This is a genomic window from Yersinia sp. KBS0713, from assembly GCF_005937895.2.
Taxonomy (GTDB): Bacteria; Pseudomonadota; Gammaproteobacteria; order Enterobacterales; family Enterobacteriaceae; genus Yersinia; species Yersinia bercovieri.
On record NZ_CP042173.1, the window covers coordinates 1,152,759 to 1,210,429 of the forward strand.

Sequence of the window (57,671 nt, forward strand, 5' to 3'; positions counted from 1 at the left end):
ATGTCATCGCGCTTATCGTGATCTTTTTTACCTTTTGCGACACCGATTTTAACTTTAACCCACGCATTTTTCCAATACATGGAAAGGGCAACTACAGTAAAACCGTCGCGGTTAACTTTGCCGATCAGCGAATCTAGTTCGCGTTTATTCAGCAATAATTTGCGTGTACGCATTGGTTCACAGACAACATGAGTTGAAGCGACGTTAAGCGGTGTAATGGTTGCCCCGAATAGGAAGGCTTCACCGTTTCTAAAAGTGACGTAGCTATCACTGATGTTGGCTTTACCAGCACGCAGGGATTTTACTTCCCAACCTTGCAAAGAGAGGCCCGCTTCGAACTCTTGCTCGATGAAGTATTCGTGGCGGGCGCGCTTGTTTTGCGCAATGGTTGCGGAACCAGGTTTGTATGCTTTTTTCTTTGTCATAATGTTGATCATTATACTGTATGTGGAGGCGAATGAAATCCTTTCCCGCAGGATGCCGGTGCATTTTGTCTCATTTGTTGCACGGAATGGCTAGCAGATTTTTTGTCTGGCGGCAGATAAATGGTATTATCAGTGCGTTTTATGTCTCACAGGAAATGTTATGCCACAAATTAGCCGCTCTGCGTTGGTTCCGTTTAGCGTAGAACAGATGTATCAACTAGTTAATGATGTTCGTTCTTACCCAGAGTTTTTACCTGGCTGTACCGGAAGCCGAGTACTTGATGCTACTGAAAATGAAATGACCGCAGCCGTTGATGTTGCCAAGGCCGGAATAAGCAAAACATTTACTACACGTAATACATTGACTGATAACCAGAGCATAAATATGCAACTGGTGGATGGACCGTTTCGTAAGTTAATGGGCGGATGGCATTTTACGCCACTGAGTGCGGATGCCTGCAAAGTTGAGTTACATCTTGATTTTGAGTTTACGAATAAGCTGATTGAATTGGCTTTTGGTAAAATATTCAAAGAGTTGGTTGGAAGTATGGTGCAGGCGTTCACCCAACGGGCTAAAGAGGTTTATAGTGTCTGATATTCGCGTTGAGGTGGTTTATGCCCTGCCTGAACGCCAATATCTGCGCTCTGTTTCTCTTGATGAAGGCAGTACTGTCGAGGATGCGATTAAAGCATCGGGCCTGCTTGAGTTGCGATCAGATATCGATCTGACAAAAAATAAAGTGGGTGTCTATAGTCGCTCGGTAAAACTTGGCGATAAGATTAATGACGGTGATCGGGTTGAGATATATCGCCCACTCATCGCTGATCCGAAAGAACTACGCCGCCAGCGCGCAGAGAATACAAAAAAATAAGGCACAGTCGCGCCTTATTTTTTTATTGTTGCCCTAGGCTGCCCTTGAGAAAAAACGTGCTCTATCTTGTGGTGGCATAAGCAGTAATCGGCCCAGCACAAAAAACTAATCAGCATCCGCCCCTCAATCTACTCGGCAATCCTCGGATAAATTAATTTCCTGCTAACGTTGGATCGTTTTTGATATCAGTCAGCACACCACTGCTATCAAAGGTCAACGTTAATGTTTGTTGCGTGATTTTTTCGTGACCAGGTTGCTGACGGAATACGTAGAACCAGGTTTTAGTACCAAACGGATCCTGCAACATTGGGGTGCCTAAGGTATATGCCACTTGTTGCTGGGTCATACCCTTATGAATTTTGGACGCATCATTAGGTGATAAATAGTTACCCTGATTAATATCAGGCCGGTAGACCACCTTCTCCAGTGTTGAACAACCCGCAGTAAGCATTGCAAGCATTACAGCGGCGGCAGTCAGCATTTTACAGCGCATAGTAATCACATTCCTTTAGGGCGTAGGATGACGATGATAATAGACCTTGCAGCAGTTGGAAACCTTTACAGGGCACCTGTATGACCTCTGGAAAGGAAAAAAGTTAATCTTTTCTATGCTGCGAGCAATTCTTTTGCGTTTGCCAGGGTATTTTTCGTCACTTCACTGCCACCCAGAAGGCGCGCCAACTCTTGCAAGCGAGCTTTTTTATCAAGTCGATGCATATGTGTTTCAGTTTCAGTGCCATCAGTTTGTTTGCTCACAAAGAAATGTTGATGACCACAACCTGCAACTTGCGGAAGGTGGGTCACACACATGACTTGAGTCGACTCGCCAAGCTGGCGCAACAGGCGACCCACTATGGCTGCTGTCGGCCCACTGATACCAACATCAACTTCATCAAAGATAAGCGCAGGGGTGTCCATTTTACGTGCTGTAATGACCTGAATAGCCAAGGCGATGCGAGATAGTTCGCCACCAGAGGCAACTTTAGCCAGTGGTTGTAGTGGCTGACCTGGGTTGGTCGTGACACTGAACTCAATCCGGCTCGCCCCTTCGGCACTGAGGTGTTCTGGCTCAAACTGGGTATCGATAGTGAGCCTGCCATGTGGCATCGACAGCTCATGCATGCTCTCAGTAATCAATGCAGCTAATTCATCAGCATAATGCTGACGTTCCTCGTGCAATCGTTTAGCGATAGCAAGTGCGTGCTGATAGTGAGTGTTAACTTCATGACTGAGCTGTTCGTGATCGTTTTCTTGCTGTGAGAGTTGCTCTTGCTCATCCAATAATTGCTGATGGAACTGTGGCAGATCTTCCGGTGCAACGTGGTGTTTGCGGGCCAGATTTAATTGGCGGGATAACCTCTGTTCCAGCTCATATAAGCGATTGGGATCCATATCCAATTGTTCTGCATAATGACGCAATTCATCACTGACTTCACTAATTTGGATTGAGGCTTCTTCCAGCATATTGAGCAAATTGTTGAATTGTTCGTCCATACTCGCCAGTTCGGTTAACTGATTTTTGGCGGAGTAGAGCTGGCTGAGGATGTTGCTTTGTTCATCATCTGACAGTTGCTGCAAGGTCTGTTGGCTGAGTGACAACAGTTGTCCACTGTTTGCCAGGCGCTTATATTCATTATCAACTTGCTCGTATTCTCCCGCTTGCGGGGCGAATGAGTTCAGCTCTTTTAACTGATATTGCAGCAGTTCATGGCGGGCGTTACGCTCCAGTGATTGCTGCTGATGAAGTGCCAGCGCGCGGCAACTTTGGTGCCAGATCTGATAGGCGGCTTTCATTTCTGCCAGCAGGAGTGATTGGTCTGCGTAAGCATCTAATAATTGTTTTTGGTGGTCGGGCCTTAGCAGCAATTGGTGGGCATGCTGGCCGTGGATCTGGATCAGGTGTTGGCCCAGTTCGCGTAATTGGGACAAAGGCACTGCAGTGCCATTAATAAAGCCTCTTGAGCGACCATCTGTTCCAATCGCTCGCCGCAGCAAGCATTCATTGCTGTCATCAAGATGGTTATTTTCCAACCACTGACGGGCTGATGGGGTGTCTGCCAGTGAGAAGCGGGCGCAAATATCAGCGCGTGTAGCCCCCAAACGAACCATGCTGCCATCTGAACGGCTGCCAAGACATAATCCTAAAGCGTCTATGGCGATGGATTTACCTGCCCCAGTTTCGCCAGTAATTGCTGTCATTCCGGGTTGAAAATCAATTTCTAACTCACGCACAATTGCAAAATTACTGATGGTTAATTGGGCCAGCATGGTAAATCTCCTGTACATAAACACATGACTGTATTTGACTACAGTATAAACTGGTTTTATATACAGTAAAGTCCCTAAGGCACTTTTTAGAATAATTTTTTTGACCAACCCAATTTGGTACTTAATGTATTGAAATAGCTGTAGTCTTTTGGATGGATAAGGTTGAGGTGGAAATCACTGCGCCGGATTAGCACTTCTTCTCCCTCCTGAATTGGTAAGGCTATCTGGCTGTCGCAACTTATTTCCAGGTCACTGGTAATTTGTGAGAACTTCAAGCGAATGGTGCTGCTACTATTAATAACCAGTGGGCGAGCTGTCAGGGTGTGCGGGAACATGGGAACCAAGACGATGGCATCCAGTGTGGGTGTCAGGATTGGGCCGCCTGCCGAGAGCGAATAAGCTGTCGAGCCAGTTGGAGTGGCAATGATTAGGCCATCAGAACGTTGAGAAAATGCGAAGCGATCATCAATATACACTTCAAATTCAATCATATGTGCCACTTTGCCAGGATGTAAAACCACCTCATTGATCGCCGTGCTGATGCGGCTTTGTTGATCTGTGCGAGTGACCTGGGCTTCTAGCAAGAAACGTTGTTCGCTTAGGTATTCGCCTTCCAATACATCGGAAAGCTGTTGCTGAGCATTATCCGGGTCTAAATCAGTCAGAAAACCCAGATTACCTCGGTTGACACCAATCACTTTGATATCATAGCGGGCGAGGACTCGTGCGGCACCAAGCATGTTGCCATCACCGCCGACCACCACCGCTAAATCAGCTTTTTGGCCGATTTCAGCCAAACTGCCGGTGACTGCGCCAGTTAAATTGAGATCTTTAGCAATCTGTTGTTCAACCATAACGTCATAGCCTCTGGCGTTTAGCCAGTGGTAGAGCATTTCATGGGTGGCAAGTGCAGCCGGGTGCCGTGGATGACCGACAATACCAATACAATTGAATCTTTTATTATTCATTGCCGTGATTTTCCTTACTGGGGGACTCTTTTACCCCACATTATGACCGGTTCCCTTGAATCCCCGGTTTTGATCCCCATAATAAGCCAAGTAGCGAGATTAATGCTAAAACGCGGAGATATCCATGAGTAGTAAAGAACAGAAAACACCAAACGAGCAAGTCTCGGAAGAAATGGAAAATGCAGCAGAGCAGCAAGTGGAAGCGACACAAGAGACGGGTGAAGGTGTAGATCCGCGTGTTGCCGAGCTTGAAGCGCAGTTGGCTGCAGCCATACAGCGTGAGCGCGAGAGCTTGCTACGCGCTAAGGCTGAGGTTGAGAATATCCGTCGTCGTACTGAATTGGATGTTGAAAAAGCGCATAAGTTTGCTTTGGAAAGATTCTCAGCTGAATTATTGCCAGTGATCGATAATCTGGAGCGTGCACTGGATACTGCTGACAAAGCTAATACCGAGCTGACTTCGATGATTGAAGGTGTCGAATTGACACTGAAATCACTGCTCGATGCGGTCGGTAAATTCGGTATTGAAGTTGTCAGCGATACCAATGTGCCATTTAATCCTGAGGTTCATCAGGCAATGACGATGCTTGAATCTGCCGATCATGAACCCAATAACGTGATGATGGTGATGCAAAAAGGCTATACGCTGAATGGCCGCTTGTTACGCCCGGCAATGGTTGCGGTATCTAAAGCGAAAGCTTAAGGTGTCCTGATGCGAAAAGGCACCTGGAAAGGTGCCTTTTTTATCCGTTTTTTTGAGTCAATAACGTTCTATTCTTCAGTGGGTAGCTTGGGTTGCCAGTCAATTGGCGCTAAACCTTGCTGCTGTAATAACTGATTTGCTTGTGAAAAGTGCTTACAGCCAAGAAAACCACGATGTGCCGAGAGTGGTGATGGATGTGGGGCTTTCAAAATAAAATGGCGCTGGGTGTCAATAATTCGGCCCTTTTTCTGCGCATGAGCCCCCCACAACATAAAAATCACACCTTCACGATGTTCATTCAGTGCCGCAATGACTTTATCGGTAAAGGTTTCCCAGCCAAGATTGGCGTGGGAGTGTGCATTACCCGCTTCGACAGTTAGCACGGTATTAAGTAGCAGCACACCTTGCTCGGCCCAGCTTTGCAAAAAGCCATGGTTAGGTCGCTGGAAGCCAGGAATATCGGTGGCCAACTCTTTGTACATATTCACCAGAGAGGGGGGCGCGGGGACTCCCGGTAACACGGAAAAGGATAATCCATGAGCCTGATTGGGGCCGTGGTAGGGGTCTTGACCCAAAATAACCACTTTAACCTGATCTAACTCGGTTAGGCGAAACGCGTTAAATACATCTTTTTGTTGCGGGTAGATAATTTTGCCGGCATTGCGTTCTGAGGCCACATAAGCCAGCGTATCTTTAAAATAGGGCAGTTCTTTTTCCTGGCCGATCACATCGTGCCAGCTTAGGGAGACGGACATAAACACTCTCCTTGGTTCTGTAAGATATTGATGCGCTAAGCTTACCGATTCAAACTCGTGAGTGAAACCGTTAAACCTGACTCTGTGACGCCATGATGTTTTTTTGACCTTTTTATGCAAAAAATGTTGAAAATTTACAAAAATAATTGCTGCTAACCCTATTGATAAAATTGATATAAAACATAAATTTGGCTGTGGCACACTTGTCAGCTCGGCGAAAATATTGATTTAAGTCAAGGAATCACGACTGTCTGGCTGGTATACAGAACAATAAGACAACAATGGTTTTACCAAATAACCAAGAAAGTTTTCTCCCCCTTGGAATTTATAGCCGTATTACGGAGGCACCAAATGATTACTGGTATTCAAATTACTAAAGCTAGCAATGAAGCTCTATTGAACTCTTTCTGGCTGCTGGATGATGAAAAAGATGAACTGCGTTGTGTTTGCGCTAAATCAGGCTACGCAGAGGACCAGATCGTTCCAGCAAGTGAGTTGGGCCAGATCGAGTATCGTGAAGTTCCGCTGGAACTGCAACCTACTGTGCGGGTTGAAGGTGGTCAGCATTTGAACGTGAACGTTCTGCGCCGCGAAACGCTGGAAGATGCAGTGAAAAACCCAGAAAAATATCCGCAGCTGACCATTCGTGTCTCTGGCTATGCAGTGCGTTTCAACTCACTGACACCAGAACAGCAACGTGATGTGATTACCCGTACTTTCACTGAAAGTCTGTAACTCTTCTGATACCGATTTAGTGACAAAAATTATAAAGGGAGCTTCGGCTCCCTTTTTTAATTATAAAATAGCCGCTATTAATAAGCGGTTTTTTTGGTTAATGTGCTGAATTAGCCGTTACTCTTGGTATCTGCTTTTTCTTTCGGCTGACGGCGTTTACCCACGTTTTTAGCATCGCGGTGACGAACCTTCACTTTGGCTTTTTCTTTGCTAGCTTCTTTTAGTTCTTTACGCTTAGCCAAAACCTTTTTCGACGGCTTGCCGGTAGATTTTGAACTCGGCTCTTTACTGGTTGGGCGTAGTTCATCAATAACCCGCGGTTTCAGCGGCTCTTTGAGATAACGGCCAATTCTGCCCAGTAATAAGTGGTCATGGGCTTCAACCAGTGAGATCGCCACACCTTTGCGCCCGGCGCGACCAGTACGACCAATGCGGTGGAGGTAGACGTCAGCCGTTAGTGGCAGGTCAAAGTTGAACACGTGACTGATATCGTCGATATCCAGGCCGCGTGAAGCAATGTCAGTCGCCACTAACACATTTACTCGGCCATCACTTAAACGGATAACTGCTTCGGTACGTTTGGCCTGAACCATTTCGCCTTCGAGGAACCAGGCGTTGATCCCAGCTTCACGCAACCAACTGACCAGTTGATGTACCTTTTCACGGGTACGGACGAAAATGATAGATTTCTGCACTTCCGGTTGCTTGAGCAGATGCACCAGCAAAGCGGTTTTGTGTTCGATATCGTCAGCGCGATAGTACCATTGCTGAATTTTTTTGCGTTCACGGCGCGATGGATCAGCTTCCAGCTCGACCGGCTCTTCGAGGATGCGCTCGGCAAACTCACGAATGGCTTCGCCTTCCAGTGTTGCGGAGAACAGCAACGTCTGCTTGCGCCAGCGAGTCTCTGCCGCGATGGTTTCGATATCCTGCGCAAAGCCCATATCAAGCATACGGTCAGCTTCGTCCAGAATCAGGGTCTCTACTGCCCGACAGTCAAAGTTCTCTTCTTTGATGTACTGCAGCAAGCGGCCAGTGGTGGCAACCACAATATCCTGATTCTCGCTAAAGACTTCTGCGTGGTTCATATAAGCCACACCACCGGTGATCGTCGCGATATCCAGTTGTGTGTGCTTGGCCAGTTCACGGGCTTGATCCGCCACTTGCATTGCCAGCTCACGGGTTGGCGTTAGGATCAAAATCCGCGGCGGGCCAGATTTTTTGCGTGGGAAATCCAGCAAATGCTGCAAGGCTGGCAGCAAAAAGGCGGCAGTTTTGCCCGTACCTGTTGGAGCCGAACCCAATACATCACGCCCATCCATCGCAGGCGGAATAGCTGCAGCTTGAATAGCGGTTGGGCGCTCATAGCCTTTGTCGCGCAGTGCGTCAATTAGGCGTTCATCGAGATCGAGTTCGGAAAAATTGGTTACAGTCATGGTCTTCCTCTACTTGGGGCGCCGATTATAGACGGGTTAGCCGAATTCTTCACCTGTTTAAGCGGTAATGATCTCTTTTCCCTTCAATCATATTGTCCTATGCTACGCCGGTTATAGATTTTGGTGACTAATGTGGGCGAACAATTGAAAAAAAAACCGGTATTGCGTGGTGGTGGTTTCACTTTTAAACAATTCTTTGTGGCACATGACCGTTGTGCAATGAAAGTGGGCACCGACGGGGTGCTACTGGGTGCTTGGGTATCGGTAGAGAAAGCCCGCAAAGTACTGGATATTGGCTGCGGCAGCGGGCTTATCGCCTTGATGATTGCTCAGCGTTCGTCATCAGAGGTATTGATTGATGGTGTTGAACTAGAATCTGAGGCGGCGCAACAAGCGAGCAGCAACGCGGCGTTATCGCCTTGGGCTGCGCGAATACGAATTTATGCGCAAGATGTGCATCAGTTTGCCGAAAACCATCCTCATCAGTATGACCTGATAGTCAGTAATCCACCCTATTTTTCCCCCGCAGTGGCTTGCCGGGATGAAGCCCGTGATACCGCACGTTACACCGGCTCCTTAACTCATGACGCTTTACTGAATTGCGCTGAGCAGCTTATCACAGACGAGGGGATGTTTTGTGTGGTTTTACCGCAGGATTTAGGCATCGAACTCGCTCGTTTGGCTGGGCAAAAAAAGTGGTTTGTCCGCAGCCAGGTTGATATTAGGGATCGCCCCGGTAAACCCTTGCATCGAATGTTGCTGACATTATCGCGTGAATCCGGTGAAACCGAATACCAGAAATTGGATCTGCGCCAATCGGAAGGTGTCTACTCACCTGAGTTCTGCGCGTTAATCAGTGATTTTTATCTTAACTATTAGCCTGGATATTAAGAGCGCGGGGGGGAGATTGAAATAGGGCGCAATACTTGAAAATGCGCCCTGACAGGCATTATGGATGGAGAATGGTTGGTTTTGGATTATCTATTTGATCAGGATAATCAAGTGTATAATGCAAACCACGACTCTCTTTGCGGTCCATAGCACAACGTACAATTAACTCGGCGACCTGCACCAAATTACGTAATTCCAGCAGATTATTGGAGATACGGAAATTGGCATAATACTCATCAATCTCCTGCTGCAAAGTATTAATTCGGCGCAAAGCGCGCTCTAAGCGTTTAGTGGTCCGTACGATACCGACGTAATCCCACATAAATAGGCGTAATTCATGCCAGTTATGCTGAATGACAACTCGTTCATCTGAGTTATCAACACGGCTCTCATCCCAGTCCGGTAAATGCTTAGCCAACTTGGCATGGGGTAAGCGCGTAAGAATATCCTCCGCGGCAGACCAGCCGTAAACCAGACACTCAAGCAGCGAGTTAGATGCCATGCGGTTAGCACCATGCAAGCCGGTATAGCTGACTTCGCCAATGGCATATAATCCATCTAGATCGGTGCGCCCGTGCTGGTCAACCATCACGCCACCGCAGGTATAGTGCGCCGCCGGGACGATAGGAATGGCTTCTTTGGTCAGATCAATGCCCAATGACAGCAGTTTTTCGTAAATCATTGGGAAGTGCTGTATCACGAAATCAGCGGGTTTATGGCTGATATCCAGATACATGCAATCTGCACCGAGGCGTTTCATTTCATGGTCTATTGCGCGGGCGACGATGTCACGTGGCGCGAGTTCACCCCGTGAGTCAAAGTCGGGCATGAAACGGCTACCATCAGGGCGCTTAAGATAGGCTCCCTCACCACGCAATGCTTCGGTCAATAAAAAGTTACGAGCTTGCGGGTGGAACAGGCAGGTTGGGTGAAATTGGTTAAATTCCAGGTTGGCGACTCGACATCCAGCACGCCAGGCCATGGCAATACCATCGCCAGAGGAGATATCTGGATTAGTGGTATATTGATAAACTTTCGCCGCACCACCGGTAGCTAACACGACGGCTTTAGCCCGAAAAGTTTCAACTTTTTCCAACTCGCGGTTCCAGATGTAAGCGCCAACTACGCGTTTAGTCCCCGTCAGGCCAATTTTGTTGGATGTGATAAGGTCGACTGCATTGCAGCGCTCTTTAACTAAAATATTAGGGTGGGTACTTGCTTTACCTACGAGTGTGGTTTCTACTTCTTTACCTGTCGCATCAGCGGTATGCAGAATACGGCGATGGCTATGGCCGCCTTCACGCGTAAGATGATAGCGCTCTTCGCCGTTGGCACTGGTTTCAGTATCAAACAGAACGCCTTGATCAATCAGCCATTGCACACAAGAGCGGGCGTTGCTGGCAATAAACTCTACGGCGTCTTTGTCACAGAGTCCGGCCCCGGCAATCAGGGTGTCATCGACATGTGAACTGATGCTGTCGGTTTCATCAAAAACGGCAGCAATTCCTCCCTGAGCATAAAAAGTGGCGCCTTCATTAAGCGGCCCTTTACTCAGAACGGTAACTTTACAATGTGGCGCGAGGCGTAGTGCTAATGACAAACCGGCAGCGCCACTCCCGATGATCAGTACATCGCTAACGTGTTCAGATGATGATTGCATATCGTATGATGTGTGCAGAAGAAGAGGGAATTTCATGTTAGCCTATCTGCCAGAGCAAAAGCTATGGCTATAAGATGTCTAAATAATATTCAGACAAAAAATCTGGCAACATGGAACTTTGCAAATTTTATAAACTCCAAGCGTGTGCTTGCTCAGGAAAATAATGATATGGCTGGCAGTACTATTTTTGGCGTGAGGATAGATTTCGGGAGAGTTCACCTCGGATGAGCGAGCAGTTAACGGATCAGATGCTGGTTGAACGGGTCCAGAAAGGTGATCAGCAATCGTTCAATTTACTGGTAATTAGATACCAGCATAAGGTTGCGAGCCTAGTATCCCGATACGTGCCTCAGGGCGATGTCCCTGATGTAGTGCAGGAATCTTTTATTAAGGCGTATCGCGCACTGGCATCATTCCGTGGCGATAGCGCTTTCTATACCTGGCTTTATCGTATTGCTGTTAATACAGCAAAGAATTACTTAGTTGCTCAGGGGCGGCGCCCGCCATCCAGTGATGTGGATGCAAATGATGCTGAAAATTACGAAAATGCGGGTGCATTGAAAGAAATATCGAACCCTGAGAACTTAATGTTGTCTGAAGAATTAAGGCAGATAGTTTTTAAAACCATAGAGTCACTTCCTGAAGATCTCCGGATGGCGATTACACTCAGGGAGTTAGATGGTCTAAGCTATGAAGAGATAGCTGAAATTATGGACTGTCCGGTGGGTACTGTTCGTTCCCGTATCTTCCGTGCCAGAGAAGCTATCGATAACAAAGTTCAGCCGCTAATTCAGCGTTAAGCGGACACATAAAGGGTATTTGGCATGCAGAAAGAAAAGCTTTCCGCTCTGATGGACGGAGAAACTCTTGATAGTGAGCTGCTTGGATCTTTATCGAAAGATAAAGCATTGCAGCAAAGCTGGCAGAGCTATCACTTAATCCGCGATACCCTGCGGGGGGATGTTGGTGAAGTTTTGCATCTGGATATCGCCAGCCGTGTTGCAGAGGCGCTCAAAAACGAGCCTACTCGTTTTGCTCCTATTGCTGTGCCTGAATCTCAGCCACAACCACATACCTGGCAGAAAATGCCGTTCTGGCATAAAGTTCGCCCATGGGCCAGCCAGATTACGCAAGTGGGTGTAGCAGCCTGTGTTTCGCTAGCCGTCATTGTTGGGGTTCAGCAATATAACCAACCTGAGTCTGGTAATTTGCAGCCAGAGTCACCTGCATTTAATACATTGCCGATGATGGGTAAAGCTTCACCAGTCAGTTTTGGTGTTCCTGCTGATGGTTCTTTCGGAACGTCTCAACAACATCAAGTTCAAGAGCAACGTCGACGCGTCAATATGATGACCCAGTTGCAAGATTTTGAATTGCAACGTCGTTTACCACAAACTGATGTGTTGCAGCAGCCTTCGACATCAACGCAAGCTGCAATTCAAGTCCCTGGCACTCAGTCCTTAGGAATGCAGCAGCAGTAATGAAGCAATTTTGGTTTTCCGTTTGTTTATTGGCGGGCAGCCTGTTCATGCCAACATTAGCTTCGGCGGATACTGCGCCGATAGCTATGTTGCAGGAAATGAGCACTGCCAGCCAATCGCTCAATTATGAGCTATCGTATATCAATGTTAATAAGCAAGGGATTGATTCTCTTCGTTATCGACATGCTATTTTAGATAAAAAAACCTTGGCGCAATTACTGCGTATGGATGGTCCACGTACTGAGATCTTACAGCGTGGAAATGAAATAAGTTATTTCGAGCCAGGTTTTGACTCTTTCACCCTTGCCGGCGAGCATATTGTCGATGCATTGCCTTCTGTTGTTTTCCCCGATTTTGAAAAACTATCAAAATATTATAACTATATTGCCCTTGGTCGTGCCCGCGTAGCGGATAGACCCTGTCAGGTTATTCGGGTGGTATCCCGTGACAGCACTCGCTATAGCTATATTATTTGGATGGATGAGACCACCAAACTGCCGATGCGAGTAGATTTGCTAGATAAGGATGGTGAAACACTTGAGCAATTTCGGGTGATCTCTTTTGCTATCGGAGAGCCTATTCAGGAGATTTTGCAAGGTTTGGTCAAACTCTCTTTGCCTCCGCTGCTTGCACTACCCGCTAAAACTAAGGTGGATTTCACTTGGGCGCCGCGCTGGTTGCCGGAAGGTGTTACCGAGGTTTCACGCAGCCGTCGTACGTTACCGAATATGGATACGCCAACGGAATCACGGCTGTATAGCGATGGCTTATTTAGCTTCTCGGTGAATGTGAACCCGCTGGGTAAAGATGTTCCTTCAGAACAATCTTTGCGTCAGGGGCGTCGCACTGTCCATACCGAAGCTCGCAATAATGTAGAAATCTCCGTCGTTGGCGAGCTGCCTCCTGCAACAGCGAAACGAATTGCTGATAGCGTGGTTCTGGAGTCGGCAAAATGATGAGGGAGTGGGCCACTGTTATCTCGTGGAAAAACGGAATTGCGCTTCTACGTTGTGAGCCACAATCTGGTTGTGGAAGTTGTAGTACGCGTAGCGGCTGTGGCAGCCATCTATTAAACGAATTGGGGCCAGAATCTGATCATCAGCTACAAATAGCAATTTCACAACCGCTTGAGCCAGGACAGAAAGTTGAAGTTGGGATCAGTGAAGGCAGCTTATTACGTTCTGCCTCTTTGGTTTATTTAACCCCATTAGCGGGGTTAATTGGTGGTGGGGCTCTGTTTCAGATGTTATTTGTCACTGATGCATTTACTGCTCTTGGTGCTATTTCAGGAGCTAGCTTAGGTTTTTTGTTAGCCAGAAAATTGGCGGCTAGAATTGAAGGGCAGAGTGATTATCAGCCTACTATTTTACAAATTGGGTTACCGCCAACGGCTATACGAATTCAGCAAGAACAATGATTCATTATCGTCATCTTAGCCATAGTAGGCGGGGATGCGGTTTTGTATCATGTGTTCAATTAAAGCAATAAAAAGGTCAGCACTGATAAGCGCCGAATAGTCTAATGAAAAGAGAATGTTACCTTCCGCATCAAATAATCGTATTTTGTCATGACGTTTTTCACGACAGATCTCGATACGTAAAATATCTTCAATATAAATAATACCTTCTATCGTCATCAGTGCGTGTGCACTAAGTGTCAGTGGCGTTGTATCTATCTGCATTTTTTTTACTTTAATAACATTTAAAATACCATTAACCATCGGTAAATTTAACCAGCTATCATTTTTTCTGATTTGATCAAACACGACATTTTTACCTAGAGATAAAGTATTTAAGCTTATTACACCAACATGCATAATTTGCTGATGAATTATCGTATTGATAAGAGGGTAAGCGTTGCTTATATTGTTAATGATAATGTTCCATGGCTGAAGTTTTGATGTGCGAAATGCCATGGTGTTAATTTTACTATTGAGATTTATTCCAGTATGGTATTTATGAATGTACAGTATTTTATTAAATGGAATAAAATAGACATTTCCAGTGTAATGATTAAAAACACGCACACCTTTTTCATAAAGGAAATAGGTAAAGGTTGGGCGACTATTTAATCGGTGATAAAATATCAAACTCAGTGAGGTAACTGAAATAGCAACGAAAAAAATAGAGGGAACAGATGGTGCTGAGGAAATGGATTTTGTTATTGAAGTAACAATGAGAGCAAGAACAGACGCTAATGTAAATATTATTGCAGCAATAGTTAGCTTTGATTTTTCAGTTTTGAACTCATGGCGGCTAAGTATTTTTCCTTCGTCAATCATAATATTCTCCATATGCCTGCCAAGAGGATATTGCACTTGGTTGATATTAATAACTCTAGGTTATTTCTCATTGAGGTAAATGAGCATTTTCCTAAAGTGATGTAATAAAAATTCACACTCAAGAATAGAAATTATTGGTTATCATGAATCATGGTAACAATGTTGACTACCACACTGATTATTATCAGAAAAAAATAGCGAAACTTAAAAATAGAGTTTATAGACATAAAATAATTATGGGTATTGTCTGTTTCTAGCGGATATTTGATAGAAATGGTTGTATGTGACTGTGGCATCAATCATCGTGAGCGGTAAGGTGTAGATACATTTTAACAGGGTAAATCAGCTAACAAGCTAAGTGTGATGCCTTTCACGAGGCTAACTTACAGTGTAAGATGCCTGCATATTTATGTGGGTAGTTTTGGGTTTGAGTCCATCGCTGTGTCCACCAATAATTAATTAAAGACAACGACTAGAGAAAAATTCATATAAATGAAGCACATAAGAAACTTTTCTATTATTGCCCATATTGACCACGGTAAATCGACACTGTCGGACCGTATTATTCAGATTTGTGGCGGATTATCTGAGCGTGAAATGGCCGCTCAAGTGCTCGATTCTATGGATCTGGAGCGTGAGCGTGGTATTACCATCAAGGCACAGAGTGTGACCCTTGATTACCATGCTAAAGATGGTCAAACCTATCAACTCAACTTTATCGATACCCCCGGTCACGTTGACTTCTCTTATGAAGTTTCCCGCTCTTTGGCGGCTTGTGAAGGGGCTCTATTGGTGGTAGATGCAGGGCAGGGCGTTGAAGCACAAACGCTGGCAAACTGCTACACCGCGATGGAAATGAATCTGGAAGTTGTTCCGGTACTGAACAAAATCGACTTGCCTGCCGCTGACCCTGAGCGTGTTGCTGAGGAGATCGAGGACATTGTCGGTATTGATGCAACGGATGCGGTTCGTTGCTCAGCCAAAACAGGTGTTGGTGTCCCTGATATTCTTGAGCGTTTGGTGCGTGATATCCCGCCACCGGAAGGTGATCCAGATGGCCCATTGCAGGCGCTGATTATCGACTCCTGGTTTGATAACTATTTGGGTGTGGTGTCATTAATCCGTATCAAAAACGGTTCATTGCGCAAAGGCGACAAAGTTAAGGTAATGAGTACCGGCCAGAGCTATAACGCTGAGCGCCTGGGTATCTTCACGCCAAAACGCATTGATCGTGATGTGCTTAACTGCGGTGAAGTCGGTTGGTTGGTCTGTGCGATTAAAGACATTCTCGGTGCGCCAGTTGGCGATACCTTGACTTTAACCCGCAACCCGGCTGAGAAATCATTACCTGGCTTTAAGAAAGTTAAACCACAGGTATACGCGGGTCTGTTCCCGATTAGCTCAGATGATTATGAAGCCTTCCGTGATGCACTCGGTAAGTTAAGTCTTAACGATGCATCTCTGTTCTACGAGCCAGAAAGCTCGACGGCATTGGGCTTTGGTTTCCGTTGTGGTTTCCTTGGCTTGCTGCATATGGAAATCATTCAGGAACGCCTGGAGCGTGAATACGATCTGGAGCTTATCACCACGGCACCAACAGTGGTGTACGAAGTGGTCACCACCAGTCAGGAGACGGTTTATGTCGATAGTCCTTCCAAGCTACCTGCACTGAACAATATTGAAGAACTGCGCGAACCTATTGCAGAATGCCATATGTTGTTGCCACAGGAGTATCTGGGTAACGTCATCACGTTGTGTATCGAAAAACGTGGTATGCAGACCAACATGGTTTACCACGGTAACCAAGTTGCGTTGACATATGAAATTCCGATGGCTGAAGTGGTGCTTGATTTCTTCGACCGGCTGAAATCTACCTCCCGCGGCTATGCTTCACTGGATTACAATTTCAAACGCTTCCAGACCTCTGACATGGTCCGTGTTGATGTGTTAATCAACAACGAACGTGTGGATGCGTTGGCACTGATTACCCATCGCGACAATGCGCAGTACCGCGGTCGTGATCTGGTTGAGAAAATGAAAGAGCTGATTCCACGCCAGCAATTCGATATTGCGATTCAGGCGGCTATCGGCAACCACATCATTGCCCGTTCAACCGTGAAACAGCTACGTAAAAACGTACTGGCGAAGTGTTATGGCGGTGACGTTAGCCGTAAGAAAAAACTTCTGCAGAAACAGAAAGATGGTAAGAAACGTATGAAGCAGGTCGGTAACGTTGAATTACCGCAAGAGGCTTTCCTGGCTATTCTGCACGTCGGAAAAGACAGTAAATAAGGAGTTTTGATGGCTAATATGTTCGCTTTGATTTTAGCGATAGCAACGCTGTTGACAGGGATTATCTGGTGCTTCGAGCGGTTTAAATGGGGCCCAGCCCGTCAGGCGAAAATTGCTGCAGTGCATGCGCAAACGGCGGAGATCAAGGCACAAACGGGCTGTGCGGTAGATAATAAAACCTTATCGCAGGCGGCTAGACAACCAGGCTGGATTGAGACTTGTGCCTCCGTCTTCCCGGTGTTGGCACTGGTATTTATCGTGCGTTCGTTTATTTACGAGCCTTTCCAGATCCCGTCTGGTTCGATGATGCCAACGCTATTGATCGGTGATTTCATTCTGGTTGAGAAGTTTGCTTATGGCATTAAAGATCCGATAACGCAAACTACGCTGATCCCTACCGGGCATCCAAAACGTGGTGATATTGCCGTATTTAAATATCCGCTTGATCCACGTGTGGACTATATCAAGCGTGTGGTGGGGTTGCCGGGTGATCGGGTTAGCTATAATCCAATCAGCAAAGAAGTGACGGTTCAACCTGCGTGTAATACCGGAACCTCTTGTGATAGCGCGTTGCCAATTACCTACAGCCCATCCGAGCCAAGTGATTTCGTGCAGACATTCCGTTATAGCGGTAATGGCGAAGCTTCTGCTGGATTCTTCCAGATCCCGACTAATCAGGCTGTGCCTGATGGTGGTGTGCGTCTGCGTGAGCGGAGCGAGACGTTAGGATCAGTTGCACACCATATTCTGACTGTTCCAGGGCGTCAGGATCAGATAGGCGCCTATTATCAGCAGCCTAATCAACCGCTAGGGGTTTGGGTGGTGCCGGAAGGCCACTACTTTATGATGGGCGACAACCGCGATAATAGTGCAGATAGCCGCTACTGGGGTTTTGTGCCAGAACGTAATCTGGTCGGTAAGGCCACGGCTATTTGGATGAGTTTTGAAAAGCAAGAGGGTGAATGGCCAACGGGCGTGCGTTTAAGTCGGATTGGTGGCATCCATTAATATCGACTCCCCAAAGTCATTAGCGTGGTAGCAGGTCGTCGTTAACAGATCTCGAATCATTGGCAAATGTCAGTGATTCGAGAGTGTGAATGTTGCTAATATCGCAGTGAGTTCAGGTGAGCAGGGTATTTAAACGCAGCATTATATTTCCACTCGTTGTAGAATAACCTTTCGAGCGATAAAAGTTGGCTCTTTTATGGGGGCCACTGCAAACGAAACAGTTTTGTCCTGATATTTTTGGTGGATCAGACCTGTTCCGTATGCTGTAGTTTTTGACGCATTCTTGATCTATTGGTAACTCATGAACCCCATCGTAATAAACAGGCTACAGCGGAAGCTGGGCTACACTTTTCAACAGCAGGAGCTCTTGCTGCAAGCACTGACTCATCGTAGCGCCAGTAGTAAACACAATGAGCGTTTGGAGTTCCTGGGTGACTCTATATTAAGTTTTGTTATCGCCAATGAGCTGTATCGCCGTTTTCCCCGTGTTGATGAAGGGGATATGAGCCGGATGCGTGCGACATTGGTCAGAGGCAATACACTCGCCGAAATGGCCCGTGAGTTTGACCTTGGTGAGTGTCTACGCCTTGGGCCGGGCGAATTGAAGAGTGGCGGTTTTCGTCGTGAATCAATTTTAGCGGATACGGTAGAAGCCTTGATTGGCGGTATATTCTTAGATAGCGATATACATATGATTGAACGGCTGATTCTCGACTGGTATCGCAGTCGGTTAGAGGAGATAAGCCCCGGTGATAAGCAGAAAGACCCAAAAACGCGCCTGCAAGAGTATTTGCAGGGCCGTCATCTGCCATTGCCTTCTTATCTGGTCGTGCAGGTTCGCGGTGAAGCACATGACCAGGAATTTACTATCCACTGCCAGGTGAGTGGCTTGAATGAACCGGTAATAGGTACTGGTTCAAGCCGACGTAAAGCTGAGCAGGCGGCAGCGGAACAAGCGCTGAAACAGTTGGAGCTTGAATGAGCGAAGTAGAAAAAACGTATTGTGGTTTTATTGCAATTGTAGGTCGCCCAAATGTGGGTAAATCTACCTTGCTCAATGAATTGTTGGGGCAAAAGATCTCCATCACTTCACGTAAACCGCAAACCACACGCCACCGTATTATGGGTATCCATACTGAAGGGCCATATCAGGCCATCTATGTTGATACCCCTGGGCTGCATATTGAAGAAAAACGCGCCATTAACCGCTTAATGAATCGCGCGGCCAGCAGCTCTCTTGGTGATGTGGAATTAGTGATTTTTGTGGTTGAAGGCACCAATTGGACTGCCGACGACGAAATGGTAGTTAATAAGCTGCGCAGCTTAGATTGCCCAGTGTTATTGGCGATCAACAAAGTTGATAACGTAACAGACAAAAGTAAGCTGTTGCCGCATATCCAGTTCTTAAGCAAACAGATGAATTTCCTTGATGTTGTGCCGATCTCTGCTGAGAAAGGGATGAACGTGGATACTATTGCTGGCATCGTGCGCAAGCTTATGCCGGAAGCTGAACATCACTTCCCGGAAGATTACATCACTGACCGCTCCCAGCGTTTTATGGCGTCAGAGATCATTCGCGAAAAGCTGATGCGCTTTTTGGGTGAGGAGTTACCTTACTCAGTGACAGTTGAAATTGAACAGTTTGTACCAAACGAACGCGGTGGCTATAACATCCACGGGTTGATTTTGGTTGAGCGCGAAGGCCAGAAGAAGATGGTCATCGGCAACAAAGGTTCAAAAATCAAGACCATCGGCATTGAAGCTCGTCAGGACATGGAGAAAATGTTCGAGGCTAAAGTGCATCTTGAGCTGTGGGTGAAAGTGAAATCAGGCTGGGCAGATGACGAACGTGCATTGCGCAGCTTAGGCTATACCGACGACCTGAAGTAAGGTCGCCAATGGACGGTTGGCAGCGCGCATTTGTCCTGCATGGGCGACCTTACAGTGAAACCAGTTTGATGCTGGATTTATTCACTGAAGGGGAGGGCCGTATGCGAGTGCTGGCAAAAGGTGCGCGCGGTCGCCGCTCCAATCTAAAAGGCTGCTTGCAGCCTTTTACGCCTTTGCTGGTTCGCTGGACTGGTCGCGGTGAAGTCAAAACATTACGCAGTGCTGAGCCGGTGTCGTTGGCCCTCCCATTGAGCGGCTCTATGTTGTACAGCGGCTTATATGTCAATGAGCTGCTTTCTCGCGTGTTAGAGCACCAAACCAACTACTCCGCTCTATTCTTCGACTATCTACACTGCTTGCAATCATTGGCTGGTAGCGATGGAACGCCTGAATATGCATTGCGCCAATTTGAATTGGCGATCTTGGCTCACCTTGGTTATGGCGTTGATTTTCTTCATTGTGCCGGTAGTGGACAACCAGTAGCGGACACCATGACCTACCGCTATCGGGAGGAGAAAGGCTTTATCGCCAGTCTGGTTATCGACCATTACAGCTTTACCGGTCGCCAATTGCTGGCTTTGGCTAACCGTGAATTTCCTGATGCCGATACTTTGCGTGCTGCCAAACGATTCACCCGCATTGCTCTGAAACCCTATCTGGGCGGTAAGCCGCTAAAAAGTCGCGAACTGTTTCGCCAATTTGTCATTAAACCGCCGGCTGAACCCTTAGCCTAGTGCGGGCCTTCACTATTTAAGCTCTCCTCGCCAATTTTCACTTATTGCCGCCAGTCGACTCAGTGTAAACTGCGAAGCACTTATACGTTTCATAGCAGGCTTTTTTTGCGTGCTTATTGACCTAATCAAGATGCATCCATAACTGGAGGGCTGTCATGGCTGATTTGTTGCTGGGCGTTAATATCGATCACATCGCGACATTACGAAATGCACGTGGAACCATTTACCCTGATCCTGTTCAGGCCGCGTTTATCGCCGAACAAGCCGGTGCTGATGGTATTACCGTGCATTTACGCGAAGATCGTCGTCATATCACCGATCGTGATGTGCGTATCTTGCGTCAGACCATCCAGACCCGTATGAATCTGGAAATGGCAGTCACTGATGAAATGGTGGGTATTGCCTGTGAGCTACAACCCCACTTTTGCTGTTTGGTGCCGGAAAAACGTCAGGAAGTGACCACTGAAGGCGGTTTAGATGTCGCAGGGCAAATCGATAAAATGACCGTTGCGGTTAGTCGATTAGCTGAAGCTGGCATTCTGGTATCACTGTTTATTGATGCAGATATGCGCCAGATTGATGCGGCTGTTACCGTCGGCGCGCCTTATATTGAGATCCATACTGGTGCCTATGCGGATGCCACCACTGATTTGGCGCGTCAGGCCGAGTTGGTGCGGATTACCAAAGCCGCGACTTATGCTGCCAGCAAAGGGCTGAAGGTTAATGCGGGTCATGGCCTGACTTACCATAATGTGCAGCCGATCGCCGCCCTACCTGAAATTCACGAGCTGAATATTGGCCATGCCATTATTGGTCAGGCAGTGATGACCGGCCTTGCCGCTGCGGTTAGCGAGATGAAGGTATTGATGCGGGAAGCGCGTCGTTAATGGCTATCCTTGGCTTAGGCACTGATATTGTTGAAATTTCAAGGATAGAAGCGGTGGTTGAACGTAGCGGTGACAGGCTGGCGCGGCGCATCCTGAGTCCATCGGAATGGCAACATTATCAGCAGCATCAGCAACCAATCCGTTTTCTGGCTAAACGTTTTGCGGTCAAAGAGGCGGCGGCCAAAGCATTTGGCACCGGTATCCGTAATGGGTTGGCGTTTAATCAGTTTGAAGTGGTTAACGATGCCTTAGGGAAGCCGACCCTGCATTTGCATCAACGGGCGGCCGAATTGGCCGTTGAGTTGGGGGTCAAATCCCTGCATGTCACTTTAGCCGATGAGCGGCGTTATGCCTGCGCGACAGTGATTATTGAAAACTAGCGCGATTTTCGAGCGGTGGCGAAAGAGAAGCTAATAGGCGTGCATGAAAATGCCGCCTTTTTTATTCGCAGGTGGCTATTACAGACGATCGGCGTGATGCAGTTGGACAAATTTATCCCACAACTGCTCGTTAGATTCAACCCAGGCAGGATCGGCAGAAATGGTATTATCGATAGGGCAGACCAACTGGCAAGTTGGCGTCTCGTAGTGACCAACACACTCCGTGCAGCGCATGGGGTCAATCTGATAGATCTCTGCACCCATGGAAATTGCCTCGTTAGGGCATTCCGGCTCGCACATGTCGCAATTAATGCATTTACGAGTGATCAATAGGGCCATGATTCTCTTACCTTAGGTCGGGTATTCTCAACAGCGGAGGATTATACGCCTCTCAACTCCTTAGACCAGTTTTTTCATCAGTGCGGCGCTGTGCTTGATGTGATCCTGAGCGCTTTCAAGATCTTGCTGAATCATCGCCATAAACAGCAGATCCGTCAGTGCATATTGCGCAGTGCTGGAAGAGATAGCAGCACTGCGGATCACCGGCTCTTCCGAGATGGTATACAAGCAGTGGTCAGCGCGCTGCTGCAAACTGTTGGGGGAGAAACTGGTCAGTGCCAGCACCTTGGCACCACATCGCTGCGCCTCTTCAGCCGCCAGATTGATCTCTCGCCGCTCGCCACTAAAAGAGATTGCCAACAGCAAATCCCGCGAATCCAATGCTTGCACAGCAGCTAACTGGGCGTGCATATCCGTTTCCGATACTGCCATTACGCCAATTTTCAACAGTTTATAGGCAAGATCTTTCGCCACCAGCCCTGAAGCACCAATGCCGGTCAAGATAATGCGCCGTGCCGCCCGCAGCATCTCCAGGGCTTGGGTGAGGCGCTGCTCGCTATTGATATCCAGTGTGGCGCGCAGCGCGGCGGCTTTTTCACTCAATAATTTTTCGCCGACGGTTTTTAAGCTGTCGGTACTCAGAATTTGGTTATGAAGTGTGATGGCCTGCGCGGGTGCGGCGACAACCTCGCTCAGGGCCAGTTTGAGGGCCGGAAAACCTTTGTAGCCTAATTTCTGAGCAAATTTGACCACTGCTGATTGGCTGACACCGGTCTGCTGCGCCAGTCGTTGCGAACTCAGATGGCGCGCCTGTTCAGGGTTGGTCAGCAGAAAGTCGGCCAGCTTGCGATCATTTTGTGCCAGCGTCGGGTAGAGCTGACGGATACGTAGAAGAGTGCTCATAAATCAGTTCCTGAATCAGGGGCGCTTGATAAAAATACCCATTAATACTGCAGGTAAAGGCTAAGTTAGGCAGCATAACACCCTTTTTTTGTGATCATCCGATGAATGCGACAAGAAAACAGTCGCTTTAATGAATATTATATTCAATTATAAGTAAACATTTATGAATTAAAAATTCACTGAGGGTAGATCATGAATCTGGGCGCATTGATTTCTGAAAGCCGCAATCCGGCCACCATGGAGTTGGACAAACTCTCTACGCTGGCGATGCTGACTTGTATTAATGATGAAGACTGTAAAGTGCCGCAGGCCATTCGCCTGGTCTTGCCAGCCATTGCGCAGGCGGTTGAACTGGCCGCCGAGGCATTAAAACAGGGGGGGCGGCTGATTTATTTGGGAGCCGGCACCAGCGGGCGGCTTGGGGTTTTGGATGCTTCTGAATGTCCGCCAACTTTCGGTGTGCCTCATGGCATGGTAATTGGCTTAATTGCTGGCGGCCCTGGTGCGTTACTCAAAGCGGTTGAAGGTGCCGAAGATGATATGGCGCTCGGCGCGCGGGATCTGCAAGATTTGAATCTCACCGCCACCGATATGGTGGTTGGCCTGGCGGCTTCGGGCCGTACGCCTTATGTCATTGGCGCCCTGCGCTATGCCCGTCAGTTGGGCTGCCCGACGGCGGCCATCTCCTGTAATCCAGATTCCCCTATTGCACAGGAAGCACTGGTTGCTATCTCACCGGTGGTCGGGCCGGAAGCTCTGACCGGTTCCACTCGAATGAAATCAGGTACTGCGCAGAAATTGGTGCTGAATATGTTATCCACCGGTGCGATGATCAAGCTGGGTAAGGTTTACCAAAATCTGATGGTGGATGTGAAAGCGACCAATGTGAAGCTGGTTGATCGCGCCTGCCGTATCGTGGTGGAGGCCACCGGTGCCAGCCGTGCAGAGGCTGAAAATGCCCTGTCGCAAACTGAATTTGAAGTGAAACCAGCCATTTTAATGATTCTGAAAGGGGTGAGCGCCGGGCAGGCCCGTCAGGATCTACAGCAGCATCATGGTTATTTACGTGCTGCATTGTAACAGTCACTTTCAGGGGATCGGCAATGGATAAGTCCACTATATTGGCAACACAAATTCTTGCGGGTATTGGCGGTGAAGGGAATATTCTCAAACTTGAAAACTGCATGACCCGGGTTCGTATTGTCGTGAAAGATGAGCAACTGCCGGATTTAGCGCTGCTTAAACAGTTGCCAGGTGTGAAGGGCTACATCAAGCAGGGGCAGCAGCATCAGCTAATTGTTGGCCCAGGAGCTGCGTCCAAAGTGGTTGATAGTATGCGTAATCTATTGAAAAATAATGAGGATTATGCTGCGGCACCTCAGGATGATATCAGCCGCAATAAGGCGCAGGCCAAGGCGAAATATGCCGCGCCAATGAGTGAAGCTTTGCGGCAACTGGCGAACATATTCATCCCGATTATCCCGGCATTTATTGCCTCAGGTTTGATTATGGGGATAGTTAACCTGCTGAAACGGCCTGATATTTCCGGCGATCTGGCGCTGCAATACCCAAACCTGCTCGGCCTGCTAGCCATTTTCGGTAGCGCAGTGTTCGCCATTATGAATATTTTGGTGGGGGTGAATGCCGCCAAAGTCTTTGGTGGCTCAGCAGCCATGGGGGGCGTGATGGCGGGCATTCTGACCAGCCCGGCATTGGCGCAAATTAGCTTATTTGGTGAGGCATTGCAGCCGGGACGGGGTGGTGTCATCGCCGTGCTACTGGTGGTGGCACTGATGTGCTGGCTAGAGAAGTGGCTACGCCAGCGCCTGCCGGAGTCCATTGAGCTTATCGTCAACCCCCTGTTGACGACCCTGATTACCGCCTCGTTAGCCATTGTGATTTTGCAGCCATTGGGCGGCTATATCTCTGAGGGCATTACCCATGGTGTCAATCTGGCGATTGATCATGGCGGCTTGCTGGTGGGTGCGCTGTTGTCCGGCTTCTTCCTGCCACTGGTATTGACCGGGCTGCATCAAGGGTTAGTTCCTATTCATGTTGAGCTGGTTCAAGCCCACGGTGCCAATCCACTGTTGCCGATTTTGGCGATGGCGGGTGTCGGGCAGGTGGGGGCGGCGCTGGCGGTATTAATGAAAACCCGCAATAGCCGATTGAAAAAAGTGATCAAAGGGGCGCTGCCGGTGGGCATCCTGGGGATCGGCGAGCCGCTGATTTTCGGTGTTACTTTGCCTCTGGGGAAACCTTTTATTGCAGCCTGCTTAGGGGGCGCGGTGGGGGGCGCACTGATCAGTTACTGGAAAGTGGCGACGGTAATTACTTTTGGTATTTCCGGTTTACCACTGGCGCTGACCATTGTAACCGGTAAAGTGATGTTGTATTTAGTGGCTATGGTTGTCACCATACTGGCAGGTTTTCTATTTACCTGGTTTATGGGATTTAATGACCCTGAGGAGTAACTTTTGAGCGGAAAGCAGGCCAGCTCCACCTTTGAGCAAACTGACCTTCCCCCTGAAACGACACGCGAACCGCTAGCCGTCAGTGGCAAACGCGTTGTCTTTTTTGATTTAGATGGCACTTTGCATCAGCAGGATATGTTTGGCAGCTTTTTACGTTTTTTGTTGCGCCACCTGCCACTGAATCTGTTGTTGGTGATCCCGCTACTGCCGGTGATTGGACTGGGATTATTGGTTGGAGGGCGCTGCGCCCGCTGGCCGATGAGTCTGTTACTGTGGGCGACGACCTTTGGGCGGCGGGAAGCGAAGCTGAAAGATTTGGAGTTGCGCTTCGTGCAGGCGTTTCGGCAGAAAGTTACCGCGTTTCCGGTGGTAGTGATGCGGTTGCGCGAATATCTGGAGAGCAGTGACGCCGAAGTTTGGCTGATCACCGGTTCGCCACAGCGACTGGTCGAGCAGGTTTACCATGACTCAACATTTATTCACCGCTTACGGCTGGTGGGGAGCCGCATGGCACGGCGCAATGGCGGCTGGGTGCTGCCTCTGCGCTGTTTGGGGCCAGAGAAAGTGGTGCAGTTGGAGCAACGGTTGGGGTCACCGCTGAAACTCTACAGTGGATATAGCGACAGTAAGCAGGATAACCCGCTGCTGCACTTCTGTGAGCATCGTTGGCGGGTCAGTAAGACCGGCGAATTGCAGCAACTAGAGTAAAAGTTGTTGCTGCTATTCGCCACGTTAATGGGTTACCCCTTAGTGAGTGACGTCATTGTCATGGTGGCCAAGCCGCCAGATCCGCTCAGCATGTCTGCCCAGCAGCCATAGGCTGATGCCCAACAGCAGGAATAGCACCGTTTTTGGCATTGCATCCCAGAATAGCTCAAAGAAGCGGGTATACAGGTTGATGGCGAGGAATGTCAGGCCAAAGCCGCGTAACATCGCATCATCCCGTTTTAGCCCTAGCCAGATGGCCATTCCAGCCGCCATGGCAAACAATAAGCTCCAATGTAACAGCTCTATCTGGCGAGTCTGATACCAATGGTCAATATCGCCGTAATTGCCAAAAATAGACAGTATCCATAAGGCGATAAACAGGTAAAGCAGCCCCATCGCCTGTGAAACCCGATCTAGTCGACGCCGCGCCAGCTGCGGTTGCAACGCCAGCGCAGCGGCGCACAGCACCAGGCCAAAGGCGATAAAGCGCATCGGATAATTCATTCCTAGCCAATAAGCGCCCCAACCTGATGCATAGCCGGTCTCCGCCCCAAAGGCATTCCCTAGCGAGAGTAACGCGAATAGCCACACCAGCGGCGAGCGGCCAAACCAACCGACCACGCCATAGATAAGGGTGCCGAGCAGCAATAAGCCAGAGAATCGCCCACTGCCATTATCCAGCCAGAGGCCCAGTTGGCTGATAGCGGCGGCGGTCATCAGGACGCCGAGGAACAGTATCGCCTCATTGCTGTAGATTTTGCTGGCATCTTGTCGGCGGCGGCGAAAGCCCCAAATATAAAGCAGGGTTGCCAAAACCCCTGTCACGGCGACCCGCACCGGGGGATCGAAGCGGAAAAACTGACTAATCCAATTGAGCAGGAGTGTGTCAGCCATTAAGCTGCCAATGGAGATAACCAGTGACGCCAGTGCTGCGAGAAAGGCATAACCTGCCAACCTGCGCCAGTCAAAAGGTTGAATATCGATGTGGTTTAATAAGCGCTGATGTTCTTCCTCGGCGATCACCCCTTCATTGACCCATCCATTGAGCGTTTTGCGCACAATCGTGGCATTTTTCTTGCTGAGCTTCATTTATCTGGCTTCCATTATCAGAGAACACTCATATCGGCAGGTACGTTTTCTATCCAGCCGAAACAGTAACCGATCATGATATTCTGAGCTACTTTATATGCAGCTAGTGAAGCTGTTGCCGGGATAACGGGTGTAGAGGTTATGGTTAGCTGTGTATAATGCACGCCGCAAAAGTAGCTGAGAGGTTAATGTGTCTGCTGATAATAATTTATCTTCTGAATGTGTGTCGACCGCTGAGTACAGTGATGAGTACTGGATGCAGCGCGCCTTGATGCTGGCCCTGCGCGCGCAGGAAGAGGGTGAAGTCCCAGTGGGCGCGGTGTTGGTGCTGGATAATCAGGTGATTGGCGAAGGCTGGAACCGCTCTATTTGCGATAGTGATCCCACGGCGCACGCCGAGGTCATGGCGCTACGGCAAGGTGGGCAAGTGGTGCAGAATTATCGTCTGCTGGACGCCACCCTCTATGTGACGCTGGAGCCATGTGTGATGTGTGCTGGTGCTATGGTACACAGCCGGATTCGCCGTTTGGTGTATGGGGCGAATGATCTGAAAACTGGTGCCGCCGGATCACTGCTGGATATTTTACGCCACCCAGGGATGAATCATCAGGTGGAGATCAGCGCGGGTGTGCTGGCAGAGGCCTGTTCCCAGCAGTTAAGCGCGTTTTTTCGTCAGCGCCGCGCGCAGCAGAAAGCATTGAGAGTCGCGCTGCGGGCCTCGGTGGACAAAAATTAACCCGCGCGCGATAACCTGAGATGAAAAATGAGTGTTAGTTACTGATTGACCAGCCGGGGGCGACGACCGGATAGGCTCTCCCCAATTCAGCCTCGATAGCCGCGTGTTGGGCAGCTTTTTTCTCTTTTTCCTGCAAATACCCCACCAAACTCACCTGATAACGGCGAATATTCTCGACGTAGTTATAGGCTTCGTGACCACGGGCGTAGCCATAGGTGGTGCTCGGGTAGTAGCGTTTTTGGCTCAACATGGGGAGCCGCATTTTGACATCAACCCAGCTGTCTGGGTTGCCATTCTGGTTTTTGGTCAGCCGCCGTGCATCCAGCATATGACCATAACCCATATTGTATGCCGCCAGTGCGAACCAGATCCGCTCATCCTCGGGGATGGTTTCCGGCACTTTTTGCATCAGCCGCTGCAAATAGATGGAGCCGCCTCTAATGCTCTCCTCGGGGTCTACGCGGTCTTTGACCCCCAAACCATCTGCGGTGGCGCGGGTTAGCATCATCAAACCCCGCACGCCAGTTGGCGAGGTGGCTTGCGGGTTCCAATGAGACTCCTGATAAGCAATCGCCGCCAGCAATTTCCAATCGATATCACCTGCATGTTTTTCAAACAGTGGCCGGAAAGTGGGCAGCACATTGTCGATGGCGGAGAGGAAAGTTTTGGTATCGACATAATCAAAGCTACCGACATGGCCGAGATATTTCTCCTCCAGCCGCGCCAAACTGCCGTCTTCCACCATCTGGCTGTAGAAGTCGAGCATCGCGGCATAGAGGCTGTCATCACTACCTTTGCGGAAATACCAGGTCACCGGCTCTTCATCTGTGACATCAAAGGCGACCGCCAATTGCGGGTGAATGCGTTGCAGCAGAGCAATGGTGATGGAGTCACCCAGGGTATAGTCGAGTTTGCCATCAGCAACTTGCTCCAGTAGCTCTTTCCCTGTGCGGTCAATGGATGATCCCCAGTTAAGATCCGGATATTTGCTCTGCTTAAGCTGTTTTAGTGTGGTCATATGAGCTGAACCGGAGGCAACAATCAGCTGCCCTTTCAGATCACCGAAGGATTTTGGTCGTGATGTGCCAAGTCGGTAGACCAACTGCTGCGAGACCGAATAGTAGGCAGGGCCAGAGCGCGCCCGATTAAGACGTTCGCGGTTATAGATAAGCCCGGCGGCCAGCATATCTGCATCATCGCTATCTAAAGCATCAAACAGATCGTCAATATTATGATGTGGGGTCATGACCAGCTTGACCCCCAGATAATCGGCAAAACGTTTTGCCAGCTCATAGTCGAGGCCGGAAGGGCCATCTTTTCCGGGGGTGTAGTTCAGTGGTGAACTAATAGTGCTAACTCGCAGCTCACCACGGGCTTTTATGCGATCGAGTTGCCCCTCCTGACCATTGCGCCAGGGAATATTGGGCCACAGTGCGAGGGCCAAAAGTATGGCAATTACACCGATAACAAAGTAATTTAATTTTATGCGCGTCAAATAGTTATCTCTCGGCAGCGCTCTTTATATGTGTGTCGTGAAGCGAGAATCGACATGGTTAAATCCCCAGTGGAGTGGCATTTTGCGCAACAAATCGTCAGTGTGCAACTTTATTGCGTGCTTATTTATCCGGTATTCAGCCAATAACCCTAATCGCAGTTTCTGACGCAATTATGAATAATAGCTACGCAAACGGTTTCGTCGGCGGCTTAGATTCACTATAATGGCGCGCGTTTTCCCCTGTTTTGCGCCAATGAGTGCTGCGCCCAATGAAGTGCTGTTCCAGTCGCTTCGAAGAGAGAGAAACTTAGATTATGGAAATACTGCGTGGTTCGCCCGCTTTGTCGGCTTTTCGTGTTACCAAACTGTTGTCCCGTTGCCAGGATGCTCACCTGCCGGTGAGTGATATCTACGCCGAATATGTTCACTTTGCCGATGTTAGCGCACCACTGAGTGCCGATGAACACGCCAGACTCCAACGGCTGCTTAAGTATGGGCCATCTCTCCCTGAGCACGCGCCAGAAGGGCGTCTACTACTGGTTACCCCACGGCCGGGAACCATCTCTCCGTGGTCTTCCAAAGCCACTGATATTGCGCACAACTGTGCATTGCCACAAGTGCTGCGGCTGGAACGTGGTTTGGCCTTCTATATTCAAGTTCAAGGCCCGAGTCTGAATGAAAGCCAGTGGCAACAACTGTCGGCGCTGCTGCATGATCGCATGATGGAAACGGTATTTTCCGATTTGCAGCAAGCAGAACAGCTGTTCTCCCATCATCAGCCAGCCCCGGTACAACGGGTGGATATTCTGGCGCAGGGCCGCAGTGCACTGGAGCAGGCCAATACCAAATTGGGTCTGGCACTGGCAGCGGATGAAATTGATTATCTGCTGGCCGCCTTTACCGGGCTTGGGCGCAACCCGACGGATATTGAGCTGTATATGTTTGCGCAGGCAAACTCTGAGCACTGCCGCCATAAGATCTTTAACGCGGATTGGATAATCGACGGGGTTGCTCAGCCTAAGACCCTGTTCAAAATGATCAAAAATACCTTTGAACACACGCCGGATTACGTGTTGTCTGCTTATAAAGACAATGCCGCGGTGATGGAAGGTTCTCAGGTTGGGCGCTTCTTTGCCGCGCCAGAGAGTGGTGTTTATGGCTACCATCAGGAAGAGGCGCATATTCTGATGAAAGTTGAGACCCATAACCATCCAACGGCCATTTCACCCTGGCCGGGGGCGGCGACCGGCTCAGGCGGTGAGATCCGTGATGAAGGTGCCACCGGACGTGGCGCGAAACCGAAAGCAGGTTTGGTGGGCTTCTCAGTCTCTAACTTGCGTATTCCCGGTTTCGAGCAGCCGTGGGAAGAGAATTTCGGCAAGCCGGCGCGGATAGTCACCGCGCTGGATATCATGACCGAAGGCCCATTGGGCGGTGCCGCATTCAATAATGAATTTGGTCGTCCAGCGCTGCTGGGCTACTTCCGCACCTATGAAGAGCGGGTTAACAGCCATAACGGCACTGAGTTACGTGGCTACCATAAGCCCATTATGTTGGCGGGTGGGATCGGCAATATCCGTGCCGATCATGTGCAAAAAGGCGAGATCACCGTCGGCGCTAAGCTGGTGGTACTCGGCGGCCCGGCAATGAATATTGGCCTGGGGGGCGGCGCGGCTTCATCCATGGCCTCTGGTCAGTCAGATGCGGATCTGGATTTTGCCTCGGTACAACGGGATAACCCAGAGATGGAGCGCCGCTGTCAGGAAGTGATCGACCGCTGCTGGCAGTTAGGTGACCACAACCCGATTCTGTTTATCCATGACGTCGGCGCGGGCGGCTTGTCCAACGCTATGCCGGAGCTGGTCAGCGATGGCGGTCGTGGTGGTCGTTTTGAGCTGCGCGATATCCTGAACGACGAGCCGGGCATGAGCCCGCTGGAAGTGTGGTGTAACGAATCTCAGGAGCGCTATGTCATGGCGATCGCCCCGGCGCAGATGGCGCAGTTTGATGAGATCTGCCGTCGTGAGCGCGCCCCTTATGCGGTGATTGGTGAGGCTACGGAAGAGTTACATCTCACCCTCAATGATCGCCATTTCGATAACCAACCGATCGATATGCCGCTGGATGTGCTGCTGGGTAAAACGCCGAAAATGCTGCGCGACGTGAAGAGCCTGCAGGCCGAAGGTGAGGCGCTGGAGCGCGCTGATATCACGATTATTGATGCGGTAAAACGGGTGCTGCATCTGCCCGCGGTAGCTGAGAAAACCTTCCTGATTACCATTGGCGACCGCACCGTGACCGGGATGGTGACCCGTGATCAGATGGTGGGGCCATGGCAGATCCCGGTGGCCGATTGTGCCGTCACCAGCGCCAGCCTTGATAGCTACTATGGCGAGGCGATGTCGCTGGGCGAACGTGCGCCAGTGGCGCTGCTCGATTTCGCCGCCTCTGCCCGTCTGGCGGTCGGTGAAGCGCTGACCAATATCGCGGCGACCCAAATTGGCGAACTCAAGCGCATTAAGCTGTCAGCCAACTGGATGTCAGCCGCCGGTCATCCCGGTGAAGATGCCGGTTTGTATGATGCGGTGCGCGCTGTCGGCGAAGAGCTGTGTCCGGCGCTGGAAATTACTATTCCAGTGGGCAAAGACTCGATGTCGATGAAAACGCGCTGGCAGGAGGGGGAGGAGCTGCGGGAAATGACCTCACCGCTGTCACTGGTGATTACGGCCTTCGCCCGTATTGAAGATGTGCGCCACACCGTGACGCCACAACTGCGCACTGATAAAGGTGATAACGCGCTGCTGCTGATTGATTTAGGCGCGGGCCACAATGCACTGGGTGCCACTGCTCTGACTCAGGTTTACCGCCAGTTAGGGGATAAACCGGCGGACGTGCGTGATGTGCAACAGTTGGCGGGATTCTTTAACGCCATGCAGCGCCTGGTGGCGGATCAACTGTTACTGGCCTACCACGATCGTTCTGACGGCGGTCTGTTGGTGACACTGGCTGAAATGGCCTTTGCTGGTCACTGTGGCATTGATGTCGATATTCACTCACAGGGTAATGATTCACTGGCCTCATTGTTCAATGAAGAGTTGGGGGCGGTGATTCAGGTAGGTGCTGAGCAGCGTGAGGCGGTAGAAAAAGTGTTGGCCGAGCACGGTTTGGCAAATTGCGTTCACTATCTGGGCCGTGCGGTTGAGGGGGATACTTTCGCTATTCGCCGTGGCACTGAGCTGGTCTACAGTGAAAAACGTAGCACCTTGCGCTTGTGGTGGGCAGAAACCACCTGGCAAATGCAGCGCCTGCGGGATAACCCGGATTGCGCGGATCAAGAGCATCATGCGAAGCAGGATGAGCGCGATCCTGGCTTGAATGTGAAACTGACCTTCGATCCGGCTGAAGATATCGCCGCACCTTACATCATCAAGCAAGCACGGCCAAAAGTGGCGGTGCTCCGTGAGCAGGGGGTTAACTCCCATGTTGAAATGGCGGCCGCCTTCCACCGCGCCGGTTTTGATGCTGTCGATGTGCATATGAGTGATCTGTTGGCGGGGCGCATTGATCTGCGCGCCTTCCAGACCTTAGTGGCCTGTGGCGGCTTCTCTTACGGCGATGTCTTGGGCGCAGGTGAGGGTTGGGCGAAATCGATCCTGTTCAATGATCGTGTGCGCGATGAGTTCGAGGCCTTCTTCCACCGCCCTGAAACTTTGGCGTTGGGGGTGTGTAATGGTTGCCAGATGATGTCTAATCTGCGCGAATTGATCCCCGGTGCTGAGCACTGGCCACGCTTTGTCCGCAACCTGTCAGATCGCTTTGAGGCGCGCTTTAGTCTGGTTGAGGTGGCGAGTAGCCCATCACTGTTTATGCAGGATATGGCCGGTTCACGGATGCCAATTGCCGTGTCACACGGTGAAGGTCAGGTTGAAGTGCGCGATGCTGCGCATCTGGCGGCATTGCAGCAAAACAACCTGGTGGCATTGCGCTTTGTGGACAATTACGGCGCAGTAACTGAACAATATCCGGCGAACCCGAATGGTTCAGCGCAGGGTATCACGGCGGTGACCAGTGCCAGTGGTCGTGCAACCGTTATGATGCCGCACCCTGAACGTGTCTTCCGTACTGTCAGCAACTCATGGCATCCAGAAGAGTGGGGCGAGGATAGCCCATGGATGCGGATGTTCCGCAATGCGCGTAAGCAATTAGGCTAATCAATCCGGCTCAGGGGAGTGATCCCCTGAGTTTTATCACTCCAGCGTAATATCGTAATTTCTGCTCACCGTCACTTTATTATTATCAACTAACTCGATAATAACCTTATAGTTTCCTGCAAGAGTGCTGGTCTTCTTTAGTGACACATGGCGTTGATTATTATTAACAAAGCCTGATGTTTCTATGATGTCAAAATTATCTTTATCATTAAGAACAACATTATAATACAGTAACCCACTGCTTTTTAAGGTGAATGTTATTTCCGCCTCTCTGCCTGCGATATTTTGCACAAGGTGAAAGTCCTCAATGGAAAATTCGGGGAAGCTATCATCGTCATGATGTTCGATAGCGGATACCCGTGTAGGTACTGGCTTAGCGGCTATCGCGCTTGAGTTGTGGTTTAGCGCTGCGGTGTAGTAGGGGCTAAATAGGGTGGTGAGTAATATTAATCCCGTGGTTATATTGGCAGGCTTCATTTTGCCTCCTTATATTCGGATTAAGGTTAAGCGGCATCCTTGGTCAACTGAGTAGAGTGCTCCTGTTTTTGGTGGCCACTTCTGGGTCAGAACAGAATAGTGAATTATTTGCCTTGGTAATGAAATCGCATAATTTATAACGCAGTGGTGGTTTTCGCGTAGGCGGGGCGCGAGTGACTCAGCAGCGGGCTGACTCAATAATCCGATTAATATATTAAAAATTAATTTTTATCTTATTGAATAATAACTATTTTAATTTAACTGTCGGTAAATCGCGACAATCAGCTAAATCACTGTCTCAAATAAGAGACATTTAACATTATGATTTATATACAGTTTATTTAATTTGCCTTTAGGTGTCGTGATTAAGCGACAAAGAATTTATCATTGATTAATTATTGAGCTTTTGTGGTTTTTATTATTTTAATTAAAAAATAATTTTTCATTATAAATCAATTGATTAATATTTATTTTTAAAAGTTGGCACGCAAGCTGCATTATCCTATTCAGTTGCTCATTCACCTCTTTATGATAGTCCCGCTGTTAAGCGGAATATGCGCTTCATAAGCCACCGAATGATGCCTAAGACTGGTGCCTATCGTCCACCTAAACCGATATTGTGTGAATGCACATTATCAAACATCGGACGACACGTTGAGTGAGGCACCGCCTATGTCCTGCTGTGATGAACCATTCATCAATTTTGGACATGTCTGGATGCTATTCGTCTCATTCTCCCGATGATTGCTACGGCTTCATCACACTGGAGACGATATGTAAGGGCATCCAAATATTCTTGCGACGGGGCAGCTATTGCCCCGTTGTCTCATTGCCAGTTAGTCATTTCATCACTGTATAACAGGCAGGTCTGATAATGATTCTGACGGTTATGAGTAAAAAAAATTAAATTTAAAGCACTTAGCTTCTGGCGAGTGCTTTTTTTTTATCCCGCATAGGGCGGTCGCGGTATTTATTTGGATTGCAGCCATTGTAATCCCGACAGAGTCAGCTAGCATCACAACAGGATGATAGGTAATGAGATGATTTCGTTGAAAAGATGGCGTTTATTCCCCCGTTCTTTACGTCAATTGGTGCTCATGGCATTTCTGTTGGTGCTGCTGCCGCTATTGGTGCTCGCATATCAGGCGTATCAGAGTCTGGATCACTTAAGTACTCAGGCGGCTGATATCAACCGCACCACGCTGGCAGATGCCCGGCGCAGTGAGGCGATGACCAGTGTGGCGCTCGAAATGGAGCGCAGCTATCGCCAATATTGTGTGTTAGATGATGCCACGCTGGCCAAGCTCTATCAGCATCAGCGTAAACAGTACGCGCAAATGCTTGATACTCACGCCCCTATTCTGCCTGATGCTCGCTATTACCAAACCCTGAGTGGGCTTCTGAACCAACTTTCTGATATTCAATGTAAAAATAGCGGCCCGGCACAGAACGCTTCTGCGCTATTAGAGCAATTTTCCCGCTCAAATGCCGAAATGGTACAGGCCACCCGCGATGTGATTTTCTCGCGCGGTCAACAGCTGCAAAAAGATATCGCCGAACGTGGCCAATTCTTTGGCTGGCAATCACTGTTGCTGTTTTTGGTTAGCGTGCTATTAGTAGTGTTATTCACCCGGATGATAATTGGGCCGGTTAAAGGCATTGAGCGAATGATAAATCGCCTGGGAGAGGGACGACCGCTGGGTAATACCGCCCTGTTTAAGGGGCCTCGGGAGTTACGGTCACTGGCACAGCGCATTATTTGGCTCAGCGAACGTTTAGCCTGGTTGGAGTCACAGCGCCATGAATTTTTGCGCCACATCTCCCATGAGTTGAAAACGCCATTAGCCAGTATGCGCGAAGGGACTGAATTGCTGGCTGATGAGGTGGCCGGGCCATTAACCCAGGATCAGAAAGAGGTGGTCGCTATCCTTGATAATAGCAGCCGCCACTTGCAGCTGTTGATAGAGCAACTGCTGGACTATAACCGCAAACTGGCGGATGGCCCCGGTGAACTCGAAAATGTTGAACTGGCTGACATGGTTGAAGATGTGATTTCCGCCCACAGTTTACCGGCGCGTGCCAAGATGATCCGCACCGAGCAGGATTTGCAGGCGGACATTTGTTGGGCAGATCCAACGCTATTAATGCGGGTATTAGATAATCTCTACTCCAATGCGGTGCACTATGGCGAGGAATCCGGTACCATTTGGATTCGCAGTCGTCAGGTGAATAACCGCGTACAAATTGATATCGCCAATACCGGGGCGCCAATCCCGAATTCAGAAGAAACAATGATATTTGAGCCTTTTTTCCAGGGAAGCCATCAGCGAAAAGGGGCCGTCAAAGGCAGCGGATTGGGGCTGAGTATTGCTCAGGACTGCATCAGACGTATGCAGGGCGACCTGCAATTGGTGGCCGTGGATTATGCCGCCGTCTGTTTCCGTGTTGAATTGCCATTAACCGCCGAGAATGAATGAATAATGTACAAATGGTCTATAAGCAGTATCACTAAAAAGACCGCCTTGTTATCAGGTTCCACCTCAACTGCGGCCACTATGCCTGCGGGCAACTCTGGTATGGGTATTTTTTGGCGAGCTATATTGCTGGCCCCACTGTTACTCACCGGGTGTACAGATAATTCTGCTAGCAGCCGTTTTTCACAAGCGGTTCAGATGGTGATACCGGAAACGAAAATCGTTGATTATCGTACGTTACCCTGTGATGTGCTGTGGGATATTGATGATAAAGAGACGCTGGAAAACTCGCTGTACTGGTTACGAGCAATGGATTGTGCTGAGCGCCTTGGTTCTACTCAGGCGCGGGCGTTAGCCAAAGCACTGCCAGTGATCACTTGGTCTGCCGCCTTTAAGCAGGGCATTCTGATTAGCAGTGCCGAGCCGTCGATAGCCGAGCGGCGTCAGGTGGTTGAGCGCCTAAACAGCTATAGCCCAACCTTGCCAGCCGCTGTGCGCCCATTGATTCAATTGTGGCGCGAGCAGCAGGTGCTGCGCATCTCTTTGGCTGAGGAGCGCACTCGCTATCAGCGCTTACAAGATGAATCAGATGCTCAGATAGATCGTCTGCGGGAGAGCCAGGTCCGGTTGCAATATAACTTGCTGGATACCACCCGCAAGTTGGAAAATCTGACCGACATTGAGCGGCAGCTCTCATCGCGTAAGCAGTTACAAAATGAAATTCCAGAAACTGACGCGGAGAGCAAACCCGCGGCAGCAGCGGCCAAACCCGCAGAAGTGAAACCTCAACCCAAAGTGGAGCCTGCCAAACCGGCAGCAGCTAAGCCGATTGAAGCTAAGCCGATTGAAACCAAGCCAGCAGAGGCCAAACCGGCAGCCGCTAAGCCAGTTGAAACCAAGCCAGTAGAAGCTAAACCGGCAGAAGCTAAGCCGATTGAAGCCAAACCAGCAGAGGCCAAACCAGCAGAGGCCAAACCAGCAGAAACCAAGCCAGTGACACCCCAAACTGACACTCAATCGGTCGCGCCAGCAATAGAAAAACCGGCTGATACCCCGCCAGTGGTGCCGCCAACTGACCTCCCCCCTGCGACTAATAAGGAATCTCATGACGCCACGCAAACCGGCCAATCTACTGCTGGTTGATGACGATCCCAGCTTACTCAAACTACTGGGGATGCGTTTAACCAGCGAAGGATTTAATGTCACCACCGCTGAAAGCGGCCAGGAAGCATTACGCCTGTTAATGCGCGAGAAGATTGATTTGGTTATCAGTGATTTGCGGATGGATGAGATGGATGGCATGGCGCTGTTTGTCGAAATCCAAAAGCATCAACCCGGTATGCCAGTGATTATCCTGACTGCCCACGGCTCGATTCCTGATGCTGTTGCCGCCACTCAGCAAGGGGTGTTTAGCTTCCTAACCAAACCGGTTGATCGTGATGCTTTATATAAAGCGATCGATGCGGCTTTAGAGCTTTCTATGCCTGCCGGTGATGATAGCTGGCGCGAAGAGATTGTCACCCGCAGTCCGGTGATGTTGCGCTTGCTGGAACAAGCCAAAATGGTGGCGCAATCAGATGTCAGCGTGCTGATTAACGGGCAGAGCGGCACTGGTAAAGAGGTATTGGCGCAAGCTATCCATGCTGCCAGTCCACGGGCGAAAAAAGCCTTTATCGCCATCAACTGCGGTGCACTACCCGAGCAGTTACTTGAATCAGAACTCTTTGGTCATGCCAAAGGCGCATTTACCGGCGCTGTCAGTAGCCGCGAAGGGCTATTTCAGGCCGCAGAAGGCGGTACGCTGTTCCTCGACGAAATCGGCGATATGCCGTTGTCTTTGCAGGTAAAATTGCTGCGGGTGTTGCAGGAGCGCAAAGTGCGCCCACTGGGCAGTAACCGCGACTTAAGCATTGATGTCCGGGTGATTTCAGCCACCCACCGTGACTTGCCTAAAGCGATGGCGAAAAATGAATTCCGCGAAGATCTCTACTATCGTTTGAATGTGGTGAATCTGAAGATCCCCGCGTTACATGAGCGTTCAGAAGATATTCCGCTGTTGGCAAACCATCTGTTACGTGAGTCAGCTAAGCGCCATAAACCCTTTGTCCGCAGCTTCTCAACTGATGCTATGAAACGGCTTATGACCGCCAGTTGGCCGGGTAATGTGCGCCAACTGGTCAACGTTATCGAACAGTGTGTGGCATTAACTTCGGCTCCGGTTATCAGTGAAGCGCTGGTTGAACAGGCGCTAGAGGGGGAGAACACCGCATTACCGACTTTTGTTGAGGCGCGTAATCAATTCGAATTGAATTATTTGCGTAAGCTGCTACAAATCACCAAAGGAAATGTGACCCAAGCCGCCAGAATGGCGGGGCGCAACCGTACCGAGTTTTACAAATTGTTGTCACGTCACGAGTTGGATGCCAACGATTTCAAAGAATAACTGTTGTTAATCAATGACAACGCTGATAACCGAGTTTAAATACAAATGAGCAGATCACTTTCCGTTGCGTTAGCCCAGCTGAATTGGCTGGTTGGCGATATCGAAGGCAACACTGAACGTATGTTGCAAACCTTAAATGAGCAGCAGAAGGCGGGGGCCAGTCTGGTCATGTTCTCCGAGCTGGCTTTGTCCGGTTATCCGCCAGAAGATCTGCTGTATCGCGATGATTTTTATCAACGCTGTGAAGCACAGTTGGATCGTCTACAAGCCGCAACGCAGCATATCGCGGTGCTGGTAGGCCACCCGTGGCGCGAAGCGGGTAACCTGTATAACGCATTATCGCTGTTTTCTGAGGGTAAATTGCTGGCGCGCTATTTTAAACAGCAATTGCCGAACTACGGCGTATTCGACGAAAAACGTTACTTTTCAGCCGGTCATGACAGTTGTGTCGTTGAGTTGAAGGGCTACCGTCTGGGCTTGCTTATTTGTGAAGATTTATGGTTCGACGGCCCGGTCGATGCCGCGAAAGCCGCCGGTGCCGAAGTGCTGTTGTCGATCAATGCCTCCCCTTATAACCGCGAAAAACCCTATATCCGTAAAACCTTGATGGCGGCACATTGCCAGCGCACCGGCTTGCCATTGGTCTATCTCAATCAGATTGGCGGGCAGGATGAGCTGATTTTTGATGGCTGCTCCAAAGTCTTCGATGCAGCGGGCAACCTGACCCATCGTCTGGCGGCATTTGCCGAGCAAACCACCTTGTTGCAGCTCAACGAGTGTGAAGTGGTGCCGATGATGGCACCTGCCGCTGAACTGCCACCACTGGCGCAGGTCTATGAGGCTCTGGTATTAGCGGTGCGCGATTACGTCACTAAAAATGGTTTTAATGGCGCGGTACTGGGCTTATCCGGCGGGATTGACTCCGCGCTGACACTGGCGATTGCCGTCGATGCGCTGGGTAAAGATAAGGTTCAGGCATTGATGATGCCGTTCCGATACACCGCAGATATCAGTATTGCCGATGCCAAAGAAGAAGCTGAGATTCTGGGCATCGAATTTGATGTGCTCTCCATCGAGCCAATGTTTGATGCTTTTATGGGGCAACTGGCCCCGATGTTTGCCGGTACTGCGCGCGATACCACGGAAGAGAACCTCCAGGCGCGTTGTCGTGGTGTGGTGCTGATGGCGCTGTCCAACAAGCGCCGCAGCATTGTATTAACCACGGGTAACAAAAGCGAAATGGCCGTGGGCTATGCCACTTTGTACGGTGATATGGCGGGCGGTTTTGATGTGCTGAAAGATGTGCCAAAAACCCTGGTCTTCAAATTATCGGCATACCGTAATACCGTCTCCTACGTGATCCCGCAGCGGGTTATCACGCGCCCACCCTCTGCGGAGCTGGCTCCTGATCAGAAAGATGAAGATAGCCTGCCGCCTTATGATATTTTGGATGCCATCCTCGAAGGCTATGTCGAGCAAGATAAGTCGGTGGCTGATTTGGTCGCAGACGGCTTTGATGAAACTATCGTGCGTAAGGTCATCCGCCTGGTAGATATCAATGAATACAAACGGCGTCAGTCAGCTGTCGGGCCGCGCATCACTGCCCGCAATTTTGGTAAAGATAGACGCTATCCGATTACATCAGGCTTTGGCCGCAAGAATTGGTAACAACAGGGATTCACCATGAAAAAAATTGACGCGATTATTAAGCCATTCAAACTGGATGATGTCCGTGAGGCGCTGGCTGAGGTTGGCATCACCGGGATGACAGTGACAGAAGTAAAAGGTTTTGGCCGCCAGAAAGGGCATACCGAACTGTACCGTGGCGCTGAGTATATGGTGGATTTCCTGCCAAAAGTAAAAATCGAAATTGTGGTTGCTGACGATATCGTCGATACCTGCGTCGAAGCGATTATGCAGACAGCTCAGACCGGTAAAATCGGTGATGGCAAAATTTTCGTGTTTGATGTCTCCCGCGTGGTGCGCATTCGTACCGGTGAGCAGGACGAAGAGGCGATTTAATTTGCCGCCCTCTGGCAATTAGAGAGCCGGCAACAGATAGCACGCAAGAAAAAGCCCGTTTCGTTTATAACGAACGGGCTTTTTGGCTTCTACACTCTATTTATCAAGCTAGGACAAGTATCAAGCTAGGACAAGTATCAAGCTAAGACAATTATCAAGCTGGAACAAACAGCCCCAACCAATAAAACAGATTCAGCACCACCCCGGCGATAATCACCGCCACCACAGGGGCGGCAATTTTCATCACTGGGCGGCCAATGGCTTCGTTGAGGAAATAGAGCGCCGTGGTAATGGTAAAACCGGTGTATCCGGCCATCTTGATCGAGGCAAAAATAGCCCCGATTAACAGCGCGTATTCCATCAGCAAGTTCATGGCATTACGGATATTATCCGAGGCATTGCGCACTGAAGGGAAGCGGCCCAACCACTTGCCGATTGACCGCAACATCAGCACTTCCAGCGATATCACTACCGCCCCGATGATTCCTGCCAGCAATGGATTCGGCACCAGATAGCCGACCACAAACACAAAGGTGAAACCGGCAACGGCATAGACCCCGGTTGCCAGTGCGGTGGTAGCAATCAGCGGCACAAAGCCCAGACCGCGCATAAACTCAGCCAGTGACGCCTGATGGATCAGCGCTAGCGACTCTTCCGGTGTGATGCCGGGGGCGTAGGCTTTCGCCAGCGTATAAATTGACACTTCGCTGCCGCCGAAGATCTTCATGCTCGCCACCGCAGAGATTAACCCGCCGACAATCGCCAGCATCGGGAGATTTTTAATAATGCGCTGGGTTCGCTCTTCGAAAACCGAGTGTCCACCCCCCCCCAGGTGGGTTTTTGCCCGCAAGTCTTGCGCAATGGCGATGCCAATCAGCAGTATCATGCCGACGAAAATTTCAATGGATTCAGGGAATAGCCCGGTAAAGCGGGTAATCAATAGGCGGGTCAGCAGCACAATAAAGGCGGAGACAATCGCCGTTTTCCAACCAAATTGATAGAAAATAGCCACCAGTGGGAACAGGGCAAAGGCGGAAATGACAGGGCTACTCAGCTCCCCCAGCGAACCGATAAAGTTCACCGGCAGTGAGGTTAGCGCGGTGTTCACCGCCGGCAGGCTAGTGAGAGCCAAAATCCCCCAAGCGGCACCTAGCGCGAAAGCCAGATAGCTATTGATCGCCAAGACACCAATGATGTCGGTTGGCAGGAACAGTAACCAGGAGTTAAGCAAACCGGTTGAGAGTGTAAACGAGATGCCGACGGAGGCGATAAAACCGACACTCAGACCGAAAGCGATACTGCCTGCTTCACGGCGGCTCATGTTTCCCTCAACCAATTGCGGCAGAATAGGGCGGATACCGTCATGGAACACGGCAACAGATCGGTGAGAAAGTAATGCGGTCATCCCTGTCAGCAGGGCAACCACAATAATATGAATATAATCCACGGTGGCCCCTTAGCGCAGTTGGGTAATCAGCAATGGGATGGCATGTTCAATATGTTCGACGGATAGGCCAAACGCCACTTTACCTTCCGCCACCACTTTCTCTATCTGCTCAGCTTTGGCTTTGATGCCGGGCTTGGCGATGGTGGCGCTTTTGTTATAGCCAATAATCGCAATCGCCATGGATAGTGCGGCACCAGCCCCGGTGTTGCAGGCACCAATGTAGTAATCCAACTGGCCCTCTTTTACCTTGACGGCCGCATCCATATCCGAAAGGATAAATGTCTCAAACGTATTCGGTGCCGTCTGCTCAATCATTTCGCGAATTAATTCTCGTTGCAGCCCGGCAATGCCAATCTTCTTCATAATCACTCTCCTTGCGTGGCGAAAAATTTATTAGGATTGTGGCGCAACATCATCTCCACCTGAGCTTGGGAGATCCCTGCGGCCAGTAACATGGGAATAAACGAATCCACTAAATAGCTAAACCCGCTGCCACCATTGATTGTTAAATGTGAGCGGCGGGTAATATCCATCGACAGCATCACCCTATCCAACAAGCCGTGTTGCGCCAGCGTGACGAGCATGGCGACCCTGCGCTCATCGGGGAAATAGCTGTTTTTGCCAATGGTATCGAACTGGACATACACGCCCATATCGATCATTTGTAAAATCAGATCCGGCTGCTCTTTCAGGTCGCAATGGCCGATAACCACCCGATCCAGCGGCACACCATGCTGCTTAAGCAGGGCTATCTGTTGCAGGCCCATGGTGCTGAAACTGGTATGGGTCGAGATGGCGAGGCCGGTAGCATGGTGGGTCAGCGCGGCGGCATGGAAGACTTTTGCTTCATCGGCGGTGATAACCCCTTCACTGGTGCCTATTTCGGCAATCACACCCGCTTTCAGTTCAGTGCCGTCAATACCCGTTTCTATCTCATCAATCATGGTCTGCGCCAATTGCTGCGCCGTGCTTTCGCGAACCATCGGAGGGTAGAAACTGTCGGTATAGTAACCAGTTGAGGCGATGACATTGATGCCACTGTCACGCATCAGATTCAATAGGAATTGGGGATTGCGGCCCATGTAGCGGTTGGTGACTTCGACAATATTCGCCACCCCTTTAGCCACTAATTCGCGCATTTCGTCACAGATTGGCTGATATTGATCCAGCCGACAGTCCAGATTATTTTTAAATCCAGACAAATCAATGTGGAGGTGTTCGTGCGCGTAGGTGTATCCATCAGGATTAATCATCGGCAGGCTCCAAAGCAGGTAAATATAGGGGCAAAATCTCACCCGATATTGACGGCCATTGATCGCTGGGCGATTAATTTCATTAGCGCAACTTATGATGGCGGCAACTAATATATCGGCAGATTAATCAATCAGTACAGTAATAATATTACTTATCCGTCATATTATTCGATAAAGCGCTAACAAGAACATATTACATAAGCTAACGCATTAGATCGTGGTCTCTTTAGCTCAACTGATTGCCGCGACTATCATAGCAGCCAAGCAGGCGGGGTTCTCCGCGCTGAATGCCATCAATCAATACCACGTCACTGCGGGTCGCAAATATTTGAGTGCGGAAACTCATGATAACCGGGCTGCCTATCGGGAACTCCCCCGCCAAGCCCAGACAGTAATCGATACTGCTCTCATCAATGGGTAATAGGGAGCTTTGGCTGAATTGATTGTCATGGTGAATCAATGCGTTTTGCAAATGGCCACGACGATAATAGCCACCACCATAGAAATAACTGTTGCCAGAAAAATGGTGGGAAATCTCGGACAGATAGAGCATCGATATCTGTTCCGGTTGGTCACCCTGTTGATTGGCGGGGATGGTTCCGGTGAGGGCATGGCCGGGTTCCGCGTGTGTCACCCCCCATTGGGCTAATTGTGGCAGGGTAGTACAACTGGTAGCTGAAGGGGCATTCACCTGTTCAACGTCGACCCCCTCGGCTAGCAGGATATCCCGAGCCGCCAGCAACGTGCGCATATTGGCGGTGGGTAAGGTCTGGTGTGATGGGGGGTCATACAGCATACAGGGGAAGTGAGTTATCCCGACCAATCGCACCGCCGGTAATTTACGGATAGCGGTAATCACTGCCGGTAGATCTGTTAATTCAAAGCCCGCCTCTTGCCCGGCATACAGCAGATCGCCAGCCTGACAAACTTTCAGCAGCAGCGGCTGGGTAGTGTGCTGCTGGTGTGCCGCCTGTGAGATCTCCTGCGCTTTCTCCAGTGAGAAGATGGTAATCACTTCCGGCTGCCTGCGCACTACTTCTGCCACCATCCCCGAGGGGGGCTGTACTAAGTGACCAATATGCGCGACAGGGATCTGGTGGTGATAGAGCAGCCGGGCCTCTTTGAAATCAACCGCGACCATACCTTGATAGCCAGCGCCCTCATAACGGCAAGCCAACAGGCGGCGGCAGAGTTCAGGGTTGCGCCCAAACTGCTTGCTCATCAGATACAGTTTTATCTGATAATGATGGGCGGTTTTCAGCAGTAAACGGGCATTAGTTTCCGTTTGTTCAACATCGATAACATAACTATCTGGAGTGATTTTTCCCTGGTGCCAGAACGAAATAGCCGCATCAACTAATTTAGTGTTTTGTTTTAATAGGGTTTTTAAAAACATTTTATGTCCTAAGCGCCCGAGGCATTATTATTATCTGTTAAATAATTTTTATTTTGAATATTTATAAAAAAAAGACCCTGATGTTGTATATTTGATAACACTATCTACAAAGCAAAACTAGCGCAGTGGTGGCAAGTCACTAGAAAGGTATAGACCGTAAAGGTTCGCGAGTAAATATCCAATTTCATTTTCAGCGGGTTTTAGTGAAAAATAGGCCAATAAATCCTGATTGATCTCGCGAATATAGTGGATATGCTCACTTTGGACAATTTCAGCCAGTATCGCCGGGTCCAGGGCTGGGATCTCCTCACCACGGCGAGTGCGCATTAATGCATTCGCCATATGAGTGATGGCCATAACCCCATGATCGGCATGAACTGGCAACTGCCAAAAGTTCTCTAACCGATTGATAACCTGGTCTAAACCCTGACCGATGTCGGTGTCGATAACCCCAGCCTGACACAAAATATTAAGACGTGAATTAATACAGATTTCCAAAGAGTTAGCCTCCTGAAAACAATAGCTTAGCCTGCAATTAAGCTAAAATAATTAATAGCGGGGTTCTATCTCGCCCTTTTGAACCGCGCGCTGGTGATTTAGTAGCAATGTTTCATTGATCCCTTTCTCCAGCAGTAATTTGATTGGGTGATTATCTGGCCGGATCAAGATGACCGCTTGCGAGGCTTGAATATAGCGCTCATCGCCTTGTAGTTTGATCGCTTGCAAATGGTCATGGGGAACATCATCAGCCAGATTCCAAATAGCAGCATCAATATCACCACGATTAATATGCACGATACAGTCGCTATAAGGTAATTCAACCAACTCGATAGCTTGCCCGGCAAATTTAATTTCAGTCAGTAAGCATTGATCGGGGGAGCGCGGGTCTAATCCAACCCGGCGAATATTGTGCTGTTCACCGCGGCGGCAAATAAGCTGGTGGCCATCGACGTAAGAACCATTGCCCAGATTTAATGCCATCGCCACTCGCCCTTGAGCCAGATAACTTTTTGCAGCCAGATGCGATACCACCGCCATATCGTAAATACCATCTATCAAACATTCGATACGCACTTCGGCACCACGCATATGGGCGAAATAGAGTGGGAGTAAGGTAAATTGTTCCCTTAAGCCACTGGCCAGACCTTCATAAAGTTTAGTATAGGGTAGCGGCATCGCACACACCATATTACCCAGATCTGCTTGTTGCAGTAACAGTGCCATATTCAGATCAACTAATAAGGTGCCATTGCGGCCACGACGTTCAACGATGATAGCTCCATCAGCCTCCAGCACTTTTAATGCGTGCTGCACCACACCAACGGATATGCCGAAATCTTCTGATAATTCATCGATGGTTTTAAGTCGATTACCGGGGCGCTCACCAATTAAATAGCGCGCCATAGATACCAATGCTAACCCTTCTTTTTTTATGAATTTTTTACTCATGGTAGGTTAATTCAGCCTTATTATACTCAGCATGCCCTTTATTCTTGAAGTTGCATATGCGCACTGGTTCCCTACCTGCAACTCTAATCATGTTGGGTATAAATTATGTTACCGAGTAATAAACAGTGAGGGGATAATTTTAGCCACATTAATAACTTCAGTTATATGAATTTTGAGAAATTCATCTGAATGCCTCATGGTGGCAATATTAAGTTAGGATATATGAGATCTAAATCACGTTCTACCAAATTTAAGCACAATAATCAGGCTGAATTTTTAGCGCGGAAATGTGTGAGAGGCCGAATGACCTCCCACGAAAAATTAAATAAAATTCAATAATTAAATAACTTTATGCGGCCCGAAACACTCATAATGAATTCGTTCGGATGCTACCCCCTGTGCCAATAATTGACGTCCGACAAATTGCATAAATGCCAGTGGGCCACAGCAGTAATAGTGTCTATTGGCATCGGCGGTCAACCAGTGATGTGAGCTGAGATCCATCAACCCCTTGCTATGGTACTCCTCACCCTGATTATCTTGCGCGGTGGGTTCGCGATACCACAGGTGACAGCTAAGATTCGGCATGTTGGCGGCAATCGCGGTGACTTCATCGGCGAATGCATGAACACGACCATTTTCAGCTGCATGTAACCAATGCACCGATGCGCCATGTTGTTGATCGTGCAGGGTATTGAGCATACTTAGCATGGGTGTTTGACCCACACCGGCGGAAATCAGTGCCACTGGGGTCTCCGCTGAGATATCCAGAAAGAAATCACCGCGAGGAGGTGCGATGCGCACACTGTCGCCTTCGTTTAGCTGTTGGTGCAGATAGTTAGACACCGTACCTAACTCTTCACGTTTCACCGCAATGCGATAGGTCTTACCATTGGGCGCGGCGCTCAGTGAGTATTGGCGGATCTCCTGATACTCGAGCCGCTCATCTTCAATATAGATACCCAGATACTGACCCGGTTTGAAATCCAGCACCCGACCACCATCTTCCGGTGCTAATACAAAGCTGCAAATCACCTCACTCTGCCGCTCTTTTTTAATGATACGGAAGCGGCGCAAGCTTCTCCAACCGCCAGTGCTGGTTTCACCCTGTTGATAAATATCACTTTCTCGCTGAATAAACAGATCGGCTAATACTCCATAAGCTCTACCCCAGGCGTCTAACACCTCCTTACCGGGCGAGAACATCTCATCTAGCGTGTTAATTAAGTGATGACCGACGATGGCATAATGCTCAGGCTGAATATTCAGGCTGGTATGTTTCTGGGCAATGCGCTCAACGGCGGGCAGCAGGGCCGCCAGATTGTCGATATTCGCCGCATAAGCGCAAAGGGCGTTGAACAGCGCTTCCCGCTGATCACCATTTTTCTGATTACTCATGTTGAATATGTGCTTTAACTCAGGGTTGTGCTCGAACATGCGATCGTAGAAATGCGCGGTTAGTTTGGGGCCAGTGGCGGCAAGTAATGGAATGGTGGATTGAACGGTGGCGATGGTTTGGCGGTCCAGCATGGTGACTCCTTGGTCATTTTTATCCCTTGGCATTCGCTGCTAAAGCTCAAATGTCATTGGGTATTTATCGTGTGTAATTTAATACATGTATTTTAAATGCATCTTATAGATTGCCCCCTAATTTGTAAATGCACTTTGCTGTTATAGGGGATTACCGTGGCAACCCAGCTCACAGAATGTGAATAAACCACATGATGAATATGAGGAGATTTCCCTTGCCCTGGATGAACACTGAACAGGTCAAAGCCTTACGCAGCATGGAGCCAATCGTTTGCGTAAAAACCTCTGTCAAGACCTATCATAACGAGGGGGAAACAGTTTACACTGTGTGCCAGAACCCAAAAGGGTGACCTTCCAGGTATAATTTGTTAGCTAAGTCAGGAGAGCCGGATGTTAAAGCGTGAAATGAACATTGCCGATTATGATGCAGATCTATGGCGTGCAATGGAGCAGGAAGTGGTGCGCCAGGAAGAGCACATCGAACTGATTGCCTCTGAGAACTACACCAGCCCGCGAGTTATGCAGGCGCAAGGTTCTCAGTTGACGAACAAATATGCTGAAGGCTACCCGGGCAAGCGTTACTACGGTGGCTGTGAGTATGTCGATGTTGTTGAGCAACTGGCTATCGACCGTGCTAAAGAGCTGTTTGGTGCTGATTACGCCAACGTTCAACCGCACTCCGGTTCACAGGCGAACGTTGCTGTTTACTCTGCATTGCTGCAACCGGGCGACACCGTACTGGGGATGAATCTGGCGCACGGCGGCCACTTAACCCACGGATCACCGGTAAACTTCTCCGGCAAACTGTACAATATCGTGCCATACGGTATCGACGAATCAGGCCAGATTGATTATGACGATCTGGCGCGTCAGGCAGAAAAACATAAACCAAAAATGATCATCGGCGGCTTCTCGGCTTATTCCGGTATTGTTGATTGGGCAAAAATGCGTGAAATCGCTGACAGCATTGATGCATGGCTGTTTGTGGATATGGCTCACGTAGCGGGTCTGGTTGCTGCGGGCGTGTACCCGAACCCAGTTCCTCATGCACATATCGTGACCACCACCACGCACAAAACACTGGCTGGCCCACGTGGCGGCTTGATTTTGGCGAAAGGCGGTGATGAAGATCTGTACAAAAAACTGAACTCATCTGTTTTCCCTGGCAACCAGGGCGGCCCATTGATGCACGTTATCGCCGGTAAAGCGGTCGCGCTGAAAGAGGCGATGGAACCTGAGTTCAAAATTTACCAGCAGCAAGTGGCTAAAAATGCCAAAGCAATGGTGTCGGTGTTCCTGGAGCGCGGCTACAAAGTGGTTTCTGGCGGCACTGAAAACCACCTGTTCTTGCTGGATCTGGTGGATAAAAATATCACCGGTAAAGATGCAGATGCTGCTTTAGGCCGCGCCAATATTACTGTTAACAAAAATAGCGTGCCTAATGATCCGAAAAGTCCGTTTGTGACTTCCGGTGTGCGAATCGGTAGCCCAGCGATTACCCGCCGTGGCTTCAAAGAGGCGGAATCTCGCGAACTGGCAGGCTGGATGTGTGATGTGTTGGACAACATCAACGATGAAGCGACCATTGAGCGCGTGAAGCAAAAAGTCCTGGATATCTGCGCCCGTTTACCGGTTTACGCATAATATCGTCGGATCTGCTTTAGCCGAATAAAAACCCGCGAATCGCGGGTTTTTTTATGTCTGACAGGTAGATAACCGAGGCGATTATAGAGTGCGGTGGCTACCGCATTACTTGTGAGTTTTTTGTAAATCTTGCTACTTAAATGTGAACTTAATCTCAAACTCCATGTTTACACAAAGACAAAGTTGCTAGCGGACGGGGCCTCTGTCACAGTGTCGACTGACCTCGGAGGGATTCATGGTATTGCAATCAACACGTTGGCTGTCGCTCAGCTACTTCACTTATTTCTTCTCATATGGCATTTTTCTGCCTTTTTGGGGCATCTGGTTACAAGGGGAAGGGATTCCCCCTGAAACCATCGGCATTTTGCTGGGGGCTGGCTTAATTGCCCGTTTTCTCGGCAGCCTACTCATTGCCCCAAGTGTTAAAGATCCATCCCATCTGGTGACCGCCATTCGTATTTTAGCCCTGCTGACACTGGTTTTTGTGGTGGGCTTTTGCTTTGGAAATGGTTGGGCGTGGTTGATGGTGGTTATCGCCGGTTTTAACCTGTTTTTTGGCCCATTGGTGCCACTGACTGATGCGCTAGCGGGCACCTGGCAGAAACAGATCACCATGGATTACGGTAAAGTTAGGCTATGGGGATCACTGGCTTTTGTTATCGGCTCGGCGCTGACCGGCAAATTAGTCTCTGTTTGGGGCCATCCCGCTATTCTCTACAGCCTGATTTTTGGTGTTTCAGCCATGCTGCTGGGCGCACTGCTGAAACCCAATGTGATGCCGCAGGGTGAGGTTAAGCATCGCAATGTGACCGCCACCAGTTGGAAGGTGTTGCTCTCTGATTCGCAAGTGTGGCGCTTTTTACTCTGTGTCACCTTATTGCAAGGTGCACACGCCGGTTACTACAGTTTCAGCTCCATATACTGGAAAGATGCGGGTTATTCTGCCGCGACCATTGGCTATTTATGGTCGTTAGGGGTGGTGGCTGAGATTCTGGTGTTCGCGTTCAGCAATGTGCTATTTCGCCGCTGGACAGCCCGTGGTTTGCTGCTGCTTTCTGCCATCACCGGGATTATTCGCTGGAGTCTAATGGCCTCCACCACGGAGTTGCCGTGGCTCATTTTGATTCAAATCCTGCACTGTGGCTCGTTCACCGTCTGCCATTTGGCGGCGATGCGATTTATTGCTGCACGGCGCGGGCCGGATGTGATTCGTTTACAGTCGGTCTACTCTGCGCTAGCGATGGGTGGGGGGATTGCGGTGATGACGGTGATATCCGGTTTCCTGTTTGAACATTATCAGGGCGGCGTGTTCTGGGTGATGGCATTGATTGTGATTCCGGCGCTGTTTATTCGCCCTCGGGTTATCGCGAATCAGGAAGATCAAACCGGTTAAGGCAACTCCAATACATTGCGTAACTGGCGGTTTTGTTTGGCACTCAGCGGCAATAGTACCTGAATTAGTGGCGGCGTTGATTCAGATTGCCGCACCGCATAGGGTGTGAGCACTACCGCTATACCTGTGGGGGCACCAGATTGCAGATAAATGTCATGGGGCAAATATTTAATATGTAGTGGCAGCAGGGTCAACTCGCGGATTTGCTGCTCCAACTGCTCTTCCAGTTCTGGGTTATTCCGCGTCAGCAGTAAAATCTGTTTCTCCTGCAAAGCATTATCCTGCATCAGGCAGGCGCCAAAACTAATGGCAATCAGGCCAACTTCATCGGCAGAAAATTGAATCTGATACTCCTGCTCGAAGGGGACTAGCGCTTGTTGGGTAGTGCGCAGCAGCAGGGGATATTTACGGATGACCTCTTCCAGTAGTGTGTTATCAATGCCGATATTGAAATAGCAGCGCTCAATAGCGGGGGCGAGATGGGCAAAAAGCTGGGTTATCAATGTTTCACTACTGCTCAGGGTCATGGCGGAAATTTGCTGAAAATCTATCACTAACTGGTAAATGGCATTGATCAGGCGAGTATCTTCCGCTGATTGAGTGCTGTGATAACTGTGCGCCTTAATCATCGTCAACATCAGGATCAATATATCCCGCTCAATCCTATCCAGCGGAGTGCCCGGTAGCGGATGACCTAACAGTGGATTAAATGAGTCAAATAAGCTGTCAGCCGCAGCCAGTGCCGGTTTGCATTTTAACCACTGCTGTTGGGTGAGCGAGAGTTCTGGCGGCGCTTGCTGCTGACTCTCCCAAGCACAATAGGCCAAATAGAGCTGTAAAAACTGACGATCTTTATCATTGAGCTGCCGGTTAAGGTGAGGCTCACATTGGCTCACGATCTGTGGCAAATGCTGCGATAGCACCGGGGCATCCCAGGACAATGCTTCATACAGGCTGGGGATAAACTGATTCTCAACGAAATGCGGGCAATAGCGCAATCCACGCCGCAACCAATGAATCAGGCAAAGCCTTTTATCAAGGCGGCGGCCATAAATCAGGAAGCTATCATCGCTATTGGCACTGAGCTGCAAATGGTAGAAACGCTGGATTTCATTTGCAACCTCAGCTATATCTTGCCGTGTAGTGGGTAGCCCGACGCCATTCAGTTGGCTGATAGTATCCAAGTTTACCCTGTGTGCGGGCATAAACATCATCAACACCATGTGGCAGCGTCGTTGTTGGCCAGATAGTGATTGCTCGGATAGCTGAGGCTCAGCGGAAGTGTCTACACACATATAACATTCCATGATGGATTCGTCGTTATTCATCAGGTTTAAGCATAGCAAAAGAGATTCTATTCGGTTTAGTGAGGCAACGAGCTTTTATGCTGACTTACAACTGACATCACAGTTATACCCTTCGAGCTTGGTGTTACAGGGGGCATTACCAACTATTTTGATTTTTTCGGAAAATATCCAAGGATTGATTAATGCAGGGTATGTTATGTTATAACAACTTGGTCGGGGCTAATAAGTCGAGTGTGATTAATCGGCTGCTGGTCTTGCTGTTAGCCGGGGCGGCACTCATTTATAGCCCGTGGAGTGAGGCGCATCCCCACAGTTTTATTGATATGGATGCCACTTTTGTCAGTGAAAAGCAGATGCTGGTGGGCATGAAAATGGTGTGGACCATGGATGAAATCACCTCTGCCGATCTGCTGTATGACGCAGAAAATGCCAAAAGCGATTCTGAGATCTGGAAAAAATTGGCGGCTGAAGTGATGGCGAATGTGTTGGGGCAACACTACTTCACGGATATTTATCGTGATGGTAAGCCAGTGAAATATAAAAACTTACCGACAGAATATCACTTGTCCCGCAAGGGGCATCAGGCTGTTTTAGAGTTTGTTATGCCATTGGCAGAGCCACAGCCCTTGGTCGATGAGCCTTTTATCATCTCAACTTACGACCCAACCTATTTTGTGGATATGACCTATGCCGATAATAAGGCGGTCAGGTTATCGGCTGAGATGGAGAAAAGCTGCAAATTAACCCTATTCACCCCGAATCCCAACTCCTCATTACAAGCTTATGCGTTGTCGTTGGATAAAAATGATTCCCCAGGAGAAGATATGGAACTTGGAAAACAATTCGCACAACGGATAACTGTGCAATGTCAGTAGGTATTACAGCCGCCACGCGGCAGCGGCATTGGGTGATAAACCTCTGGCCACTGTTATTGTTTTTACTGCTGCTGGCTGGTGCGGCACAAGTGGCCTGGTTTTACTGGCCAGAACTGCTTTTCAAAACAGTCGTTTGGCAAAAGAACATGCATCAGCAGATGGCGCAGTTACTCCAACAGGTAAAAGCGAATCCCCATCAGACGGGCATGGCGCTGATGATGTTCAGCCTGATCTATGGCGTGCTACATGCGGTAGGGCCAGGGCATGGTAAGGTGGTGATTATCACTTATCTGGCGACCCATCCGGCGCAGCTCAAAAGCAGCTTGAAACTGACTTTTGCCGCCTCGATACTGCAAGGTGGTGTGGCTATTTTGCTGGTGACGCTACTGCTGGGGGTATTGCAACTCTCATCCCGCTATCTGCACCAAAGCAGTTTCTGGTTGGAGAAGGGGAGCTTCCTGTTGGTTATCGGGTTAGGTGTTCTACTCTGCTTGCGCGCCATAAAGCGGCTCTGTCAGCAGGTAAAAGCACTAAAGCCGCGGAAAATCACCATTCAGCGGATACAACCTTTAGCCGCCGATCATATCCACAGTGATGAGTGCGGCTGTGGGCATCGCCATCTGCCCAGTGCTCAAGAGTTGCAAGCTGGTGATGACTGGCGCACCCGCCTGGCGATTGTGCTGGCGATGGGGATGCGGCCTTGCTCCGGTGCGATTATGGTGCTGCTGTTTGCTAAAGTGATTGGGGTTTACTGGTGGGGCATTCTGTCAGCCATCGCCATGGCCATTGGCACCTCCTTGACCATCTCATTGTTGGCCCTGTTGGTCCATTATGCGCGGCGATTGGCGGTGCATTTAAGCCGCAAACAGGCACCTGCGGCTTGGGGGGCAATAGCCTGGGCGACCCTGGCACTCACTGGCGGGATGATCCTGCTGTTTGCTGGTGTACTGCTTTATCTCTCCAGCCAGCCGGAGATGATGGGGGGCATCCGGCCCTTCGGGCGTTAAATTTAGCATTAAAAAAGCCAGTCAGATCAGCCGACTGGCTTTTTAGTTGAAGCCGCTATTCACGAAGGATTAACGTTTCAATGCATCACTGATTTCATCGCTCATTGCCTGAACGATAGATTTCACAATGCGTGGATTACCGGCCACGATATTGCCAGAGCTGAAATGGTTATGGCCGCCAGCGAAGTCAGTCACGATACCACCCGCCTCACGCACCAATAGCTCGCCACCGGCGAAATCCCACGGTTTCAAGCCAATTTCAAAGAAGCCATCTACGCGACCGGCGGCAACATAGGCCAGATCCAGCGCCGCTGAGCCGGTGCGACGGAAGTCTGCACACTGCTCAAACAGTTTACCCACCACGCGCAGATAAGCGGGTGCATGTTGTTTCACTTTGAATGGGAAGCCGGTTGCCAAAATGGTGCCGTCCAAATCTTTGGCGTTGGTGCCACGCAGACGATAACCGTTTAACTGAGCGCCTTGACCACGGGTGGCTGTAAACAGTTCGTTACGCATTGGGTCATAAACCACGGCAACTTCAGTGCGGCCTTTAATGCGCACGGCGATAGAGACAGCGAAGTGAGGGAGACGTTTGATGAAGTTGGTAGTGCCATCCAGTGGATCAATAACCCATTGCACATCATAATCTTCGCCGAGCAACTCACCGCACTCTTCACTGATAATAGAGTGTTTTGGGTAAGATTTACGGATAACGTCGATAATCAGATGCTCTGCATCACGGTCTACATTAGTAACAAAGTCATTACTGCCTTTCTGGCTCGCTTCGACAGCGTCCGGAGTTTCATAATTTTTGGCAATCAGGTTACCGGCCTTACGCGCAGCGCGTATGGCGATAGTCAGCATCGGATGCATGGGTATCTTCCACTAGGATGTTAAAGAACGAGAAACGGCGCGTAGTATAGCAGGGGTTCTGATAAATTCATATGTCTGTGTTAAGATATGGCGATTCCCCGTTATCCTCAGAGTTTGTATGCTACACAATATTCGTATCGTTTTGGTTGAGACTTCTCATACCGGCAACATGGGTTCGACAGCCAGGGCCATGAAAACCATGGGATTAACCAATTTGTATCTGGTTAATCCGTTGGTAAAACCGGATTCTCAGGCCATTGCGCTATCCGCAGGTGCCAGTGATGTCATAGGCAACGCCACTATAGTCGATACCTTGGATGAAGCGCTGGCTGGGTGCAGTTTGGTGGTCGGCACTAGCGCCCGCTCCCGCACACTGCCTTGGCCGATGCTGGAGCCGCGCGAATGTGGCGTGCGTAGCGCACGTGAAGCAGAACATGCGCCGGTAGCACTGGTATTTGGTCGTGAGCGCGTGGGTTTGACCAACGATGAGCTGCAAAAATGTCATTACCATGTCGCGATCCCGGCAAACCCGGAATACAGCTCATTGAATTTGGCGATGGCCGTTCAAATCCTGGCCTATGAAGTGCGGGTGGCACACCTTGATCGCCTGCAAGCGGCGGCACCAGTAATAGAAGAAGAGGAAGCCCCTTATCCATTGGTGGATGATCTGGAGCGCTTTTACCTGCATCTGGAACAGGTTTTGTCCCACACCGGTTTCATCCGTCAGGCACATCCAGGCCAGATTATGAGTAAGTTACGTCGCCTGTTTACCCGCGCGCGTCCAGAGGCCCAAGAGCTAAATATCTTGCGTGGGATGCTGACATCGATCGAAAAGCAGGATAAATATCCACAGCGCGCTGCGGGTGATTCGCTGGGGGATGGTAAAAATTAATGTGTTATATCAAGTTGTTGTTTCAGAATTCGACCCATATTATTGAAAATGGGATAGGCCAATAATACTTGAGTGATTTACTAGGTTAAATAGTTGACTGAAACACTCAAGAATGTCAGACTTCGGACTTGTTTTCGTCAACAGGTAATTTTAGCTATGAGACTGACATCCAAAGGCCGTTATGCCGTGACCGCCATGCTTGATGTGGCATTACATTCCCATGACGGGCCAGTTCCTCTGGCCGATATTTCTGACCGTCAAGGGATCTCATTATCCTACCTGGAACAACTTTTCTCACGGTTACGCAAAAATGGCTTAGTGGCCAGCGTGCGTGGTCCAGGTGGCGGTTATCTGCTGGGTAAAGATGCAGCAGCTATTGCGGTCGGTGCTGTTATCATCGCCGTTGATGATTCTGTCGATGCCACCCGTTGCAAGGGTAAAGAGGGGTGTCAGGACGGTAATATTTGTCTGACTCACTCATTATGGTGTGATTTAAGTAAACGCATTTGCGGCTTTCTGAACGACATCACACTGGCAGAGTTAGTTAATAACAAAGATATCCTAGAGGTTGCGGATCGTCAGGATAACGATACGCGCCGTACGACCAGTGGTCGACCGCAAGAGACGATCAACGTCAATCTGCGCGCATAAGCAGAATCTGCGGAATTTTACGTTTTGGAAGTGATGTACGGAGCATAAGAGCAATGACCGAATCAAAAGTAAAGACACCGATCTATTTGGATTATGCAGCAACCACCCCGGTAGATCCTCGTGTCGCTGAAAAAATGATGCAGTATCTGACTCTGGATGGCATTTTCGGTAACCCCGCCTCGCGTTCCCACAAGTTCGGCTGGCAGGCAGAAGAAGCTGTTGATATTGCACGTAATGATATTGCCGCATTAGTCGGTGCTGACCCTCGCGAGATAGTCTTCACCTCCGGTGCCACTGAGTCTGATAACCTGGCAATCAAAGGTGCTGCTAACTTCTATCAGAAGAAGGGCAAGCACATCATCACCTGTAAAACCGAACATAAAGCGGTGCTGGATACCTGTCGCCAACTGGAGCGTGAAGGCTTCGAAGTGACCTATCTGGCACCGCAGTCTAACGGTATTATCGACCTGAAACAGCTTGAAGCGGCAATGCGTGCAGAGACCATTCTGGTTTCCATCATGCACGTGAATAATGAGATTGGTGTGGTGCAGGATATCGCGGCAATCGGCGAAATGTGCCGCAGTCGTGGGATCATTTTCCACGTTGATGCCACCCAAAGTGTCGGTAAATTGCCCATTGATCTGAGTAAACTGAAAGTCGATCTGATGTCCTTCTCTGCCCATAAAGTTTATGGCCCGATGGGTATTGGCGCACTGTTTGTTCGCCGTAAACCGCGAATTCGTATCGAAGCACAGCAGCACGGCGGTGGTCATGAGCGCGGTATGCGTTCTGGCACCTTACCGGTGCACCAGATTGCTGGCATGGGTGAAGCTTACCGTATCGCGAAAGAGGAGATGGAGAGTGAAGCAGCACGTCTGCGTTCACTGCGTCTGCGTTTGTGGAACGGTCTTAAAGAT

General features: G+C 49.4%; 55 protein-coding genes (2 of these 55 cut by a window edge). 33 read left to right on the plus strand and 22 right to left on the minus strand.

The window, feature by feature from the left end; genetic code table 11:
- On the minus strand, positions 1-425 hold the 5' portion of the coding sequence (gene smpB, locus FFE93_RS05400; protein ID WP_032897911.1) for an SsrA-binding protein SmpB. The gene continues 58 nt to the left of window position 1, outside the view; 425 of the gene's 483 nt are visible here — the first part of the coding sequence; its start codon is at positions 423-425; its stop codon lies beyond the left edge, outside the window.
- A gap of 160 nt (positions 426-585) precedes the next feature.
- Between smpB and FFE93_RS05405 the strand changes: the two genes are divergently transcribed.
- A complete protein-coding gene (locus FFE93_RS05405; protein ID WP_032897860.1) occupies positions 586-1,020 on the plus strand; it encodes a type II toxin-antitoxin system RatA family toxin in 435 nt (144 codons plus the stop codon).
- The gene (locus tag FFE93_RS05410; protein ID WP_049600575.1) at positions 1,013-1,297 is read left to right on the plus strand and encodes an RnfH family protein; all 285 of its coding nucleotides are present in this window, start codon (positions 1,013-1,015) and stop codon (positions 1,295-1,297) included. Before FFE93_RS05405 ends, FFE93_RS05410 begins: the two co-directional genes overlap by 8 nt.
- 151 nt (positions 1,298-1,448) lie before the next feature.
- On the opposite strand, the gene bamE is transcribed toward FFE93_RS05410, so the two are convergent.
- From bamE to nadK, 3 genes are all read right to left on the minus strand, one after another.
- Positions 1,449-1,790, minus strand: a complete 342-nt coding sequence (gene bamE, locus FFE93_RS05415; RefSeq protein WP_005274202.1) for an outer membrane protein assembly factor BamE — start codon at positions 1,788-1,790, stop codon at positions 1,449-1,451.
- A gap of 113 nt (positions 1,791-1,903) precedes the next feature.
- On the minus strand, positions 1,904-3,565 hold the full coding sequence (gene recN, locus FFE93_RS05420; RefSeq protein WP_186367698.1) for a DNA repair protein RecN: 1,662 nt from the start codon (positions 3,563-3,565) through the stop codon (positions 1,904-1,906).
- Positions 3,566-3,651: 86 nt separating this feature from the next.
- On the minus strand, positions 3,652-4,533 hold the full coding sequence (gene nadK / locus FFE93_RS05425) for an NAD(+) kinase (RefSeq protein WP_005274209.1): 882 nt from the start codon (positions 4,531-4,533) through the stop codon (positions 3,652-3,654).
- A 124-nt stretch (positions 4,534-4,657) separates the two neighbouring features.
- On the opposite strand from nadK, the gene grpE reads away from it, so the two are divergent.
- Entirely contained in the window at positions 4,658-5,236 is a 579-nt protein-coding gene (gene grpE / locus FFE93_RS05430; RefSeq protein WP_005274213.1) for a nucleotide exchange factor GrpE, read from the plus strand.
- Positions 5,237-5,304: 68 nt separating this feature from the next.
- Here the strand turns inward: grpE and ung are convergent, their stop codons facing one another.
- Positions 5,305-5,991, minus strand: coding sequence for a uracil-DNA glycosylase (ung, locus tag FFE93_RS05435; RefSeq protein WP_032897863.1), 687 nt, complete (start codon positions 5,989-5,991; stop codon positions 5,305-5,307).
- Between the two features lie 351 nt (positions 5,992-6,342).
- Between ung and grcA the strand changes: the two genes are divergently transcribed.
- The gene (gene grcA / locus FFE93_RS05440; RefSeq protein WP_005274219.1) at positions 6,343-6,726 is read left to right on the plus strand and encodes an autonomous glycyl radical cofactor GrcA; all 384 of its coding nucleotides are present in this window, start codon (positions 6,343-6,345) and stop codon (positions 6,724-6,726) included.
- 110 nt (positions 6,727-6,836) lie between these two features.
- On the opposite strand, the gene srmB is transcribed toward grcA, so the two are convergent.
- On the minus strand, positions 6,837-8,162 hold the full coding sequence (gene srmB, locus FFE93_RS05445; protein WP_005274222.1) for an ATP-dependent RNA helicase SrmB: 1,326 nt from the start codon (positions 8,160-8,162) through the stop codon (positions 6,837-6,839).
- A gap of 132 nt (positions 8,163-8,294) precedes the next feature.
- On the opposite strand from srmB, the gene trmN reads away from it, so the two are divergent.
- Positions 8,295-9,041, plus strand: a complete 747-nt coding sequence (gene trmN, locus FFE93_RS05450; RefSeq protein WP_049600583.1) for a tRNA(1)(Val) (adenine(37)-N(6))-methyltransferase TrmN — start codon at positions 8,295-8,297, stop codon at positions 9,039-9,041.
- 70 nt (positions 9,042-9,111) lie between these two features.
- Here the strand turns inward: trmN and nadB are convergent, their stop codons facing one another.
- Positions 9,112-10,713: an L-aspartate oxidase gene (nadB, locus tag FFE93_RS05455; RefSeq protein ID WP_005274227.1), complete on the minus strand. Its 1,602-nt coding sequence runs from the start codon at positions 10,711-10,713 to the stop codon at positions 9,112-9,114.
- Positions 10,714-10,937: 224 nt separating this feature from the next.
- On the opposite strand from nadB, the gene rpoE reads away from it, so the two are divergent.
- Genes rpoE through rseC form a run of 4 tightly spaced genes read left to right on the plus strand, consistent with a single transcriptional unit; the run spans position 10,938 to position 13,611 of the window.
- On the plus strand, positions 10,938-11,513 hold the full coding sequence (rpoE, locus tag FFE93_RS05460; RefSeq protein ID WP_032813901.1) for an RNA polymerase sigma factor RpoE: 576 nt from the start codon (positions 10,938-10,940) through the stop codon (positions 11,511-11,513).
- Positions 11,514-11,537: 24 nt separating this feature from the next.
- Positions 11,538-12,194, plus strand: a complete 657-nt coding sequence (gene rseA / locus FFE93_RS05465; protein WP_032897871.1) for an anti-sigma-E factor RseA — start codon at positions 11,538-11,540, stop codon at positions 12,192-12,194.
- Positions 12,194-13,150 (plus strand): sigma-E factor regulatory protein RseB, encoded by a 957-nt coding sequence (rseB, locus tag FFE93_RS05470; RefSeq protein WP_005274230.1) that lies wholly within the window; start codon positions 12,194-12,196, stop codon positions 13,148-13,150. Before rseA ends, rseB begins: the two co-directional genes overlap by 1 nt.
- On the plus strand, positions 13,147-13,611 hold the full coding sequence (rseC, locus tag FFE93_RS05475; protein WP_032897873.1) for a SoxR-reducing system protein RseC: 465 nt from the start codon (positions 13,147-13,149) through the stop codon (positions 13,609-13,611). The genes rseB and rseC overlap by 4 nt, the downstream gene beginning before the upstream one ends.
- 15 nt (positions 13,612-13,626) lie before the next feature.
- On the opposite strand, the gene FFE93_RS05480 is transcribed toward rseC, so the two are convergent.
- Complete coding sequence (locus FFE93_RS05480) at positions 13,627-14,475, minus strand: hypothetical protein (protein ID WP_032897877.1); 849 nt, start codon at positions 14,473-14,475, stop codon at positions 13,627-13,629.
- 492 nt (positions 14,476-14,967) lie between these two features.
- Between FFE93_RS05480 and lepA the strand changes: the two genes are divergently transcribed.
- From lepA to acpS, 7 genes are all read left to right on the plus strand, one after another.
- Positions 14,968-16,767, plus strand: coding sequence for a translation elongation factor 4 (gene lepA / locus FFE93_RS05485; RefSeq protein ID WP_005274238.1), 1,800 nt, complete (start codon positions 14,968-14,970; stop codon positions 16,765-16,767).
- A 9-nt stretch (positions 16,768-16,776) separates the two neighbouring features.
- Positions 16,777-17,775, plus strand: a complete 999-nt coding sequence (gene lepB / locus FFE93_RS05490; RefSeq protein WP_049600590.1) for a signal peptidase I — start codon at positions 16,777-16,779, stop codon at positions 17,773-17,775.
- A 301-nt stretch (positions 17,776-18,076) separates the two neighbouring features.
- Positions 18,077-18,757 (plus strand): ribonuclease III, encoded by a 681-nt coding sequence (gene rnc / locus FFE93_RS05495; protein WP_019212212.1) that lies wholly within the window; start codon positions 18,077-18,079, stop codon positions 18,755-18,757.
- Positions 18,754-19,665 carry a GTPase Era gene (era, locus tag FFE93_RS05500; RefSeq protein ID WP_032897882.1) on the plus strand — a complete coding sequence of 304 codons (912 nt, stop codon included), beginning with the start codon at positions 18,754-18,756 and terminating at the stop codon, positions 19,663-19,665. The genes rnc and era overlap by 4 nt, the downstream gene beginning before the upstream one ends.
- An 8-nt stretch (positions 19,666-19,673) precedes the next feature.
- Entirely contained in the window at positions 19,674-20,399 is a 726-nt protein-coding gene (gene recO, locus FFE93_RS05505) for a DNA repair protein RecO (RefSeq protein WP_005274248.1), read from the plus strand.
- Positions 20,400-20,554: 155 nt separating this feature from the next.
- A complete protein-coding gene (gene pdxJ, locus FFE93_RS05510) occupies positions 20,555-21,286 on the plus strand; it encodes a pyridoxine 5'-phosphate synthase (RefSeq protein WP_005274251.1) in 732 nt (243 codons plus the stop codon).
- Complete coding sequence (gene acpS, locus FFE93_RS05515) at positions 21,286-21,666, plus strand: holo-ACP synthase (RefSeq protein ID WP_032897885.1); 381 nt, start codon at positions 21,286-21,288, stop codon at positions 21,664-21,666. Before pdxJ ends, acpS begins: the two co-directional genes overlap by 1 nt.
- A 78-nt stretch (positions 21,667-21,744) precedes the next feature.
- Here acpS and FFE93_RS05520 read toward each other — a convergent pair whose 3' ends face one another.
- Both FFE93_RS05520 and FFE93_RS05525 read right to left on the minus strand, forming a co-directional pair.
- Complete coding sequence (locus FFE93_RS05520; protein ID WP_032897888.1) at positions 21,745-22,005, minus strand: YfhL family 4Fe-4S dicluster ferredoxin; 261 nt, start codon at positions 22,003-22,005, stop codon at positions 21,745-21,747.
- A 60-nt stretch (positions 22,006-22,065) separates the two neighbouring features.
- Entirely contained in the window at positions 22,066-22,908 is an 843-nt protein-coding gene (locus FFE93_RS05525; RefSeq protein ID WP_005274256.1) for a MurR/RpiR family transcriptional regulator, read from the minus strand.
- 192 nt (positions 22,909-23,100) lie between these two features.
- Between FFE93_RS05525 and murQ the strand changes: the two genes are divergently transcribed.
- From murQ to yfhb, 3 genes are all read left to right on the plus strand, one after another.
- Entirely contained in the window at positions 23,101-23,988 is an 888-nt protein-coding gene (gene murQ / locus FFE93_RS05530; RefSeq protein ID WP_138774889.1) for an N-acetylmuramic acid 6-phosphate etherase, read from the plus strand.
- A 23-nt stretch (positions 23,989-24,011) separates the two neighbouring features.
- On the plus strand, positions 24,012-25,382 hold the full coding sequence (locus tag FFE93_RS05535; protein WP_138774890.1) for a PTS transporter subunit EIIC: 1,371 nt from the start codon (positions 24,012-24,014) through the stop codon (positions 25,380-25,382).
- Positions 25,383-25,502: 120 nt separating this feature from the next.
- Positions 25,503-26,090 (plus strand): phosphatidylglycerophosphatase C, encoded by a 588-nt coding sequence (gene yfhb / locus FFE93_RS05540; RefSeq protein WP_233420378.1) that lies wholly within the window; start codon positions 25,503-25,505, stop codon positions 26,088-26,090.
- Between the two features lie 39 nt (positions 26,091-26,129).
- Here yfhb and FFE93_RS05545 read toward each other — a convergent pair whose 3' ends face one another.
- On the minus strand, positions 26,130-27,179 hold the full coding sequence (locus FFE93_RS05545; RefSeq protein ID WP_005274263.1) for a hypothetical protein: 1,050 nt from the start codon (positions 27,177-27,179) through the stop codon (positions 26,130-26,132).
- A gap of 190 nt (positions 27,180-27,369) precedes the next feature.
- On the opposite strand from FFE93_RS05545, the gene tadA reads away from it, so the two are divergent.
- Entirely contained in the window at positions 27,370-27,915 is a 546-nt protein-coding gene (gene tadA / locus FFE93_RS05550) for a tRNA adenosine(34) deaminase TadA (protein ID WP_099460497.1), read from the plus strand.
- A gap of 34 nt (positions 27,916-27,949) precedes the next feature.
- Here the strand turns inward: tadA and mltF are convergent, their stop codons facing one another.
- Positions 27,950-29,410 (minus strand): membrane-bound lytic murein transglycosylase MltF, encoded by a 1,461-nt coding sequence (mltF, locus tag FFE93_RS05555; protein ID WP_099460498.1) that lies wholly within the window; start codon positions 29,408-29,410, stop codon positions 27,950-27,952.
- Positions 29,411-29,724: 314 nt separating this feature from the next.
- On the opposite strand from mltF, the gene purL reads away from it, so the two are divergent.
- The gene (gene purL / locus FFE93_RS05560; RefSeq protein ID WP_138774891.1) at positions 29,725-33,621 is read left to right on the plus strand and encodes a phosphoribosylformylglycinamidine synthase; all 3,897 of its coding nucleotides are present in this window, start codon (positions 29,725-29,727) and stop codon (positions 33,619-33,621) included.
- 36 nt (positions 33,622-33,657) lie between these two features.
- On the opposite strand, the gene FFE93_RS05565 is transcribed toward purL, so the two are convergent.
- Entirely contained in the window at positions 33,658-34,098 is a 441-nt protein-coding gene (locus FFE93_RS05565) for a hypothetical protein (RefSeq protein ID WP_005274280.1), read from the minus strand.
- A gap of 1,040 nt (positions 34,099-35,138) precedes the next feature.
- Here FFE93_RS05565 and FFE93_RS05570 point away from each other — a divergent pair.
- From FFE93_RS05570 to glnB, 5 genes are all read left to right on the plus strand, one after another.
- Complete coding sequence (locus FFE93_RS05570; RefSeq protein WP_032897891.1) at positions 35,139-36,575, plus strand: sensor histidine kinase; 1,437 nt, start codon at positions 35,139-35,141, stop codon at positions 36,573-36,575.
- 78 nt (positions 36,576-36,653) lie between these two features.
- Positions 36,654-37,715 (plus strand): two-component system QseEF-associated lipoprotein QseG, encoded by a 1,062-nt coding sequence (qseG, locus tag FFE93_RS05575; protein ID WP_138775206.1) that lies wholly within the window; start codon positions 36,654-36,656, stop codon positions 37,713-37,715.
- Complete coding sequence (gene glrR, locus FFE93_RS05580) at positions 37,678-39,015, plus strand: two-component system response regulator GlrR (RefSeq protein ID WP_032897894.1); 1,338 nt, start codon at positions 37,678-37,680, stop codon at positions 39,013-39,015. The genes qseG and glrR overlap by 38 nt, the downstream gene beginning before the upstream one ends.
- 45 nt (positions 39,016-39,060) lie before the next feature.
- A complete protein-coding gene (locus tag FFE93_RS05585) occupies positions 39,061-40,683 on the plus strand; it encodes an NAD+ synthase (RefSeq protein ID WP_005274290.1) in 1,623 nt (540 codons plus the stop codon).
- 15 nt (positions 40,684-40,698) lie between these two features.
- A complete protein-coding gene (gene glnB / locus FFE93_RS05590; RefSeq protein WP_002231018.1) occupies positions 40,699-41,037 on the plus strand; it encodes a nitrogen regulatory protein P-II in 339 nt (112 codons plus the stop codon).
- A gap of 154 nt (positions 41,038-41,191) precedes the next feature.
- On the opposite strand, the gene FFE93_RS05595 is transcribed toward glnB, so the two are convergent.
- The 7 genes from FFE93_RS05595 to hmpA form a co-directional block, all read right to left on the minus strand.
- Positions 41,192-42,442: a YhfT family protein gene (locus FFE93_RS05595; RefSeq protein ID WP_050413689.1), complete on the minus strand. Its 1,251-nt coding sequence runs from the start codon at positions 42,440-42,442 to the stop codon at positions 41,192-41,194.
- 51 nt (positions 42,443-42,493) lie between these two features.
- Entirely contained in the window at positions 42,494-42,847 is a 354-nt protein-coding gene (locus FFE93_RS05600) for a DUF2620 domain-containing protein (protein ID WP_005274293.1), read from the minus strand.
- A gap of 2 nt (positions 42,848-42,849) precedes the next feature.
- Entirely contained in the window at positions 42,850-43,737 is an 888-nt protein-coding gene (locus FFE93_RS05605; RefSeq protein WP_005274295.1) for a phosphotriesterase-related protein, read from the minus strand.
- A gap of 226 nt (positions 43,738-43,963) precedes the next feature.
- Positions 43,964-45,133 carry a YhfX family PLP-dependent enzyme gene (locus FFE93_RS05610; protein ID WP_005274297.1) on the minus strand — a complete coding sequence of 390 codons (1,170 nt, stop codon included), beginning with the start codon at positions 45,131-45,133 and terminating at the stop codon, positions 43,964-43,966.
- 117 nt (positions 45,134-45,250) lie between these two features.
- Positions 45,251-45,631: a PRD domain-containing protein gene (locus FFE93_RS05615; RefSeq protein WP_099460501.1), complete on the minus strand. Its 381-nt coding sequence runs from the start codon at positions 45,629-45,631 to the stop codon at positions 45,251-45,253.
- A gap of 51 nt (positions 45,632-45,682) precedes the next feature.
- Complete coding sequence (gene yhfZ, locus FFE93_RS05620; protein WP_138774892.1) at positions 45,683-46,582, minus strand: GntR family transcriptional regulator YhfZ; 900 nt, start codon at positions 46,580-46,582, stop codon at positions 45,683-45,685.
- A 339-nt stretch (positions 46,583-46,921) separates the two neighbouring features.
- Positions 46,922-48,112, minus strand: a complete 1,191-nt coding sequence (gene hmpA, locus FFE93_RS05625; RefSeq protein ID WP_138774893.1) for an NO-inducible flavohemoprotein — start codon at positions 48,110-48,112, stop codon at positions 46,922-46,924.
- 390 nt (positions 48,113-48,502) lie between these two features.
- On the opposite strand from hmpA, the gene glyA reads away from it, so the two are divergent.
- Positions 48,503-49,756 (plus strand): serine hydroxymethyltransferase, encoded by a 1,254-nt coding sequence (gene glyA / locus FFE93_RS05630; protein WP_005274314.1) that lies wholly within the window; start codon positions 48,503-48,505, stop codon positions 49,754-49,756.
- Between the two features lie 235 nt (positions 49,757-49,991).
- Complete coding sequence (locus tag FFE93_RS05635; RefSeq protein WP_049600624.1) at positions 49,992-51,149, plus strand: 3-phenylpropionate MFS transporter; 1,158 nt, start codon at positions 49,992-49,994, stop codon at positions 51,147-51,149.
- Here FFE93_RS05635 and csiE read toward each other — a convergent pair.
- A complete protein-coding gene (gene csiE, locus FFE93_RS05640) occupies positions 51,146-52,444 on the minus strand; it encodes a stationary phase inducible protein CsiE (RefSeq protein WP_057647254.1) in 1,299 nt (432 codons plus the stop codon). The two genes, FFE93_RS05635 and csiE, sit on opposite strands and share 4 nt — an antisense overlap.
- 194 nt (positions 52,445-52,638) lie before the next feature.
- Here csiE and FFE93_RS05645 point away from each other — a divergent pair, with 194 nt between their 5' ends.
- Both FFE93_RS05645 and FFE93_RS05650 read left to right on the plus strand, forming a co-directional pair.
- Positions 52,639-53,331 (plus strand): DUF1007 family protein, encoded by a 693-nt coding sequence (locus FFE93_RS05645; protein ID WP_054872383.1) that lies wholly within the window; start codon positions 52,639-52,641, stop codon positions 53,329-53,331.
- A complete protein-coding gene (locus FFE93_RS05650; RefSeq protein WP_032897907.1) occupies positions 53,322-54,338 on the plus strand; it encodes a nickel/cobalt transporter in 1,017 nt (338 codons plus the stop codon). Before FFE93_RS05645 ends, FFE93_RS05650 begins: the two co-directional genes overlap by 10 nt.
- Positions 54,339-54,407: 69 nt before the next feature.
- Here the strand turns inward: FFE93_RS05650 and suhB are convergent, their stop codons facing one another.
- Positions 54,408-55,211 (minus strand): inositol-1-monophosphatase, encoded by an 804-nt coding sequence (gene suhB / locus FFE93_RS05655; protein WP_005274324.1) that lies wholly within the window; start codon positions 55,209-55,211, stop codon positions 54,408-54,410.
- Between the two features lie 118 nt (positions 55,212-55,329).
- Here suhB and trmJ point away from each other — a divergent pair, with 118 nt between their 5' ends.
- The 3 genes from trmJ to FFE93_RS05670 all read left to right on the plus strand — a co-directional run.
- Positions 55,330-56,103, plus strand: coding sequence for a tRNA (cytosine(32)/uridine(32)-2'-O)-methyltransferase TrmJ (gene trmJ / locus FFE93_RS05660; protein ID WP_049600630.1), 774 nt, complete (start codon positions 55,330-55,332; stop codon positions 56,101-56,103).
- Between the two features lie 156 nt (positions 56,104-56,259).
- The gene (iscR, locus tag FFE93_RS05665) at positions 56,260-56,754 is read left to right on the plus strand and encodes a Fe-S cluster assembly transcriptional regulator IscR (RefSeq protein WP_005274328.1); all 495 of its coding nucleotides are present in this window, start codon (positions 56,260-56,262) and stop codon (positions 56,752-56,754) included.
- Between the two features lie 53 nt (positions 56,755-56,807).
- Positions 56,808-57,671 carry the 5' portion of an IscS subfamily cysteine desulfurase gene (locus FFE93_RS05670; RefSeq protein ID WP_005274331.1) on the plus strand. Its footprint extends 366 nt past the window's final position, so 864 of the gene's 1,230 nt are visible here — the first part of the coding sequence; the start codon lies at positions 56,808-56,810; its stop codon lies beyond the right edge, outside the window.

What these genes read in the sequence shown, in the direction of transcription:
- FFE93_RS05405 (WP_032897860.1), top strand. Translation starts at nt 586, where the DNA reads ATGCCACAAATTAGCCGCTCTGCGTTGGTTCCGTTTAGCGTAGAACAG.
- bamE (WP_005274202.1), bottom strand. Translation starts at nt 1,790, where the DNA reads ATGCGCTGTAAAATGCTGACTGCCGCCGCTGTAATGCTTGCAATGCTT.
- recN (WP_186367698.1), bottom strand. Translation starts at nt 3,565, where the DNA reads ATGCTGGCCCAATTAACCATCAGTAATTTTGCAATTGTGCGTGAGTTA.
- nadK (WP_005274209.1), bottom strand. Translation starts at nt 4,533, where the DNA reads ATGAATAATAAAAGATTCAATTGTATTGGTATTGTCGGTCATCCACGG.
- grpE (WP_005274213.1), top strand. Translation starts at nt 4,658, where the DNA reads ATGAGTAGTAAAGAACAGAAAACACCAAACGAGCAAGTCTCGGAAGAA.
- ung (WP_032897863.1), bottom strand. Translation starts at nt 5,991, where the DNA reads ATGTCCGTCTCCCTAAGCTGGCACGATGTGATCGGCCAGGAAAAAGAA.
- grcA (WP_005274219.1), top strand. Translation starts at nt 6,343, where the DNA reads ATGATTACTGGTATTCAAATTACTAAAGCTAGCAATGAAGCTCTATTG.
- srmB (WP_005274222.1), bottom strand. Translation starts at nt 8,162, where the DNA reads ATGACTGTAACCAATTTTTCCGAACTCGATCTCGATGAACGCCTAATT.
- nadB (WP_005274227.1), bottom strand. Translation starts at nt 10,713, where the DNA reads ATGCAATCATCATCTGAACACGTTAGCGATGTACTGATCATCGGGAGT.
- rpoE (WP_032813901.1), top strand. Translation starts at nt 10,938, where the DNA reads ATGAGCGAGCAGTTAACGGATCAGATGCTGGTTGAACGGGTCCAGAAA.
- rseA (WP_032897871.1), top strand. Translation starts at nt 11,538, where the DNA reads ATGCAGAAAGAAAAGCTTTCCGCTCTGATGGACGGAGAAACTCTTGAT.
- rseB (WP_005274230.1), top strand. Translation starts at nt 12,194, where the DNA reads ATGAAGCAATTTTGGTTTTCCGTTTGTTTATTGGCGGGCAGCCTGTTC.
- rseC (WP_032897873.1), top strand. Translation starts at nt 13,147, where the DNA reads ATGATGAGGGAGTGGGCCACTGTTATCTCGTGGAAAAACGGAATTGCG.
- FFE93_RS05480 (WP_032897877.1), bottom strand. Translation starts at nt 14,475, where the DNA reads ATGATTGACGAAGGAAAAATACTTAGCCGCCATGAGTTCAAAACTGAA.
- lepA (WP_005274238.1), top strand. Translation starts at nt 14,968, where the DNA reads ATGAAGCACATAAGAAACTTTTCTATTATTGCCCATATTGACCACGGT.
- lepB (WP_049600590.1), top strand. Translation starts at nt 16,777, where the DNA reads ATGGCTAATATGTTCGCTTTGATTTTAGCGATAGCAACGCTGTTGACA.
- rnc (WP_019212212.1), top strand. Translation starts at nt 18,077, where the DNA reads ATGAACCCCATCGTAATAAACAGGCTACAGCGGAAGCTGGGCTACACT.
- era (WP_032897882.1), top strand. Translation starts at nt 18,754, where the DNA reads ATGAGCGAAGTAGAAAAAACGTATTGTGGTTTTATTGCAATTGTAGGT.
- recO (WP_005274248.1), top strand. Translation starts at nt 19,674, where the DNA reads ATGGACGGTTGGCAGCGCGCATTTGTCCTGCATGGGCGACCTTACAGT.
- pdxJ (WP_005274251.1), top strand. Translation starts at nt 20,555, where the DNA reads ATGGCTGATTTGTTGCTGGGCGTTAATATCGATCACATCGCGACATTA.
- acpS (WP_032897885.1), top strand. Translation starts at nt 21,286, where the DNA reads ATGGCTATCCTTGGCTTAGGCACTGATATTGTTGAAATTTCAAGGATA.
- FFE93_RS05520 (WP_032897888.1), bottom strand. Translation starts at nt 22,005, where the DNA reads ATGGCCCTATTGATCACTCGTAAATGCATTAATTGCGACATGTGCGAG.
- FFE93_RS05525 (WP_005274256.1), bottom strand. Translation starts at nt 22,908, where the DNA reads ATGAGCACTCTTCTACGTATCCGTCAGCTCTACCCGACGCTGGCACAA.
- murQ (WP_138774889.1), top strand. Translation starts at nt 23,101, where the DNA reads ATGAATCTGGGCGCATTGATTTCTGAAAGCCGCAATCCGGCCACCATG.
- FFE93_RS05535 (WP_138774890.1), top strand. Translation starts at nt 24,012, where the DNA reads ATGGATAAGTCCACTATATTGGCAACACAAATTCTTGCGGGTATTGGC.
- FFE93_RS05545 (WP_005274263.1), bottom strand. Translation starts at nt 27,179, where the DNA reads ATGAAGCTCAGCAAGAAAAATGCCACGATTGTGCGCAAAACGCTCAAT.
- purL (WP_138774891.1), top strand. Translation starts at nt 29,725, where the DNA reads ATGGAAATACTGCGTGGTTCGCCCGCTTTGTCGGCTTTTCGTGTTACC.
- FFE93_RS05565 (WP_005274280.1), bottom strand. Translation starts at nt 34,098, where the DNA reads ATGAAGCCTGCCAATATAACCACGGGATTAATATTACTCACCACCCTA.
- FFE93_RS05570 (WP_032897891.1), top strand. Translation starts at nt 35,139, where the DNA reads ATGATTTCGTTGAAAAGATGGCGTTTATTCCCCCGTTCTTTACGTCAA.
- qseG (WP_138775206.1), top strand. Translation starts at nt 36,654, where the DNA reads ATGCCTGCGGGCAACTCTGGTATGGGTATTTTTTGGCGAGCTATATTG.
- glrR (WP_032897894.1), top strand. Translation starts at nt 37,678, where the DNA reads ATGACGCCACGCAAACCGGCCAATCTACTGCTGGTTGATGACGATCCC.
- FFE93_RS05585 (WP_005274290.1), top strand. Translation starts at nt 39,061, where the DNA reads ATGAGCAGATCACTTTCCGTTGCGTTAGCCCAGCTGAATTGGCTGGTT.
- glnB (WP_002231018.1), top strand. Translation starts at nt 40,699, where the DNA reads ATGAAAAAAATTGACGCGATTATTAAGCCATTCAAACTGGATGATGTC.
- FFE93_RS05595 (WP_050413689.1), bottom strand. Translation starts at nt 42,442, where the DNA reads ATGACCGCATTACTTTCTCACCGATCTGTTGCCGTGTTCCATGACGGT.
- FFE93_RS05600 (WP_005274293.1), bottom strand. Translation starts at nt 42,847, where the DNA reads ATGAAGAAGATTGGCATTGCCGGGCTGCAACGAGAATTAATTCGCGAA.
- FFE93_RS05605 (WP_005274295.1), bottom strand. Translation starts at nt 43,737, where the DNA reads ATGATTAATCCTGATGGATACACCTACGCGCACGAACACCTCCACATT.
- FFE93_RS05610 (WP_005274297.1), bottom strand. Translation starts at nt 45,133, where the DNA reads ATGTTTTTAAAAACCCTATTAAAACAAAACACTAAATTAGTTGATGCG.
- yhfZ (WP_138774892.1), bottom strand. Translation starts at nt 46,582, where the DNA reads ATGAGTAAAAAATTCATAAAAAAAGAAGGGTTAGCATTGGTATCTATG.
- hmpA (WP_138774893.1), bottom strand. Translation starts at nt 48,112, where the DNA reads ATGCTGGACCGCCAAACCATCGCCACCGTTCAATCCACCATTCCATTA.
- glyA (WP_005274314.1), top strand. Translation starts at nt 48,503, where the DNA reads ATGTTAAAGCGTGAAATGAACATTGCCGATTATGATGCAGATCTATGG.
- FFE93_RS05635 (WP_049600624.1), top strand. Translation starts at nt 49,992, where the DNA reads ATGGTATTGCAATCAACACGTTGGCTGTCGCTCAGCTACTTCACTTAT.
- csiE (WP_057647254.1), bottom strand. Translation starts at nt 52,444, where the DNA reads ATGTGTGTAGACACTTCCGCTGAGCCTCAGCTATCCGAGCAATCACTA.
- FFE93_RS05645 (WP_054872383.1), top strand. Translation starts at nt 52,639, where the DNA reads ATGCAGGGTATGTTATGTTATAACAACTTGGTCGGGGCTAATAAGTCG.
- FFE93_RS05650 (WP_032897907.1), top strand. Translation starts at nt 53,322, where the DNA reads ATGTCAGTAGGTATTACAGCCGCCACGCGGCAGCGGCATTGGGTGATA.
- suhB (WP_005274324.1), bottom strand. Translation starts at nt 55,211, where the DNA reads ATGCATCCGATGCTGACTATCGCCATACGCGCTGCGCGTAAGGCCGGT.
- trmJ (WP_049600630.1), top strand. Translation starts at nt 55,330, where the DNA reads ATGCTACACAATATTCGTATCGTTTTGGTTGAGACTTCTCATACCGGC.
- iscR (WP_005274328.1), top strand. Translation starts at nt 56,260, where the DNA reads ATGAGACTGACATCCAAAGGCCGTTATGCCGTGACCGCCATGCTTGAT.